Source organism: Paenarthrobacter sp. 10L412, assembly GCF_056395565.1.
In genome coordinates, this window is sequence record NZ_JBFTJT010000025.1 from 1 (window position 1) to 45310 (window position 45310).

Sequence of the window (45310 nt, forward strand, 5' to 3'; positions counted from 1 at the left end):
TTATCAGCGGTCTCCCGGCACCTACCAACCCCGGTGACAACACTCTCAAGATCATCGGATCGACAGAGGAACGCAATCATGCCGGGGCAGCAGGCCAGCACACCCACATCCTGCACCAGGAAACGGGCTACGAAAAAGGTAACGAGGAACGGTGGAAATGCGTTCGGATGTGAGAGAGGAAGGGCTAGCGGGGGCTGCGGAACTTTGAGAATCCACGCCACAGCCCGTAGATGGCACCGCCCACGGTTGCCGCCTTCAGCCCCAGGGTTGCTGCACGGCGTCCGGATCGGAAATCGTAGACGGGCCAGTTGTTGTCGCGGGCATGCCGGCGCAGCTTGGAGTCGGGGTTGATCACCACGGGGTGACCCACCATAGTGAGCAGCGGGATGTCATTGGCGGAGTCGCTGTAAGCCCAGCAGTGGTCCAAGTCCAAGCCTTCTTGGTCAGCTATGAGTTGGACAGCGATAGCCTTGGCCGGCCCGTGCAGGATGTCACCCACAAGCTTGCCGGTATACATTCCGTCATGGACCTCGCCCACGGTTCCCAGCGCGCCCGTCAGGCCCAGCCTTGTGGAAATGACAGTGGCAACCTCAATTGGGGTTGCCGTCACCAGCCAGACCCTCCGGCCGACACGGAGGTGTTGCTCGGCGAGCGCCTTGGTTCCAGGCCAGATCCGGGACTCGATCATTTCGTCATAAACTTCTTCGCCCAGGGCTTTGATGTCCTCCACGGTGATCCCGGCGGCCAACGTCAGGGCCGAGTCCCGCACGGCATGGACGTCGTCCATGTTCTCGCCCCGCATCACAAACTTGAACTGCTTCCACGCGAATCCAGCTGCCTGGGACAGAGTGAATGCCTTGCGTTCGTACATCTTGCGGGCCACATGGAAGAGGCTGGCGCCCTTCATCAAAGTGTTGTCGACGTCGAAGAAAGCGGCTTCGCCGGTGTGCTGTGGCACCTTGGCGTCGGCGACCACAGCGGCGTTCTTCTCGTCGGGCATGCCTTGAGTCTAGTCAATCGCCGGGCCCCGGCGTTGAGGGCGCACGGTGGGGGCTGCCCTGCGGGATGTGAGAGAGCGTTGGGGGTTTGGGGGTTGGATGTGAGAGAGGGTTGGGGCGGTTACCGTTGTGTCATGGCTATTCCCGACGTCGTTCTCCTCACCAAAGCTGACTGCCACCTGTGCACGGAGGCGCGTGCCGCCGTCGAGCGCGTTACCTCGGCACTGGGCGTCCAGTGGACCGAGCAGGCAATCGACGGTAACGCCGAACTGCAGGAGCGTTACGCGGAGGAAATTCCAGTGGTGCTGGTGGATGGGGTCCAGCGCGATTTTTGGAAGATCGACGAGCAGCGCTTGACCCGTACTCTGAAAAGAGTCCTTGAAGGCTAAGGATCAAGGGTCTTTGTTACCCGGAAGTACCGGCTTTTGTTGAGTCCGGCCAAGGGCCATAGAGTGGAACAACAAGCGACGCAATGGAGAAAACCGTGACTGCGCTGGAACCGTCCCCGGGGGCAACAAGCGGGGACAACGAACCTGCCGCCAAGCAGATCCCGCCCGCGGCTGTGGCCCGGATGACCCTCTATTTGCGCGCGCTCAACTCGCTCCTGGCAGAAGGCGTGGAACGTGTGTCATCGGACGCGTTGGCCGAGGCTTCAGGCGTCAGTTCCTCCACGCTTCGCAAGGACCTCTCCTATGTTGGCTCGTACGGGACCCGCGGGGTGGGCTATGAAGTCCAGTACCTGAGCCGTCACATTGCCGCAGCCCTTGGCTTGACGCACGACTGGAAGGTCGCAATTGTCGGTGCCGGTAACCTCGGCAAGGCGCTGGCGCGGTACGGCGGCTTCGAGTCGCGGGGCTTCGACGTCGTGGCTATTTTCGACGCAGACCCCATGGTGATCGGCAATGAGGTGGGTTGGTTGCGGGTCAGCGATTCAGCAGAACTTGAACGTGTCCTGGAGCGCACCCACACCAACATGGTGGTGCTGGCTTTGCCCGCCACAGTGGCGCAGGCAGTCTGTGATCGCGTCATCGCTGCCGGAATCCGGAGCATCCTGAGTTTTGCTCCGGTTCTCCTGCAGGTTCCGCCGCACGTGAACCTCCGCAAGGTGGACATGGCCACCGAGCTGCAGATCCTGGCGTACCACGCACAACGGGCGCAAACACCGGGTCAGGCTGTCTAGCCTTACCGGGTCCGCGCCCGCTGACGTGACTACAAAGAGCTTGGTGGCTTAGCGGCCGTAAGGGTTCTGGTAAGGGTTACCGAACGGCTGCGGCTTGCGGAAGTACGGAGCCGACGCCGGCAGGTACAGCAGGACGATTGCGGCAACTCCCAGCAGGATCACCAAGAGCTGCAGGACGCCGTACGTGGCACCGAACTGGAACAGTCCGGCGAGGCCAAGGACAGAGATCGCCGCGAAGACGGTGCCCAGGATCCTGGCCCAGTTCTTGCCCTTGCGGACCGGGAATGCAACCAATGCGTAGAGGCCAAGGGACACGATGGCCCCAATGATTGCGGCAACGACAATACCGCCACGCATGCCTTCCAGGGAGCCTTCGGGGAATTCAGTGCCCTGCTGTGCGGCCTGCTGGATCATCGAGTTGATGAAGGCATCCGAACCGGTGGTGGCCAGGATCAGCGAGCTGATGGCGGACAGGATGCCCGCTGCGATGATCATCCAGAAGGAGATGTTGACCAGCTGCGGAACTGTGGTGGGTCCGGGCTGCTGGCTGGGCCAGTTGGTGTCCTGGCCATATTGCGGAGCCTGCTGACCGTAGGGAGATGGCTGCTGGCCGTACGGCGACTGCTGGCCAAACTGGGGCGACTGCTGACCATATTGGGGAGTCTGCTGGCCATACTGCGGGGTTTGCTGGCCATACTGGGGAGCCGGGGGCTGACCGTACTGCGGAGCGGCCGGGGACTGCTGACCGTACTGTGGAGCGCTCGGCTGCTGACCATATTGGGGAGTCTGCTGACCATACTGCGGTGTCTGCTGGCCATACTGGGGCGTGGATGGCTGGCCCGGCTGCTCAGGCTTGTTGGCGTCGCCCTTGTTGGCATCACCGGTGTTGGCGTCGCCCGGATTGGCGTCCCCCGCGTTGGACGGCGGGTATGGAGGGTTGCTCATGGCATTCCTTTGCTTGTGTTCGACTGCTGGTACGGCTGCCGGGATCAGCAAAAAGACCCTGCCCCCAGCCTGGTTCTGCTTCCACCGTACCTCCGGGGTCCGGTGCTGCGGATGATCACACGCAGGAATTTCCTGCTTCCGACGAAATCATCACCATGGCGTACGCCTTCATGATGAAGGCCGTGGTGGTCCGATGGACCACCACGGCCTCGTGCACCTGTCAGGGCGGCTTGGATGAGAGCCCGACGGCGATACTTCAGTCGGGTTAGACGGCGCCCTTTACTGCCTTGAACCACAGCTGCGAGTTCGGCAACCACATCAGCACAACGGCCACTGCGCTGACCAGGAAACCAAACCAGTTGCCACCCAGGCCCGCACCGGGTCCGCCGGCGTTGATGGAGCCAAAGATGGCGAGCAACAGCGAAACCGCGGCGAGGACAGTGAGGGCAAGGCGTGCCCATTCCTTGCCTTCCTTCATCTTCATGGCGAGGACTATCTGGGCGGCCGCAACAGCCAGGCTGATGATCAGGAGAACAAGGAGGAGTGCGGCAACTCCCGGCATGAAAGCGAACGCTGCGATGATGGCGAAAAGCCCGATGAGGCCAAAGAGGAGGCCCAGGAGTCCCGAGATGACCCAAATGAAGTAGGACACCTTGAGCTCGGTGGGCAGGCCCATGGTCTTGAAGAGGCCCGAGAAACCACCTTGCGGAAGGACGTCATTGAAGTTTCGGGGTCCATCGGTGGGCATCTCGAAGTGGAAACCACCTGGCTGTCCTGGCTGCGCGGGTTGTGCCGGCTGGCCCTGTTGCGAATACTGGCCAGGTTGCGACGGCGGCTGGTAGCCCTGGGGTGGTTGGTAGCCCTGCGGCGGTTGGTAACCCGCAGGAGGAACGTTGCCGGGCTGCTGAGGCTGGGCGCCGGGCTGCTGAGGCTCTGGTGCTTCATCTGGGTTACTCATGGCATCACTTTAGACCGCAGGTTGAAGGATGCATAGGAAATTCGGAGCTACTTCGCAGCTAACTACAGGCTGTTTGCCGAATAATCGCAGGGTGACTTCTGAGCATGCGAAACGGCGCCCCCACAGCGGAACTGTGATGGGGCGCCGTTTACTCGGGACTGTCGTACAAACTCCCGTGCAAGCTGCCGTGGAGTTATGCAGCTGCTGGTGCGATGAACGCGAGTTCCAGGTTGATGACAACCTTGTCGCTGACAAGGACGCCGCCGGCCTCAAGCACGGCGTTCCAGGTCAGGCCGAAGTCCTTGCGGCTGATGGTGGTTTCGCCGGAGACGCCTGCACGGGTGTTGCCGAAGGGATCCACTGCGACGCCGTTGAATTCGGTTTCGATGGAAACTTCCTTGGTGACTCCCTTGATGGTGAGATCGCCCACAAGATCGAAGCCGTCGCCGTTTGCCTTGACGTGGCGGGATACGAAGGTGATCTCCGGGTACTTCTCCACATCGAAGAAGTCCTCGCCCTTGACGTGGCCGTCGCGGTTGACGTCGCCGGAGTCAAAGCTGGCCGTCCGGATAGTGGCGTTGACCTTCGAGTCGGTCAGCGTCTCGCCAACTTCGAGGGTGGCGTCGGCGTCCTTGAAGACGCCGCGGACCTTGCTGATGCCTGCGTGGCGGACGGTGAAGCCGATCTCGCTGTGGGAAGCGTCGAGGGTCCAGATGCCGGTGGTGACGTTGGCGGGAAGGGTCATCATGATGTTGCTCCTGTATGTAGTGGAAGGTACCGCTTGCTTGCCCGGTCGATTGGTTGATGCGTTTACTTGAAACGTCAACCGAGCTTCGTGTCTAGTATAAACATGCATATGCATCTTTTATTCCAACTCCACGGAACATTTTGAGAAAACTTTGAGTTCTACTAGCGGTAGAAGATTTCGGATCGCTCCGCTTCTTTGAGAAACTGGTAAACATGCCCCAAGCAACTGTCCATCTGCTTCGCCATGGCGAGGTCCATAATCCCGATGGCGTCCTCTATGGCCGGCTGCCTGAATTCCATCTCTCCGAGCGGGGCCGGGAGATGGCCCGCATGCTGGCCGAGCACTTTGCCCTCCGCGCAAGCGAGGGTGCCAGGATTGTCCACCTGGTGGCCTCGCCGCTGACGCGCGCCCAGGAAACGGCGATGCCCACTGCCGAGGCGCTCCATCTCGAGATTCATACAGACCCCAGGATCATCGAAGCGGAGAACCACTTCGAGGGACTCCACCCCACCCGCAGCGAATTCTTGAAGCCCAAGCACTGGCTTTATTTCCGGAACCCCCTGCGTCCGTCCTGGGGCGAGCCCTATAAAGAGCAAGCCGCCCGCGTCCTGGCTGCTGTTGAAGACGCACGCCTCAAGGCGATCGAACTGGGTGGCGACGGCGCTGAAGCCATCCTCGTCAGCCATCAGCTTCCCATCTGGTCCACCCGACTCTCCGCCGAGGGACGCCGGCTGGCGCACGACCCCCGTAAGCGTGAGTGCACCTTGACCTCCCTGACATCCCTGGTCCTGGACGACGACGGCAAGATCGTGCGGGTCGAATACAGCGAACCTGCGGCGGTGCTCCTTCCCGGTGCGGCAAGCACCCCGGGGGCGTAGGCGCATGGATAACAACCTTTCGCGCCGTGGCGTGCTCACAGCCGGTGGGGTCCTGTTGGCAGGACTTACCATGGGCCTGTCAGCCTGTGCCCAGAAGGACTCCCTCGCAGAGCAAGCCCGAAAAGGCGACAACAAGAACTACGTGGCCGGTGACGGTTCCGTCACCGAGTTCGCCAAAGCGGACCGCGCTGCCCCCGTGGCGCTCAAAGGCACACTCTTCAACGGAAGTACGGTCAAGCCCGAAGACCTCAAGGGCAAAGTCACGGTGTTGAACTTCTGGTTCGCCGCCTGTGCACCCTGCCGCGTTGAAGCTCCCCAGCTTGAAGCCCTGCATCAGGACTTCAAGGACCAAGGCGTTCAATTCTTCGGCGTAAACCTGCGTGACGAGAAAGCCACGGCGGAGGCCTTCGACAAGACCTTCAACCTCACCTACCCGAGCTTCAACGACAAAGACGGCGCCGTGCTCCTGTCTGTGTCCGGAATCGTGCCTCCGGGTGCGGTGCCCACCACATTGGTCCTGGACAAGGAGGGCAAAGTTGCCTCCCGCGTCCTCGGCGAAATTGAGAAGAGCACTTTGAAGGCCCTCATTACGTCCGCAGTGGCTGAGTAGTACCCATGAACAGTCCCTTCGCCGAGACGATCCTGAACGGATCACTGCTGCTTGCCGTGCCGGTTGCGCTGCTGGCCGGACTCGTCTCGTTCCTTTCGCCGTGCGTGCTGCCGCTCGTCCCGGGTTACCTTGGCTACGTCACGGGACTGACCGGCGTCGACCTCCAAAAGCAGCGGCGCGGCCGCATGCTGGCAGGTATTGGACTGTTCGTGCTGGGCTTCTCGGTGATCTTCGTCCTCCTGGGCGGTGCGTTTGGCCAACTCGGGACCCTCCTGACAGGACCGCAGAACGCCTGGATCACCCAAGTGCTGGGCATTCTGGTCATCCTCATGGGCATCGTCTTTATGGGCGGCTTTGGTTGGCTGCAGCGCGACGCCAAAATCCATGCCAAGCCTCCGGCCGGCCTGTGGGGCGCGCCGCTCCTGGGACTGACTTTCGGCCTGGGTTGGGCTCCATGTATCGGGCCCACATACTCCGCGGTACAGTTGCTGAGCTTGTCCGGCGGATCGTCGGCGGCAAAGGGTGCGCTTTTGGCCTTCGTTTACAGCCTTGGCCTGGGTATCCCGTTCCTCCTGATCGCCCTTGCCGTCCGGCGGGGCATGGGCGTCATGTCCTTCTTCCGGACGCACCGCCTGGCGATCCAGCGGTTTGGCGGAGGCATCCTGATTTTGCTCGGCATCCTGATGGCCACCGGCGTGTGGGGAACGTGGGTGACCGAGTTGCAGTACTGGTTCCAAACCGATGTGAAGTTGCCAATCTGATGAGCGAGTCCGTGAAAGCCAAGAAGAAGTCACCAGCCGCTGAAAGCACGAAGACAGCGGAAGGAAAACTCCAGCAGGCCAAGTCCGAGGCCGCGCTGCCCTCCCTGGGCATCCTGGGCATGCTTCGGTGGGCCTGGACCCAGTTGACGAGCATGCGGACGGCGTTGTTCCTGCTGCTCCTGTTGGCTGTGGGCGCGGTGCCGGGGTCCCTGTTCCCACAACGCCCCGCGAACCCTGCAGTTGTCACCCAGTACATCAAGGACAACCCGTCCTACGGCCAGCTACTTGACGCCCTGCAGCTCTATGACGTCTACTCGTCGGCCTGGTTCTCGGCCATTTACATCCTGCTGTTCATCTCCCTGATCGGCTGCGTCACCCCGCGGGCCATTGCCCACTACAAAGCGATGAAGTCGCAGCCCCCGCGGACGCCCAAGCGCCTTTCGCGCCTGCCGGAGTACGGCACCCTGGCGCTGTCCGCCGACGCCGGGATCCCGGCGTCGAAGGCTATCAACGATGCCGCTGGACTGCTCAAAAGGCGCGGCTACCGCGTGGAAGTCAGCGACGTCGACGGCGACCTCCCGTCCTTGGGTGCCGAGCGCGGCTTCCTGAAGGAAGTCGGCAACCTGGTCTTCCACACTTCGCTGATCGGCGTGTTGGTTTCCGTGGCTATCGGCGGCCTGTTCGGATACAGCGGCCAGCGGATCCTGGTGGAAGGTGAGACCTTCGTCAATACTTTGGTGGGCTACGACCAATTCACCCCGGGCACCAACTTCCAGAGCAGCTGGCTCCAGCCTTACTCCATTCAGTTGGACAAGTTTGAGGCCACCTTCGATCGCGAATCGCCGAAGAAGATCGGCCAGCCCATCGACTACACCGCCGAGGTCACCACCAAGGAAAATCCGGATTCGCCGGCGAAGAAGGAAATCCTCAAGGTCAACGATCCCATTACGCTGGGCGGCACCAGCCTCTACCTCACCGGAAACGGCTACGCGCCCGTGGTGACTGTCCGCGACGGCGAGGGCAACATTGCTTTCCAGGGTCCGGTCACGGCCAAGGTCCAGGGCGATAACTATTACTCGTCCGTGGTCATCAAGGTGCCGGACGGCAAACCGGACCAGTTGGCATTCCAAGGCTTCTTCCTGCCCACAGCCTTCAAATCCGAGAACGGCATTTCCTTCAGCGCAAGTCCCGAACTCTTCAACCCACAGTTGAGCCTGGACTCTTATTACGGCGACCTCGGCCTGGACAAGGGCGTTCCCCAGAACGTGTTCGAGCTGGACGTCAGGGACCTCCAACAGCTCAATGGCCGAAAGCTTGAAGCCGGCGGAATCACGCTGGCACCAGGGATGACGAAGACATTGCCGGACGGCAAAGGCAGCATCACCTTCGACGGCGTCAAGAAGTACATTGGCATGGACGTCCACCACAACCCTGGCCAGCTGTACGCCTTGATCTTCGGTCTATTGGCCGTTGCCGGCCTGGTGACTTCGCTCTACGTCAACCGCCGCCGTGTCTGGGTCCGCACCGGAACCCATCAGGACGGCCGCACCATGGTGGAATACGGCCTGCTGGCCCGAGGCGAAGACCACCGACTCGCTGGCGAAGCAGCAGCCCTCCGCGAACTCTTTACCCGGGAATGGCAGATCCCCTCTGACTCCGGCAACCCGGCAGCAACCCCCACAGTCTCTTCCCCAACCTCGAAGGACCAGTAATGCCCGTCATCAACGAAACCCTGGGCCAGTACAGCGAGCTGTTCATGCTCCTGGCCGCCGGCACGTACACCGTGGCGTTTATTGCGTTTGCCTGGGATCTGGCCAAGAGCAGCAAGGCGCTGCGTGCCATCGACGCGAAGGCTGCTGCCAGCTCTCCTGCACAGAGGGTGGCCGTGGCGGCTGGCCGCGCCAGCGGAGGCTTGGGGGGCCCCGACGCCGGTGGGCCGGCTGGCCGGGCCGAGCGTCCGACGTCGGGCCTCACCGTTGAGGGTGGCACCGCGGCCGGCGACATGAAGTACTCCGCCGAACGCCGCGTGCCTGCCCGCGTGGCTGTGGCACTCACAGTGCTGGGCGTGCTCATTCATGGTGCGGGCGTTGTGACCCGTGCACTGGGCGCAGGCCGCGTGCCGTGGGGGAACATGTACGAGTTCCTCACCACCGGTGCGTTCGTCGCTGTGGCGGTCTTCCTCATCGTGCTCATCCGCCGTGACCTGCGGTTCCTGGGTACGTTCGTCATCGGCCTGGCCATCATCATGCTGGTGGCCGCCTCAGTATCCTTCTGGACGCCGGTGGGCCACCTGGTCCCCGCCCTGCAGAGTTACTGGCTGATCATCCACGTCTCCATCGCCGTGCTGTCCTCGGCCCTGTTTACTTTGACATTCGCCATGTCAGCGCTGCAGCTGGTGCAGTCGTACCGGCAAAAGAACCTGGCTGCCGGCCGCGCGGACAATCTTGGCTTCATGCGGGTGGTTCCGAACGCGCTGAGCCTGGAAAACCTGTCCTACCGCATCAACGCGATCGCTTTCATCGGCTGGACGTTCACCCTCATGTTCGGTGCCATCTGGGCTGAGAAGGCCTGGGGCAGGTTCTGGGGCTGGGACCCCAAAGAAGTGTGGACGTTCGTTATTTGGGTGGTCTACGCCGGCTATCTTCACGCCCGGGCTACCCGTGGTTGGACGGGAACCCGCGCAGCGTGGTTGTCGATCGTTGGTTACGCATGCGTGATCATCAACTTCACACTCGTGAACACCGTTTTCAACGGCCTGCACTCATACTCCGGGCTCTGAGCAGACCTCTTTCGACGTGGACCGGCTCGCTGGCGTTTAGCTGCAGTGGGCGCGGTTAGATTTCCGTCGCGCGCCGGCGTCCGCTCATCAGCCACGCCGTGGTGGAGGGCAGGAACAACAGGATCAAGCCTGCCGCAGCCAACACGTACTGCACGGCAAGGAGCACTGTGGACAGGACGCCGTCGCTTCCCGGGGCTACGACGTAATTAGCGGTGATCACGGTGACCACGGCGTGCAAGAGGATCATCGGTGCCAGCAGCCAGCGCGCCCAGCTGCGGCGCTTGAAGGCCACAGCCAGCAGGACCGCTTCCATCGCGACCACCAGCGCAAGCATGGCCAGGCTCCCCAGGAACACGACGCCGGTGGCACCCTCGATTGCCGGGGCGTCGCCATCGGGGAGCTTGCCTGCGATAACGCCCTTCAGACGATCGAAGTGCGAGTCGCGGGCAAGGAAACTTATGACGACTACCGCGATTCCTGCGACGAAGCTCGCCGCCCACAACGATCTGGACAGCAGTGCTGGGCCTGGTGGCCGCACGATGGGTTCAACGGGCGGTTGTGTAGTAGTGGGTGGCCCACCGATGGGTGACGCGGTAGTAGAGGACTGCCGCGATCCATCAGCTTGCTGGGCCATGTTCCCTACTTCAGTTCGTCGGTGCCATGCGTATCGGGCTCGCCGCGTTTGGCATCGCCGGACTTGTACCCGGGGGCTTTGTTACCCTGGCTGCCCTCCGCGCCATCAGCACTTTTGAGCTTCCGCTCTTTGGCTTCGAGCTCTGCCTTGAGCTTCTTGAGGCGCTCTTCTTCAGCGGTGTTCCGGCGGCGGGTTTCGAGGTTGCGAAGGAACTCGGGATCGTCATCGGGGGCGGTAGGGTGTCGGCGGATGGGCTGCGCCGAAGGCTTGCCGTAGGGGCGGCCGAAGATGAACCAGAGAACGGCGCCCAGGAGGGGCAGGAGGACCATGACCACGATCCAGGCGGGCTTGGAGATGCCGCGTGTGTACCTGCCATCGGTACGTATCACGTCCACGAGGGCGTAGACGAAGATAACAAGGACGACGACGACGCCAACAACCCGGAGCATGCACCAAGTCTAGTCGCCGGAAGGCATTCACTGGACGCCCGGTTCCGGCTGTGATCAGAGTGCAACCATCCGGGCGGCTAAACTTGGATAGTGGCTTTCCTGAAGTATTCCCTCATCCGTTTGGCGCTGTTCGTGCCGCTGTTCGTCCTGTTCGCCCTTTTGCAGGTGGGCTGGATCCTGGCGGTGGTCTTCGCGGGGCTGATCGCGTTCGCCATCAGTTACCTCTTCTTCCAGAAACAGCGCGACGCCGCCACTGCGGCAATGCGGGAACGCTTTTCCGGCCGGGCCAAGCCCATTCGCACCGCTGGTGAGGTTGAGGACGCCGAGGCAGAGGATAGCCTCGTGGAGCAGAACCCGGACATCGCCGTCAACAATGACAAACGCCCGGGTTCCAAATAGCGAAACCTAGAAGCCGCGGCTCAGGATCAGGCCGAGCGAGAACAGCAGGCTGTAGCCGAGGTTGATCAGGCCGGTCTGCTTGAGCACGGGAATGAGGCTCTTGCGCTTTTTGCCGTTGACCATGAGCCAGGCAGGCATCAGGCACGCGGGAATCAGCAGGAGAACGATCAACATCCACGGCTTGGTGGGTGCCAACACGATCACCAGCAGGATGGCGACGGCCAGCATCAAGACGTAGCTCTCGCGGGCATGCCTGTCTCCAAGACGCACGGCCAAGGTCCGCTTTCCTGCCGCCGTGTCCGTGGGAATATCCCGGACGTTGTTGGCCATGAGCAGGGCGCAGGCGATGAGTCCAGTACCGATCGCGCCGATGACTGCGGCAAGGCTGACCTGCCCGGCCTGGGTGTAGGTGGTGCCGAGCGTTGCCACCAGCCCGAAGAATACGAAGACGAAGACGTCGCCCAAGCCAAGGTAGCCGTAGGGATTCTTACCGCCCGTGTACCCCCAGGCCGCCAGAACGCAACCGAGGCCCACCAGGATCAGCCACCAGGTCTGGGTGATGATGACCAGGATCAACCCGCACACCATGGCAGCGCCGAACAAACCGAAGGCCGCCCACTTCACTTGCTCGGGCTTGGCAAGTCCGGAACCAACCAGGCGCAGCGGACCCACCCGGTCCTCGTCCGTCCCGCGGATGCCGTCCGAGTAGTCATTGGCGTAGTTGACGCCCACTTGGAGAAGAAGCGCCACGAGCGCCGCCAGGATCGCATTCGGCAGCCGGAAAGCATGGAGCTCGTACGCCGCTGCCGAACCGATCAGTACGGGCGCGATTGCCGCGGGCAGTGTGCGGAGCCGGGCTCCTTGAATCCATTGTGCAGCTGTCGCCACGTGTAGTACCTCGTGTATTTCGCGTTGATCTTGGGTCGGAGTCATGAGGGCAGAACGTCTCTATTGTCCCTGATGCGCAGCGGATAGCTGTTCGATCATGGCCAACCTGTCCGGTTTTCCGTTGGGCAGCATCGGCAATGACTTGTCGGCAATTACGGTCTTGGGTGCCAAGACCCCCAACGCTGCTTCGCGTCGGGCCGTGAACCCCTTCAGCCCTTCCGGCGAGGGGTCGGTCATGGCCACGTACGCTGCCACGGCCTGGCCCCATTCACGCGACGGGACGCCTGCAACAAAAGCCGCCGTGACGCCGTCGAGCTCTTCCAGTTTGCTTTGGATATATCCGGCGGAGGCCTTCACGCCCCCGGTGATGATGACGTCGTCGGCTCGCCCCAGGACGGTGAGTTTGCCGTCGTTGGTGACTTCGCCGAGATCGCCGGTGACGTACCAACGCACACCGTCTTCCTCGAAGAACGCCGCTTTTGTGGCGCGCGGGGCGTCAAGGTAGCCCGCCGCCACGGTGTCGCCGCCCAGCAGGATGCGGCCTTCCAGTTCGCCCTCGCCGATCCGGACCTCGACGCCGTCCAGCGGCTCGCCGTCGTACACGCACCCACCGCACGTCTCGGCTGAGCCGTAGGTGGTGACCACGTGGAGCCCTTCCGCGTGGGCGTTTGCCAGCAGCTCAGCGGACGCCGGCGCGCCGCCCAGCAGGATGGCATTGAAGCGGCGCAGCACGGCAAGGGTTTCCGGCGCGGGGGTGTCCAGGAGCCGCTGCAGCTGGGTGGGTACCAGCGACGTGAAGCGGATCTTGTCCGTCAGTTCCTCGGCGGCAGCGGTAAATGCCTCAGGCGTGAAGCCATTTGACTGGTCCATTACCCAGGGCCGGGTTCCGGCGTAGAGGGAGCGAACCAGGACCTGGACGCCGGCCACAAACTGCAGGGGGAGCGCCAGCAGCCATTGGCCTTCGCCGCGCAATGCCATGGCCGTGGCCACAGAGGACGCCGCCAGCGAATCCACAGTGAGGACAGTCGCCTTGGGAGTGCCGGTGGAACCGGAGGTCCGGACCACCACCGCGGCCTCTTCCACGCCGGTGTCCACCGGAATGGCTTCCGGCCGGCCGTCCTCGTGAACCACAATTTCGACGGCGGGACCCTCGCCATGCAGGGCAGCGGCCAGTGCTTTGAGTACGGGATCGATGTCCACAGGGGAGTCCTAGAAGTAGTAGGGGAAGTTGGACCAGTCGGGGTCGCGTTTCTGGAGGAAGGCTTCCTTGCCCTCCACGGCTTCATCCGTCATGTAGGCCAGCCGCGTGGCTTCACCGGCGAAGACCTGCTGCCCGGCAAGGCCGTCGTCGGCCAGGTTGAAGGCGAACTTCAGCATACGGATGGCCTGGGGGGACTGGCGGGCGATATCAGCCGCGTATTCCAATGCAACTTCCTCCAACCGCGCGTGGTCCACGGCCTCGTTCACGGCGCCCATCCGGACCATGTCCTCAGCCGAGTATTCGCGGGCCAGGAAGAAGATCTCCCGCGCGGCTTTCTGCCCGATCTGGCGGGCCAGCAGGGCAGAGCCGTATCCGGCGTCGAAGCTTCCTACTGTGGCGTCGGTCTGCTTGAACTTGCCGTGTTCGCGCGAGGCGATGGTGAGATCGCTGACCACGTGCAGGGAATGTCCGCCACCCGCTGCCCAACCGTTGACGACGGCGATGACCACCTTGGGCATGGTCCGCATCAGGCGCTGGACTTCCAGGATGTGAAGGCGGCCAGCCCGGGCCGGATCGATGGTTTCCTGCGTGTCTCCTTGGGCGTACCGGTAGCCGTCGCGGCCACGGATCCGCTGGTCGCCGCCCGAACAGAACGAGTGCCCGCCGTCCTTTTCCGACGGTCCGTTGCCCGTGAGCAGCACGGTGGCGACGTCAGGAGACATGCGGGCGTGGTCCATGGCCCGGTACAGCTCGTCCACAGTGCCCGGACGGAACGCGTTGCGCACCTCGGGGCGGTTGAAGGCGATGCGGACAGTGGGGAGGTCCTTGACCGTGCCGTCCGTGGAACGCTCAACCTGCCGGTGGTACGTCATGTCCTTGAAGTCGCCGAAGCCGGAAACGGTACGCCAGCGTGAGGGGTCAAAGATGTCGGAAACCTTGGCAGGGAGTTGGTTGTTCACAGTCCGAGTCTAGTAATGGCCTTGGCTGATGCCGAACTTGTGGTCTTAGTGGGGGAGGAAGTCCGGCGGGATCGCATAAATGAGAACCACGGCCAGGAGGTTCTTGGCCGCATGGACGAAGTAGGAGAACATCAGGTTCTTTCCCGTCCACACATAGACCGCCACCAGCACCAGGGCCATGCCGAGATAAGGCGCAAGGGCCGACAACGCCAGCCCTTCCCTGCCCACAACATGGATCGACGCGAAAACTCCCACCGAAATGGCGCAGCAGATCCAGATGTTCAGGTACTGCGACAATTTGCCGATCAGCAGGTGCCGGAATAAGTACTCCTCCACGAACGGGCCCAGGACCACCAGCAGCGGCACCATGAGCCAGGCCGGCACACGCTGAAGGAGGCCTTGGATGCCCAACTGGTTTTCGGAAGTCTGGGCCGTACCAAGCGCCGCAACCAGGAGTGCCGTGACGATCAGCATGACCACCACCGCAAGGGGGACCATGCCAAGAGTGAACCAAGGGCGGGTGCCCAGGATCTTGACGTCGCGGCCAACTATGCGCCAGGCGGATGCCAAGGCAAAGACCCCGACGGCGGCATAGAAGACCGCGTTTACTGCATAGGAGGCTGTGGCAGGGTCAGAAAAAAGCTGGAGCATCGTTCGCTCCACGGAGTCGCCCGCAAACGTGAAGTAGATAGTGAACCCCAGGTAGGCGGCGACGGCCACGGCGTCCAGGGCATTGAATCGGTAAAGCCTCGCCCGCGTCGAAATGGTGCCCATATGACCAGACTATCTTTGCTGGGTGGCCCCCGCTTCGCTACAATTTTCGGTATGCCTAACTTTCCGTTTCGGCGCGCCAAAGTTGTCCGCCGATTCGCTGCCTTACTGACCGCATCCGTTCTGGTACTGGGGGTGTCCGCTTGCGGAGGGAATTCCTCTGCCGGAGGTGATGACAAGCCCGTTGTCCTGACCACGTTTACCGTGTTGGCCGATGTCGCCAAAAACGTCGCAGGTGACAAGCTCCGCGTGGAATCCATCACCAAAGCCGGGGCCGAAATCCACGGCTATGAGCCCACTCCCGGGGACATTCGCAAGGCTGCCCAGGCCAACCTCATCCTGGATAACGGTCTGAACCTTGAAGCATGGTTCTCCCAATTCGTGGAAGGGCTCGATGTACCCCACGCCGTGGTGAGCGACGGCGTGAAGGTCATGCCCATCGCAGAAGACTCCTACCAGGGCAAGCCGAACCCGCACGCATGGATGTCCCCCAGCAACGTCCAGATCTACGCCAACAACATGGCCAAGGCTTTCGCCAAGCTGGACCCGTCCCACGCCAGCGAGTTTGAAGCCAATGCCAAGGCCTACAACGCCAAACTGCAGACCGTCCAGGATGAGATGGTCTCCAAGCTCTCCGTTCTGCCGGAAGCACACCGGGCGCTGGTGACCTGCGAAGGCGCGTTCTCCTACCTTGCCCGGGATGCCGGACTCAAAGAGGTCTACATCTGGGCCGTGAACGCTGAGCAGCAGGCCACGCCCCAGCAGATCGCGCGGGCCATCGAATTCGTCAAGGACAACCAAGTGCCGGCCGTGTTCTGCGAATCCACGGTCTCCGACGCTCCCATGCGGCAAGTCGTCGGTGCTACCGGGGCTACATTCGGCGGCGTCCTCTACGTGGACTCGCTATCAGAATCAGACGGTCCTGTTCCCACCTATTTGGACCTTATCCGCCACGATGCCAAGACCATCACCACAGCACTGACAGGAGGAGCGTCATGACCAGCCCCGCGATCGTCGTCGAGAATGTCACGGTCCACTATGGCGAAGTGCTGGCGCTGGACTCCGCATCCCTCACCCTGGACCACTCCAGAATCTGCGGTTTGGTCGGCATGAACGGCTCGGGCAAGTCCACCCTGTTCAAGACCATCATGGGAATGGTGAAGCCCGATTCCGGCAAGGTCCTCATCAACGGTCATCCGCCCATGAAGACCCGCAAGGAAGCCGGCATCGGTTACGTCCCGCAAAGCGAGGATGTGGACTGGGCCTTCCCCTTGTCCGTCCGGGACGTAGTAATGATGGGCCGCTATGGGCACCTCGGTTTCACCCGCCGGCCCCGGAAAGTAGACCGGGACGCCGTCGAACAGGCCTTGGAACGGGTGGAGCTTGGCGAGTTCGTCGACCGTCAAATCGGCCAGCTGTCCGGCGGGCAGAAGAAACGCGCCTTTGTAGCCCGCGGCATCGCCCAAGGCGCCACCATGATGCTGCTGGATGAACCCTTCGCCGGAGTGGACAAGCGGTCCGAAGCCACTATTACCCGTCTGTTGCGCGAACTTGCTGCCGACGGCGCCACCATCCTCATCTCCACCCACGACCTCCACGCGCTCCCGCAGCTATGCGACGAAGCCGTGCTCCTCATGCGCAAGGTGCTGATGCATGGCAGCCCGGACGTGGTGCTGCAACCTGAAAATCTGGCCATGGCATTCGGCCTCGACGTCATGAACAGGGGCTAACCCGTGGAATTCCTGCTTGAACCATTGAGCTACGACTTCATGGTGCGCGCCCTCGCCACCACGGCAATTGCCGCCGTCGTTTGTGCTGTCCTTAGCTGCTGGCTCGTTCTGATCGGTTGGTCCCTCATGGGCGACGCCGTATCGCACGCGGTGCTTCCCGGCGTCGTGCTCGCCTACATTGTTGGTGCGCCGTTCGCACTTGGTGCGTTGGTGTTCGCCCTGATCGCGGTGACGTTGATCGGAGTTGTGCGGAACACCAGCCGGGTGAAGGAGGATGCGGCCATCGGCATCGTGTTCACTTCGCTTTTCGCGCTGGGCCTGGTGCTGATCTCCGTGACGCCGAGCCAGACCGACCTGAACCACATCATCTTCGGCAACCTGCTGGGAGTCAGCGTCCCTGACCTCATCCAGGTTGTGGTCCTTGGCGTGGTTGCCTTCGCGATCCTGATCCTCAAGCGCAGGGACCTCACGCTCTACGCGTTCGACCCCACGCATGCCCACGCCATTGGCTTGTCGCCCCGGCGGCTTGGAGCCTTGCTGCTGGGCCTGCTGGCGCTGACATCCGTGGTGGCTTTGCAGACCGTGGGCGTGGTGTTGGTGGTGGCCATGCTGATCATTCCCGGTGCCACCGCTTACCTGCTGACGGACCGGTTCTCCCGGATGCTGGTGATCGCCCCGGTCATCTCGGTGGTGTGCTCCATGACCGGCATCTACCTCAGCTACTACCTGGACACGGCATCCGGTGCCATGGTGGTGGTCACCCAAGGTGCCGTGTTCGCCGTCGTCTATCTGTTCAGCCCGCGGCAGGGACTGATTGGTACGCGCCTGGCAAAGGCCCGGCGGAAGCGCGCGGTCGCGGCGGCCTGAAACTCGGCCCCAGCCCGAAACTTGACGTCCCCGGATTCGCCGGGCAGTCTGGAGCGATGAAGTCTTGAGCGCAGCCCTTCCATCCGGCTGCATCCCCAGTAGACCACTCCGGCAGTACCCCAGGCGGTTTCCTGCCATTCACTGCGGACTTTGCGAGGACACCTCTTGACTGACCACCTTCACCTTTCCGGCGTTTCCCACGGCTATGGGGACCGCGAACTTTTCCACGGCGTTGACCTCACCATCGATCACGGCGAACACGTAGCCATTGTCGGAGAAAACGGGGCGGGAAAATCCACCCTTCTCCGCCTGCTGGCCGGCGTAGAAACGCCCGACGACGGCACGGCGGGTTTGGTAGGCAATGCCGGCTACCGCGTGGGTTATCTCGCCCAGACACACGGACTTCCGGCCTCGCTGACTGTGGGGGACGCCATCGATGCGTCGCTAACTGCGTTGCGGGCGCTCGAGGCCAGCATCACCGAACTGGAGCAGGACCTGGCGGATGCCGACCCCGAAACCCTGGAACTCTACGGAAGCCTGCAGACCCAGTACCAACTCCGTGAGGGGTATGCCGCCGAATCCCGGGTGGAAGCAGCGCTTGACCGGCTGGGGCTGGGAGGCCTGGACCGGCGTCGAACGCTTGGATCTTTGTCCGGCGGCGAGCAGGAGCGCGTGGCCCTCGCGTGTCTACTGGCCGATCCTGCCGAGGCCCTGCTCCTTGACGAGCCCACTAACCACCTGGATACCAACGGCACAGCCTGGCTGGAATCGAGGTTGGCTGCGCATCGAGGGACCGTTGTGGTGGTTTCGCACGACCGCGTCCTGCTGCGGAAGGTAGCCAGCACAGTCATCGAAGTCGACGCCGAACGCCGTTCAGTCAATCGGTACGGCAACGGCTACGAAGGTTACTTGCGCGAGAAAGCCGCCCAGCGAGCCCGTTGGGTGCAGCAATACGAGGAATGGCTGGACGCCATGGCCGCCGAGCGGTTCCAAGCCGCCACGGTTTCGGGAAGCATGGGCTACGGCCGGGTGCGCGACAACGACAAATTTGCAACCGGCTTCAAAAAGGGCACGTGGCAGCGGGCAGCCACCAGCAAAGTGCGCAATGCCCAGGAACGCCTCCGCCGCCTCGAAGAGAACCCTGTTGACCGGCCACCCGTGCCGCTCAAGCTCGCCGCACAGCTTGACCTTCAGGTGGAGGAGACCGCTGGACCGGCCATCGAAGCACGAGGCATCAGCGTTCCGGGGCGCCTGAAGCCAACTGACCTGCGCGTCGAAACCGGGGAAAAGATCCTCATCACCGGTGCCAACGGAGCAGGAAAATCAACCCTGGTCTCGGTGCTCGCCGGGACGCTTGAGCCCGCCAACGGGACCTTGGCTGTTCAGGGCACGGTGGGGTACCTGCAGCAGGAACTCGACGTACCGCCCCGTCCGGGCCTCCGGCTGCTTCCGGCGTTTGCCGCGGGACTGGGCGGAAACATCGACGAACACGCCGAGGCCCTGCTGCGTCTGGGTTTGTTTCGGCCTGCTGAATTTCACGTTCCCGTGGGCAGCCTCTCGGCCGGGCAGCAACGCCGCCTCGCCCTGGCCAGGCTGCTCCTGGGCAATTACGAGACCATGATTGTGGATGAACCCACCAACCACCTTGCGCCGGTGCTCGTGGAACAGTTGGAAGCTGCGCTCGCAGACTTCGCAGGGACACTGGTCATTGTGAGCCACGACCGCGCACTGGGGGAGTGGTTCGATCGCTGTGCCGCGGCCGGTTCGGTGGGTAGCTGGGTCCGGTACGGGATGCAGGAAGGCGAGCTGCTGTAGGCCGTTGCCGCCGGAGTGAGTTGTTCGCAAAGGGATCGTTACGCTCTGTCCTGAATCTGGAAACACGGCATCAAGCGTCCTGAAACAACGGCGGAGCACCATGGAAGGAAGCCGGCCGAAAGGATCTTTCCGTGATTTCCAAGAACCTCTTCCTCCAAGGCATTTTCCCGTTTGACGGCATCGGTATGGAAAAACCGGTTCCCCTCCATAGCGAGCTCGCGCACTTTGTCCCGGACGGCGTCGTGAACCAGACGCTCTACTTCCGCGGCGGCAACTCCAGCTCCGAACTCATCGCGGTTGTCCTCATGCGCGACGGCGTCCCGATGCGGTATTTCCCCATCGGGGCCAAAGGCGACGTGCACGTCCCGTTGAGGGTCGTGGAAGATATCGAGGGCGGCTCGATGATCGAGTTGTTCATCGCCGCGCCAGCTGGCGTCCGCGGTTCCGTGGTGGTGGACCTGGGCATGGTGGAGCACTGATGGCCAGGCGGCTGGTGGTCATCGGCAACGGCATGGCCGGTGCCCGCACTGTTGAGGAGATCCTGGCCCGCGCCGGCGGAGACGCTTTCGACATCACCATCTTCGGCGATGAGCCCTACGGAAACTACAACCGCATCATGCTCAGCCACGTGCTGTCCGGCGAGGAAAGCGATGCGGACATCTTCCTCAACGCCCTGCCGTGGTACCAGGAAAACAACATCACCCTGCACGCCGGGGTTCGGGTGGAGCGCATAGACAAGTACAGCAAACACGTCTTCGCGGCAGATGGCAGGGTGGTTCCTTACGACGGCCTGATCATCGCCACTGGAAGCCACTCGTTCCTTCCGCCGATGGATGGCCTGTACACCCCCAGCGGATCGGTGCGTCATGGGGTCTTCACGTTCCGGACCATGGATGACACCCGCAAAATGGTCCAGTTCGCACAGCACGAGCATCATCGCAGGGCCGTCGTGATTGGCGGTGGATTGCTGGGGCTCGAAGCCGCCCGCGGGTTGCAGGCCTACGGCCTTGACGTGGCGGTGGTCCACTCAGGAGGCCACCTCATGAATGCGCAATTAGGGCCCGACGGCGGCGCAATACTGCGGCGAAGCGTCCAGGCGCTGGGCATCGAGGTCCATACAGGAAGCCGGACCACCGCCGTGCTGGGCAAGGACCGGATCACGGGCGTGCGACTTCGTGATGACACTGAGCTGGGCTGCGACATGGTGGTTGTGACGGCAGGCATCCGGCCCAACGTAGATGTCGCCGTGGTGAGTGGACTGGCTGTGGAACGGGCCATCGTGGTGGACGACCACCTGCGGGTCATGGACGAAGAGGACATTTACGCCGTGGGGGAGTGCGTTCAGCACCGGGGCGAGGTTTATGGGCTGGTGGCTCCCTTGTGGGAGCAGGCCGCCGTTCTGGCAGACCAGATCACCGGCGTGGATCGTTCATCGGTCTATCTTGGATCCCGGACCGCCACCAAACTGAAGGTGGCCGGCGTCGACGTCGCTTCCATGGGCCTGCCGGGCCCGGAACGGGACACGGATGAGCACATTGTTTTCTCGGAACCGAGCCGGGGCGTGTTCAAGTCGATCGTGATCCGGGACAACAAGATGGTGGGCGCTACCCTCCTTGGTGACAGCCGCAAGGTTGCCTACTTGACCCAGGCTTTTGACCAGGGACTGCCCTTGCCGGAGGAGCGGCTCTCGCTGATGTTTGATCTCGGCTCGCCTGGAGAAGACGAGAGTGTTTCCGAGCTGGCAGATGACGCGCAAGTCTGCAACTGCAACGGAGTCTCCAAAGGGGCACTTGTTTCGGCCGTACGTGGTGGGTGCCGCTCGGTGCCAGCCGCCATGGACGCCACCCGGGCCGGCAAGGGGTGTGGTTCGTGCAAGTTGCTGGTCACGCAGGTGGTGGAGTGGGCGGCCGACGGTGCCGTAGAAGAAGACCCCGCAGCGAGCTACTACGTGCCTGGCATTCCCTTGGACAAGGCTGCGTTGATGTCCCGGATCCGGGAGCTTGGGCTGCGCTCGGTTTCGCAGGTTTTCGCCGCCTTGGCTCCAGACAGCGCGGAGGACGCCAAGTCCAAGATGGGCCTGGCCTCGCTCATGAAGATGATGCTGGCAGAGAAGTACATCGACGAGCGCGACGCCCGCTTTATCAATGACCGTGTGCATGCGAACATCCAACGCGATGGCACGTTCTCCGTGGTGCCCCAAATGAAGGGAGGTGTGACATCGGTGCAGCAGCTCCGGAGGATCGCCGACGTCGCGGAGAAGCACAACATTCCCATGATCAAGCTGACCGGTGGGCAACGTATTGACCTGCTGGGCGTTGCCAAGGAAGACCTCCCCACGGTCTGGGCTGATCTGGACATGCCCTCTGGCTACGCCTATGGCAAGAGTTTCCGCACTGTGAAGACCTGCGTTGGGAAGGACTACTGCCGCTTTGGAACGGGTGATTCCACGGGTTTGGGCATTTCGCTTGAGTCCCGCTTCCAGGGAATTGAGTCGCCGGCAAAACTGAAACTCGCCGTCTCAGGATGTCCGCGGAACTGTGCAGAATCCTTGGTGAAGGACGTTGGGGTCGTGGCGGTGGAGGGCGGCCGCTGGGAGATCTACATTGGGGGAGCGGCCGGCGCCCATATCCGTAAAGGCGATCTACTGGTCACGGTGGATACGCCTGAGGAAGTCACGCTCCTGGCTGGCCGATTCATGCAGTACTACCGGGAAAACGCGAACTGGCTGGAACGGACATACGCGTTTGTTCCCCGGGTAGGGATTGAGCATCTTCGCAGCGTCATCCTGGATGACTCCGAGGGCATCGCTGCCCGCCTGGATGAGGCGATGCAGGAATCCGTGGACAACTACGTGGATCCGTGGAGTGAGCGCGATGATCCACTCACCCCTGGCCAATTCCGGACCTCGCTGCCCTTGACGGTGCTGCCGCAGGTGCCGGTCCGATGAAGATTCCACACGTCGTAGGCCCGGTGGACCAAATTCCGTTCGGCGAAGGGAGGGCGTTCGGGATCGACGGCGAGCAGGTTGCGGTCTTCCGGCTACGGGATGGGAGCCTGCGGGCTGTCTCCGCGGTATGCCCCCACAAGGGTGGACCCCTCGCGGACGGAACCATTGATCAGCGTGTGGTGATGTGCCCACTCCACCAGCACTCGTTTGAGCTGGAAACCGGGTGTTCCACCACTGGTGCCAAGCCCCTGCGGACGTACGAAGTTTTCGCAGATGAGGCCATGAACATCGTCGTCGTTCCTTGAAGCAACGCGGGGTCACCTATGGCCCCTTTGGGCGGCCAACATGGGCCCTAAGTGACCCCGCGTTGCTGTGTTCGGGACGGGTGCTGTTGCCTGCGTCACGGGCATTCCGGTTAATCCCGTAAGATAGACGGGTTGCGCGAACCTTCGGCGTTCTGCGTTCTTTGTCACACTTCGGGGTCCTCCAGCGAGGAAAGCTCGAATTTTGTGTGGCAAAGGTGCCCATGTTCCGGCATGGGCGTAAACACCTACAGCAATACCCCAACCCACAAGGAACAGCTGTGCCGCAAAGTACCCCCACAGATCTCCAGAACCCGACGGCCACACCCACCGCCGTCGATTCAACCCTCAGCGCTGAGGGATACCAGAAGACCCTGAGCCGGCGCCACGTCACCATGATTGCCATGGGTGGCGCGATCGGCGTCGGCCTGTTCATGGGCGCCGGTGGCCGCTTGGCCTCCACCGGCCCGGCCCTGATTTTCTCCTATGCAATCGCCGGCGTCATCGCTTACCTGCTGATGCGCGCCCTCGGTGAACTCATCATGTACCGCCAGACGTCGGGCTCGTTCGTGAGCTACGCCGGTGAAATGTTCGGCAAGAAGGGCGCCTTCCTTTCAGGCTGGATGTACTTCATCAACTGGGCCATGACAGGCATTGCCGAGCTCATCGCGATCGGCCTGTACTTCCAGTTCTTCTTCCCCAACGTTCCCGTTGAACTCTCCGCCATTGCAGCGCTGGTGCTGCTGGTGGCCGTGAACCTGTTCAGCGTCAAGGCGTTCGGCGAGTTCGAATTCTGGGCCTCCTGCCTCAAGGTCGCCGCCATTCTGATCTTCCTGGCCGTTGGCACCTTCATGGTTGTCACCAACGCCCAGGTGGGCACCGGCCACGCCTCGGTGGGCAACCTGTTCCACGAAGACGGCGGCATGTTCCCCAAGGGCGGCCTGGTCATGATCCTGGTCCTCAACGCCGTGATCTTCGCCTACAACGCCATCGAGCTCGTTGGTATTACCGCTGGTGAGATGCAGAACCCGGAACGCGAAGTTCCCAAGGCGATCCGCGCCGTCGTCATCCGCATTATCGTCTTCTATGTCGGTTCCGTGATGCTCCTTGCGATGCTGTTGCCGTCGGACCAGTACAAGGCGGGCACCTCGCCGTTCGTTACCGTGTTCGGCCAGATGGGCCTCGGCTGGATGGGCGACGTCATGAACATGATCGTCATCACCGCCGCGCTGTCCTCGTGCAACTCGGGCCTGTACTCGATCGGCCGCATCTTCCGGACCATGGCCAACAATGGCCACGCCCCGCAGTGGCTCACCAAAATGTCCTCCCGCCACGTGCCGTACGCGGCCATCCTCGCGATCGGCGGAGTGTATCTGGTGGGCATTCTGCTCAACATCTGGCTGGGTGGCTCCCACGCGTTCGACCTCGCGCTGAACACGGCCTCCATCGGTGTGATCTTCACCTGGGGTTCCATCTTCGCGAGCCAGATTGCCCTGCGGAAGAAACGCGGCAACGTCTCCACCCTGCCGATGCCCGGTTCGCCGTGGACCAGCTGGTTGGGCCTGATTGCGTTGCTGGCCATCACCGTCCTGATCGGCTTCGACACCATGACCGATAAGGCAACCGGCGAGGTCTTCCTCCTGGGTCTCTGGACCCTGGCGACCATCCCGTTCTTCGCCCTGGTCCTGTGGCTTGGCTGGCAGAAGGTCAAGAACAACGAGCCGAAGAGCGAGCTGTTCAGCTAACGCTCTCTTCACCAACTGGCTCGCATTAGTGGTTGTTCTGAAGCCCCGGAACAACCACTAATGCCAGTCACTTGGGTGTCCATCCACCATTGATGAGCGCACTCCTGACTTTGGCTACCGCCGAGCGCGCATCGTTTCCCATGTGGCGCTTTGAGATGCGGACCAGTATCCACCCGGCGCGACTGAAATCCTCTTCCCGCTCAGTGTCCCTGACAATTTGGCCGGGATCGGAATGCCCCTCACCTTCGTATTCCACGGCCACGCGCTGTTCGGGATACGAGAGGTCCGGTTGACGCACGACGCCGGCACCCAGTTCAGTGGGCTTGTTGACTTCTGCTTCTGGCAGCCCAGCCCACTCGAGTGCCAGCCGAAGCCGGGTTTCGGGCGCGGAATCAGCTCCGATGCGGGCCTGCTCCAGGGCCAAGCGAGCCTTCCGGATTCCTGGCGTTCCTTTGTGGCGGTCAAGCATACTTTCGAGATCCTCGCGCGTGCAGTAAGGATCGCTGCGCCCTTCGAATTCAGGCCTCGGCAACCGGAGCAGGTGATCGGCCACCACAGTGATCTCGTCGATGCTCATCTTCCGGGCGCAATCGAGCCACGTCCGCGCCCTGCTGGTGACGAGCAAGCCTTGGTGGTTGATGATTTCGTCCTCAAAGAATTGCCCTACATGTCCCACCACACCTTTCCTTCGTGGGATTGCCATGGTGTCGGGACGGGAAATGTGGATGACAGATTCGTGGCTGCCGGGCAAGAACCCCGGAAACGCCCAGAGCCTGAACGCCGTGGCATGGGAGGCTGCGGAAAAGGGCGTAATGACTGTGTAAGGCCGGACCATGATGGATAACTCCGTCACTTGTTCGGGCGCGGGGCTGCGGATGCCTCGGCTGGGTGAGTCAAGTCCGCGGTGCCTCCACCGTTGACGGGAGACTCCGGCGTCGAGCGCTTCCTGCCAAGTGAAAGGCGCGGACTCAAGGCGACCGGGCAACTGCTTCGGGATACGCATTTCCCCATGCTTGCAAAACCTTGGTGGACGTGAGCGGTTATCCACAGGCTCTAATAGCCTGCCGCAAACTGACTGGCATTAGTGGTTGTTATGGGGCTCTATAACAACCACTAATGCCAGTCAGTTGGGAGTGTCAGTGCCCCCGACTAGGCTCGATGTATGGATCACACCACCACCCTGACGCAGCACATCAACGCCAGCCCGGAGAAAGTTTGGGCGGTCCTCTCGGACATTCCGGGCTCGGCCGGAACCCTTTCGGGCATCAATGCAATCCAGATGCTCAGCGAGGGTCCTTATGGGGAAGGTACCCGCTGGAAGGAAACACGGACCATGATGGGCAGGCAGGAAACCGTGGAGATGTGGGTAGACGAGGTGGACCCGCCCCGCAGTACCACGGTCAAAGCACTTCAAGGCGGCGCCGACTACACCACGCGCTTCAGCCTGGCAGAGCGCGACGCCGGCACTGACCTCACGCTGACATTCGGCGCCGAGGTCCTCAAACCCACGCTCGTGAGCAAGGTCGCTATGGCCTTGTTCGGGAAGATAGGCATGAGCATCACGCGAAAGGCCCTCAGCAAGGACCTTGCCGAGATCGCTGCAAAGGCGGAATCCCTCTGATGGCGGCTGCAAAGGTGGCAGCCCCCAAGATCTCGCCGGTGCGCCTGGAAGAACTGCGCGACGACGACGCCCCGGACTTCCAGCGTGGGGAACGGTATGACGGCATCAGGTTTACCCGAGTGTCCGCGGATGGGGAGGAGCTGAGCGGTGCTGACTTCATTGAGTGTGAGTTCACAGGCGTTTCCTTCAACGAGGCCCAATTGCGCGGCGCCACGTTCCGGGAGTGCATCCTTGCGGAGCCGTATGCGCCAGTCTTCACTGCGGCCCGGACTTCCTGGCAGGACGTGGAGATCAGCAATCCGAGGTGGGGATCAGCCGAGCTGTACGAGGGCACGTGGCGCTCGGTGCGGATCGACGGCGGCAAGCTGGACTACGTGAACCTGCGTGGTTCCAAGCTCATGGACGTCCAGATTTCAGACTGCATCATCAACGAGCTCGATCTGGGCGGTTGCACAGGGACCCGGGTGTCGTTGAAGAACTGCACTATTGGAACCCTGGATGTCACCGGCGCCAAGCTCAAAGACGTGGATCTGCGGAGCTCCGAATTCCGAGGTATCAACGGATTGGCCGGGCTCGCCGGGGTTGTCATTGACGATTACCAGTTGAGTCTCATGGCCCCGTTGTTGGCCGGTCATTTGGGCATCCGGGTGGTCTGATGCGCTGGCTGGGCTGCGGGGGAGATGGCTTCATCTGTTGACCCGGACGGCAGGCCGTGTAATCTTTATAGAACGAACGGTCGGTATATTATTCCCTGGCCGGTCCCTTTCACTTCGCGAAGGATGTTCTCATGGTCGAGGCTTTTCTTGTTGGCGGCGCACGGACGCCGGTTGGTCGTTACGGCGGGGCATTGTCCTCCGTCCGTCCTGACGACCTCGCCGCGCTGGTGGTCCGTGAAGCAGTGGCGCGTGCCGGCGTCGATCCCGACTCCATTGATGAGGTAATCCTCGGCAACGCCAACGGCGCTGGTGAGGAGAACCGCAACGTAGCCCGCATGGCGACCATCCTCGCGGGACTTCCCCTCCACATCCCGGGCATCACAGTTAACAGGCTTTGTGCCTCGGGCCTGAGCGCCATCATCATGGCGAGCCAGATGATCAAGTCCGGCGCCGCGGACATCGTGGTGGCCGGTGGGGTCGAATCCATGAGCCGGGCACCCTGGGTGCAGGAGAAGCCCACCGCTGCATTCGCCAAGCCGGGCCAGATCTTCGATACGTCCATCGGTTGGCGCTTCGTCAACCCGCTCTTCACCAAGGGTGAGCTCTCCCGTGACGGCAAGATGACCTACTCCATGCCTGAAACCGCGGAGGAAGTGGGCCGCGTGGACAACATCTCCCGCGAGGATGCCGACGCTTTCGCTGTCCGCTCGCACGAGCTCGCGTTGGCAGCCATTGCAGGCGGCCGGTTCAAGGACGAGATCGTTCCGGTCACCGTGAAGACCCGCAAGTCCGAGACCGTGGTGGACACTGATGAAGGTCCCCGCGAAGGCACCACCATGGATGTCCTGGCTGGGCTTCGGCCCGTAGTCCCCGGTGGCTCCGTCGTCACCGCGGGCAACTCCTCCAGCCTCAATGACGGCGCCTCCGCGATCATCGTCGCCTCTGAGGCAGCCATCAAGAAGTTCGGCCTGACCCCTCGCGCGCGCATCATCGATGGCGCTTCGGCGGGCTGTGAGCCGGAAATCATGGGCATCGGTCCTGTCCCGGCAACTCAGAAGGTCCTTGCCCGCACTGGCCTTACCGTGGACCAGCTCGGCGCAGTGGAACTCAACGAAGCTTTTGCCACCCAATCCCTTGCCAGCATGCGGCGCCTGGGGCTGGACCCGGGAATCGTCAATAACGACGGCGGCGCCATCAGTTTGGGGCACCCGCTGGGTTCCAGCGGGTCACGTCTGGCCATTACCCTTCTGGGCCGCATGGAGCGGGAGCTTGCCAGCAACAATGGACCGAAGCTTGGCCTTGCCACGATGTGCATCGGCGTGGGCCAGGGCACGGCAATGCTGCTGGAAGGCGTGTAAATGGCACTGAACCAGGAAGACTTCAGCACCCTTCTCCTCGAGGAACGTGACGACAGGCTCACTGTTCTTCTCAACCGTCCCGAAGTACGCAATGCGATCGACCAGACCATGGTGGACGAGCTTCACCTCGTCTGTGCCGAACTGGAGCGCAACCCCAAGGTCCTGATCATCGCGGGCACGGACGGCGTCTTCGCCTCGGGCGCGGACATTGGACAGCTCCGGGAACGCCGGCGGGATGACGCATTGCGGGGGATCAACTCGACTATCTTCATGCGCATCGCCAAGCTGCCCATGCCCGTCATCGCAGCTTTGGACGGCTACTGCCTGGGCGGCGGTGCGGAGCTTGCCTACGCGGCAGACTTCCGGATCGGGACCCCCAGTGTCCGGATTGGCAATCCCGAAACAGGATTAGGAATCCTTGCTGCAGCCGGTGCCAGTTGGCGGCTCAAGGAGCTTGTGGGTGAACCGAAAGCCAAGGAAATCCTCCTCGCTGGCGCCGTGTTGCGGGCAGAGGAAGCGCTGCGAATCAGCCTGATCACCGAGATTCACGAGGCCCCTGAGCTCATGGAAGCCGCGCACAATCTTGCTGACAGGATCGGCCGCCAGGACCCCCTTGCGGTCCGCATTACCAAGTCCGTTTTCCACGCTCCTGCGGAAGCACACCCGTTGATCGACACCCTTGCCCAGGGGATTCTCTTCGAATCCCAGGCCAAATTCGACAGGATGCAGGCTTTCCTGGACAAGAAATCGGCGAAGGCCGCCACCTCTTCAACTTCTGCCAACGACGACAGGACCCAAAAATGACAAGCGTTCCCGCGATTCCCCACGTTATTGGAGTCCTTGGCGGTGGCCGGATGGGTGCGGGAATCGCACATGCGTTCCTGACCAAGGGGGCCACCGTGATCGTGGTGGAGAGGGATCACGAGGCAGCCGCCGGAGCGCAGGGCCGTGTAGCAGATGCTGTGGCCAAGTCCGCTGCCCGTGGCACCCTAAGCGAAACCCCTGAAGAAGCCATGGCCCGCTTCAGCACGTCGACGGACTATGAATCCTTCATCCACTGCGGACTGGTGGTAGAAGCTGTGCCCGAGGATTACGATCTCAAGGTGTCCGCGTTGAAAGCGGTGGAGGACCACCTTTCCGCAGATGCATTCCTTGCCTCGAACACGTCATCGTTGTCCGTCACGGGCTTGGCAAATGAACTCCGGAGGCCAGCCAACTTCATCGGACTGCACTTCTTTAACCCGGTGCCCGCCTCCACCCTCATCGAAGTGGTGCTGGCCAAAGAGACCTCGCCCGAACTTGCCCAAGCGGCGAAGAACTGGACCGAGGCACTCGGCAAGACCGCCGTCGTCGTTAATGACGCGCCGGGCTTTGCGTCCTCAAGGCTGGGCGTGGCTATTGCCTTGGAAGCCATGCGCATGGTTGAGGAGGGTGTGGCATCAGCGGAGGACATCGACGCCGCGATGGTCCTCGGGTACAAGCACCCCACCGGGCCGCTCAAGACCACGGACATCGTGGGTCTTGATGTTCGTCTGGGCATCGCGGAGTACCTGCAGTCCACGCTGGGTGACCGCTTCGCTCCGCCGCAGATCCTGAGGGACAAAGTTGCCCGCGGGGAACTTGGCCGCAAAACGGGCAAGGGTTTCTTCGACTGGAACGACTGAAGCCCGGGGCGCGTTAGGCTAGCCGGGTGACCTCGATTGAGCCCATTACCCTGACCGGAAAATTCGTGACGCTGGAACCGTTGAGCCAGGAACACCACGACGACCTTGTGGAGGCGGCCAAGGACGGCGAACTCTGGAAGCTTTGGTACACGTCCGTACCCACGCCGGACGGTATGGCTGCCGAGATCGAGCGGCGGCTTGGCCTGCAAACCCAAGGTTCCATGCTGCCCTTCGCAACCAGGCTCAACAGCACGGGCAAGGTCATCGGAATGACGACGTACATGAACATCGACGCCGCCACACCGCGCGTCGAGATCGGCTCCACCTGGAACGCAGCGTCCGCGCACGGCACAGGCACCAACCCCGACTCCAAGCTGCTGCTTCTTCAGCATGCCTTTGAAACCCTTGGCTGCCCCGCCGTCGAATTCCGCACGCACTGGCTCAACCACCAGTCCCGCGACGCGATCGCCCGCCTCGGCGCCAAGCAGGACGGTGTGTTGCGGAACCACTCCCGCAGCACGGACGGCACCCTCCGCGACACCGTGGTGTTCTCCATACTGGAACACGAATGGCCGGCGGTGCGGAACGGCCTGGAGTTCAGGCTGGCCAGGTACGGGGTGTAGCCCAGGCGTTGCTGTCAAGGTCTTCTCCCGCATGCCTGCCCGGCGTAGTCTTGCCAACACATTGCCCCGTACGCGGCCGACGGGTGGGCGAGCCGCGAAGTGATCCTTTTGACGGACCACCGGAGCCCCAAAGAGCGGTATGAAGGGGAAGCACCATGGCAACTCATCGAGCACGACGCCGGCACTTGGCTTTTGCAGGCGGACTCGCCGCCCTGGCACTCACGTTAGGATTCACTGCCAGTCCGGTGACCGCCGCGCCGCCGCCACCTGTCACGTACGTGGCACTCGGTGATTCGTACACTGCGGGGACGGGTGCGGGGGATCTTTCGGGTCCCTTCCCGCCTATTCCGTGTTGGCAAAGCGAAGGTGGATACGTTGACATCGTAGACGCCTCACCTCGTGTGACGTTGGTTGAAAACGCAGCCTGTCACGGCGCTTTTCTTCTCCCAGTGGGGACTTCGAAGTCCGTGACGCAACAGATCGCAGAACTCAGCGGGGGAGCTTTGAACAGTGACACTGACTTGGTCAGTATCACTGCTGGTGCGCTCGACGCTGGCAGTTTGCTCGCTTTGCAGAACTGCTCTATGCCGAATACCCAACTATGCGCTGCCACCGTTTCCGGGATCATCGCCAATCTTCCTGTGATCGAGTCCGGACTTGAGATCACGTACCAGGCCATCCAACAGGCGGCCCCGGACGCCGTCATCGCTGTTCTTGGCTATCCGCGCTTGTTTGATCCGTCCCAAGGCGACATCGTTATTGGTGGCGTCACAGTGGTGCCGGTCGCGAACCAAATCCAGGTGAATATAGCCATTGATGCTCTCAACGCAACCATTGCAAAGGCTGTCGAAGAGAGCGGGACCAACGCGGTGTTTATCGATGTGACCAAGCGGTTCCTCGGGCACGCGGTCAACTCGGACAATCCGTGGATCGTCCTGGATCTCACCCGGCCGCTTCTGGACGCGAACTTCCATCCGAACGATGCCGGACACCAGGCTTACGCGTCAGCGTTGCTCTCCTCGGTGAAGCTGACTCAGCTCGCCAAGCGCTAGACCCCAAAGACGTTGCCGACCCGCTGTTTCGTTGTTGGCCAACAACGAAACAGCGGGTTCGCAGCGTTCATGCAGGCCGGACGCCAGCTCACACCTTCTGCCAGCGGCTCTCAGCTTCGGCGCTGGCCTCCACTGCCGCCAGCACCTTCTGTACCTGCAAAGCATCTGAGAAGGATGGCTCCGGCTGGCGATCTTCAGCGATGGCGTTCACGAGGTCCACCACTTGATGCGTGAATCCGTGCTCGTAGCCCAGGCCATGTCCGGTGGGCCACCAGTTCCCGACGTAGGGGTGCGATGGCTCCGTCACGATGACCCGCCGGAAACCGGCGTCCTCGTCGGAGGCATCGTAGAAGGACAGCGAGTTCATGTCCTCGAAGTCGAAAGCCAACGAGCCGAGCGTGCCATTGAGTTCCAGCCGCATGGCGTTCTTCCGTCCCAGGGCAAACCGTGTCGCCTCGAACACGCCGATCGGGCCGGCGTCGGATGTCTTTCCGGCCCCGGATGTCTTTCCGCCGAAACGGGCCGTGAAGATCGCCGCGTCGTCCACAGTTACTGGACCGCGCGGACCATCTGCACCACCGTGCCCACCGAGACCTACGAAGTCACCGCCGATCGGCCGCTCCTTCACGAACGTCTCCATGAGGGCCGAAACCCCCGTGATGTTGAACCCGGTGATCCACTGGGCAGCGTCGATACTGTGGGCACCGATATCACCCAGCGAACCAGAGCCGGACTTTGACTTGTCCAGACGCCACGTCAGGGGAGCGTCCGCGTCGGACAACCAGTCCTGGAGATACTGGGCCCTGACGTGCCGGAGCTCGCCCAACCGGCCGTCGTCCACCATCCGCTTAGCAAGGGCCAGTGCAGGAGTTCGGCGATACGTGAAACCGCACATCGAGTACACGCCCCGCTCAGCAGCCGACGATGCCACAGCGGTCATCTTCTCAGCCTCAGCCACACTGTTGGCCAAGGGCTTCTCGCACAGCACGTGTTTGCCCGCTTCCAAGGCTGCAACCGCTATCTCGGCGTGCGTGTTTCCGGGGGAACAAATATCGATCAGGTCAATATCATCGCGCTCGATCAGACGACGCCAATCCGTCTCCACGGAATCCCAACCGAGCTTGTCCGCAGCCGCCTGAGCAGCGGCAGCATTTCTGCCAGCGAGAGCCGTCAGCTCGGGCGCAAGTAGGAGATCGAAGAAGCGCGGCGCCGTTCGCCAGGCATGCGAGTGGACGGCACCCATGAAGGAGTAGCCCACCATGCCTACCCGCAGCTTCCGCGTCACAGCCGAATGCCTTCCCCCGCAAGCGCACTGCGAACCGAGGTCCAGGACTTCAAGACCTCCAAAACGGTGGGGTCCCGCTCGGCAAGGAGTGCCTGTTGGTATGAGTCCTCAAGTAGCGCGTCCACGGAAACCCGGGTGCCATTGGCCGCACTGAGGATGGCCGCCTCCACCATGGCCAGGCTCATGATGTTGCGGTGCACCTGGCCCATCGGGGTGCTTCCCGTGCGGACCGCAGATACGAAGTCGCGCAGGGAGCCAGCGATTTCCTGGCCCGGATCCTCAGAACTGGCGGTATCGCCGGAGACAGGAACAGAGGAAACAGGTTCATTGTCCCCATCCCACAAGACCGTGCCGTGCTCGCCGCTGATCCGCCACGAGGCGTTCCACGAAGTTTCCTGGCCCGGGCTGCACCAGCTTCCGTTGAACACGAAGCGCTCGCCGCCGGTCATGTCGAACACGGCCGTGGCCCCGGCATCACCGCGGTACCAACTCCACGAGGGGTTGTACTCCTCGCAGAAAACAGTGACGGGATCGGCGTCGAGCAGGAATCGGGCCATGTCGAATTGATGGATCGCCATGTCCAGCAGCAGGGGATGGTCCATGGCATCGCGGAATCCGCCAAAGTGCGGCGCTTTGAAGAACTCAGCAGAGACAATGCCAACAGCACCCAAGGACCCGGACAGCCGCTTGGCTTCAAAGAGCTGCCGGTTGTAGCGCCGGGATTGACTGACCATGAACAACTGGCCGTGAAGCTCAGCAGCCGCCGCCAAAGAAAGCCCTTGCGCCACAGTGGAGGCCACGGGCTTCTCGCCAAGGACCGGGAGGCCCGCAGCAAGTGCTTCGGTAGTGACCGGATGATGCGCGGCAGGAACGGTGACGTTGATGACCGCTTGGGCTCCGACGTCGGACGCCAGTGCCGCTGTACCGGCACCTACCGGAAGGTCGGGACGGCCCAGCGAAGCTGCCGCTTCAGAGGCTGTGGCAAGGTCCAGGTCCACGATGCCCACAAGCTCAACCAATGGTGACGACTCAACGGTTCGAAGCCAGGCGCGGCCCATGCCCCCGGCGCCCACAACTACGACGCGAAGGGGAGTGCCGTCGTCGGGGATTGTGGCGAAAGGCGTGCTCACGCGTTTGCTCCTTGGTAGCTCTTGCCGTTGAAGAAGTCGTTGGTTTCGTAGCGAAGCAGCTCAGGGACGGCGCGCTCGGGACGGTCGGTGACTGCCCATTCCACGGCGTTGGCGATGACCCGGCGGATGTCCTTGTGGTGATAGACGGGGTAGTCCTGGTCACCGGGGCTGAAGAAGAAGATCTTGCCGTGTCCGCGCCGGAACGTGCAGCCGGAACGGAAGACTTCGCCTCCGCTGAACGAGCTGATGAACACGAGTTCCTCTGGCGTGGGGATATCGAAGAATTCGCCGTACATCTCCTGCTCAGGGATCACGATGGGGTGCGGCACGCCCTTGGCGATGGGGTGGGTCGGGTCCACGGTCCATACCAGTTCGCGGTCGTGTTCGGAGCGCCAGCGCAGGGTGCAGGTGGTGCCCATGAGCTTGGTGAAGATCTTGGACCAATGCCCGGAGTGCAGCACAATCAGGCCCATGCCCGCGAGTACGTGGCGGTGGACGCGCTCCACGATTTCGTCCTCAACGTCGCCGTGGGACATGTGCCCCCACCAGGTGAGGACGTCGGTGTTCTCGAGGACTTCCTCAGTGAGGCCATGCTCGGGTTCGTCCAGGGTCGCCGTCCGGACCTCGACGCCGGAACCCAGGTTCTCCTCGATGCCCGCCTTGACGGCGCCGTGCATTCCTTCCGGGTACAGGCGTGCTACGAGTTCGTCCCGCTTCTCGTGCCGGTTTTCGCTCCAGACGGTGACGCGGATGGGCTTGCTTTTTTCAGGCATGATTCTTTCCTTCTGATGAGTGGGGGTCTACTTGACCGCGCCGCCGGTGGTGCCCGCGGCGATGTATTTTTGGGCCGCTACCAACAGGACGATGGCCGGGATGGAGGCGAGGACCGCCGTCGCCATCACTGAACTCCAGTCGTTCACGTAGGCGCCGATGTACTGGAAGATGCCCAGGGTGACGGGGCGGACCGCTTCCGTGGTGGTCAGGGTCAGGGCGAACAGGAAGTCGCTCCAGGCGAACAGGAACGTAAAGAGTCCTGCAGTGATCAGCGAGTTCCGGCTGAGGGGAATCACGATCGACCAGAACGCCCGGACGTGCCCCGCCCCGTCCACACGCGCTGCCTCGATCACGGACGCCGGCATGCCGTTCATGAACGCCCGGATGATGAGGATGGCGAACGGAATTCCGTGTGCCGAGTCCGCGAGGATCAGGCCCGGAATGGAGTTGAGCAGCCCGAGGTCGTTGTACGCCGTGTACAGTGCGTTGGCCACCACGATGCCCGGGATCATCTGGCTGATGAGGATGGCGAAGAGGACAACGCCTGCGCCGCGGACCTTGAAATAGGCCAGCGCGTAGGCCGCCGGGGCTGCGATTGCCAGGCTCAATGCCACGCTGCCCAGGGAGATGATCAGGCTCGTGCCGAGGTTTCCGGCTTGCTCACTGATGGCTGTGGCATAGCCGGTGAAGTCGGGTTTCAAGGGCAGCCACGAGGTTTCCAAGGTAGTGCCGTTTGGCTGCAGGGAGGCGTTGATCATCCAGTAGACGGGGAACAGCATGATGGCCAGGAAGAAGATGGCCAGCGCCGTGTAGCCCCAGTTCTTGCGGTTGCTCGCGGGCGCTTTTGCTCTGCTGGGCCGGAGCGTGGGTGCTTTCAGTACGGTTGTCATGGTTTCCTCACTCATCCACAGCGCGTCGGCTTGCCCGCAGGTACAGGACCGCGAACACCAGGGAAATGATCACCAGCACGTTGCCCAGGGCGGCGCCTTCGCCGAATTTGAATTCGTGGAAGGAGAGGTCGTAGGACTGGGTGGCGATGGTCTGGGTCGAGTTCGCCGGGCCGCCATTGGTCAGGCCCAGGATGATGTCCAACACCTTGAGGGTGTAGACGACGCCGAGCACCAGCACCACGCTCACCACGGGACGGAGCATCGGCCACGTGATATGCCGGAACGCCTTCCAACCCGTGGCGCCATCCAGGGACCCGGCCTCGTAAAGCTCGTCCGGGATCTCCTGCAGGCCGCCGTAGAGGATGGTCAGATTGAACGGGATGCCAATCCAGATGTTCACCCCCACCACAGCGATCAGCGCCAAGGAGGTGCTGGTCAACCAGGGAACACCTGTGTTGATGATGCCCAGATCGCCCAGAAAACGGTTGAGCGCTCCGCTGTCCTTGTCCAGGATCCAACGCCACACGGCACTCGAAACGATCAGCGGTAGAAGCCAGGGCAGCAGTAGCAGCGACCGCAGGATTCCGTTGAGCGGGAACTTGCGTTGGAAGAAGATCGCCAACGCCAGCCCGATCACGAACTGACCCAGGATGGAACCCACCGTGAACAGTGCGGTGTTCAGCAGCGAGGTGGAAAACAACGACGACGACAATACAGTTACGTAGTTGGCCAACCCTACCCATGGGGCTTCTCCGGTGAAGAAGGTGGCCGTGGTGTAGTCCTGGAAACTCATGACGACGTTCTTGACCACGGGGTAGCCGAAGAACAGCGCCATGTAGACCACTGCGGGTACCAGGAAGAGCCACTGGAAGATGCGCTCGCGGCGTTGGCGGGTCCGCCGTCGTGGTGTCTGCGCTTCTGTAGGCGAGCCTGCCGGGCGGCCGTGCTTGCGGCTGGTCTTTGCCTTGGCCTTTGCGTTGGCTTTTCCGCTGGAAGGAGCCGCTGTTTGCGACAAATCTGTTGTCAATGACATGGCTCGCTGCTTACTGGCCTTGCGCTTGCTTGAGGGCATCGGCCGGGGAGGCGTTACCGGTCAGGGCTGTCTGGATTGCGGTGTAGATCTTGGTTGCCTGGGCGGGCCATTCTGCACCGAGCTCGCCGGTGCGGGCACGGGCGGTCTTGATCAGCTCAGTGAACGTAGCGAGCTTCGGGTTTTCGGTGGCGAACTTCTCCGCCAACGTGGTCTTGGAAGGAATGGTGTTGCGGACCTTGGCCATGGCCATCTGGTTCTCGTCGCTGTTCAGGCAGGCAACCACTTCCGCGGCCTTGGCTTGGCGTGCCTTGTTGCCGGTCTGGGGGACCGTCCATACTTCGCCACCCAGCGGGGCAACGGACGTTTGGCCTGCTTCACGGACGGGGATCTTTACCACGCCGTACTGCAGAGTGGGCTGCTTATCCAGGGCCGGGATCTGCCAAGGGCCGTTGACCATCATCGCTGCTTTGCCGGCCATGAACTGGTCCTTGACATCGGCCTGGGTCCAGTTCAGGGCCGAGGAAGAGACGGAGCCGCTCTTGACCAGGTCGGTCCAGAGTTGCAGTGCCTGCTCGGTTTCCTTGGTATCGATCTTCTTCTCGTCGCCTCCGTTTGACCACATGACCGGGAGGAACTGCCAGGTGCCTTCATACGTGGGGTTGGCGTTGAACGCGAGCCCGTACTGGTCGCCGGCGGTGAGTTTGGCGGAGGCTGCCTTCAGCTCATCCCAGGTGGTGGGCGGGGTTACTCCAGCCTTGTCCAGGATGTCCTTGTTGTAGAACAGGGCGATCGTGTTCACGGTGGGAGCCAGGCCATACACCTTGTCCTTATAGGTGCCTGCGCTCAGGACACCCTCTGCGAAGTTGTCCGTGCTGATCTTGAAGTCTGACAAGGGAGCCAAAGCACCGGTGGCGGCAATCTGCTGCAGGTCCGGATTATCCAGCATGAGCACGTCCGGAAGCGTCTTGGAGGAGGACTGCTGCAGCACCTTGGAGATCAGGGACTTGCCCGGGACGGTCTCCCGCTTGATGGTGACACCTGCCTGGGTGCCGCACTTGGTCAGGGCGTCGCCGATGAAGGACTTGTCCGGCTCGTTGTTGTAGTAGTCCATCACGGAGATTTCCTTGACGGCCTCCGAGGACGAAGCTGCAGTGGAGGTCCCGCAGGCTGAGAGGGCCAAGGGAAGGCCGACCAATGCAGCGACGGCGAGGGCAAGAGGACGACGGGGTGTCCTTTGTGCTGACTTCATTGTCTGTTCCTTTTTTCTGGGGTGAGTTATCGATGCGTATCGACGATGCGTATCGATGAATTCGGAAACTGGAGTGCAGGGTGCTTTGAGAGGGTTTAGCTGCCGTGGGGTGGACGGAGCGTGCTGGCACGGTGCGTAATGACCGTGGGTACCAATTCCAGGGATTCGGTTGGTCCCTGGTTTTCGGTTTCGAGGAGATCGCAAATAATCTTCACCGCGCGGCGGGATACTTCGGCCGGGCGGAGGTCAATGGTGGAAAGTGGAATGGGCTGAAGCTCAGCCAGGGTGGGGGAGGCGCTGCCAATGACGGATACATCCGTACCAGGGGTCAGGCCGCGGCTGGTCAGGACGCGTCGAAGAACGTCCTGAACGGTGCCATCCGGAGCGATAAACGCAGGTACTCCAGTGGTCTCCGCCAAGGCTTTGTCCACGGATTGCGCGATCACCTCGCGGTCCGTTCCTCCGGGAAGGTGCAGCACCTTGACACCTAGGGTCTCCGCGGCCTTGTTGGTGCCGGACATGAAGCGTTCCACGTAGTTCACGTGGCGGTCAACCACCTCCGGTTGCCAGTCCAGGACGGAGATTACGGTGTGGCCAGCAGCTGCCAGGTCCTGGACGCACTGTTCGCCGGCCATTTCAAAGTCGGCATCAATGCAGACAAGTCCGGAAGGATCATGCGGGATGCCGATCAGCACCACAGGAACGTGCAGACTGCGGACTACCGGGAGGCGTTCGTCGTCGCCTTCCACCTGCATCAGGATCAGGCCGTCGCAGATCTGCTGGCCCACCACGCGCTGCAGCCCCGGCGCGCCCTCATCCTCGGTGACCAGCAGGATGTCGTGGTCATAGAGGCGGGCGGTGTTGGCGATCACGGAGACGAACTCCATGATCGATGCCATGTGCAACTCGGGGATGAAAGGGATGACGAGGCCGATCACGCGGGTCCTGCGGCTGGCAAGCGCGCGGGCTCCGGCATTTGGCTGGTAGGTCAGCTGCTGGATGGCGTCCTCCACCTTTTTCCGCGTTTTCTCGGAGATGGGTCGCTTGCCACTAAGAACGTAGGAAACCGTGCTCTGTGCAACGCCGGCGGCCTGGGCAACGTCCTTGCTGGTGGGCATATCCTGGCCTCCTCGCGCTCTCTGCTGAACGGTTTACTTGTGGTTGTTGTTGTGTTTCGTGTTCGTCGATACGTATCGTCGATGCGCATCGAGAATGAGTATGACATGAGTCACTCGCCCCGCGCAATACCCCCTTCCCTTCCTCTCTCACATCCAGTGCCCTTCCGTCCGATGTTCTCTCATTTCCTCCCCGCTTTCCGCAGTTCTTCTCTCACATCACTGCAGGCGAATGTGCTTAGCTGGCTCCTATGGACGGGACAGCATCGCAGTTAGGCGTCCACTGGGATGGCGCCGTGAACGCCTGGCGAATCGCGGGGGACGTGTACAGGATGGGTCGCCACGAGTGGGTTACCGAAGCCGGTTGGCACCAGATGTACGACGACGGCATCCGCACTGTCATCGATTTGCGCGCCTCGGGCGAGCGGCGGCAACGCGACACCGATCCCGACGTGCCGGACGACGTGAAGGCTCGGATCGACGTCGTACATTGCCCCACCGAGGACCCGGCCCATAGCGATTTCGGCGAGCTCTTCGGCCCGTACCTGAAAGACCCGGCGCAGTACGGCGAGTATGTGAGGCTGTTTGCGGACAAGATCGCGGCCGTCTTCAAGGCCATCGCGGCCGCGCACGGCAAGGTGATTATTCACTGCTCGGCGGGCAGGGATCGCAGCGGGGTGATCGCACTCATGTTGCAACGTTTGGCCGGTCTTGGTGATGACGAAATCCTGCGCGGCTACGAGCTGGCGGCACGGGGGATCAATGAGCGGCACCGCACCCACGGGGCACCCCACGCGCACGATCCCTACCTTTCGGACGAGGAGTTTGAGGCCTGGTTGGAGCAGAAGCGTGCGGGCGTGCGGACATTCTTGGGTTCGCTGGATGTCGAATCGTTCTTGGAGCGAAATGGTGTCACGGATACAGAAGTGGCGGCGATCCGGGCCAAGCTGCGGTGATGTGAGAGAACGATAGCCGGAATCCGGCGGGATGTGAGAGAACGATGGCCGGAATCGGGCGGTATGTGAGAGAAGGACAAAATTGCTGCTGTACTCCTCCGGGCATTCATGTACCCTGTATATATTACCGAACGGCCGGTCAGTAATGTTTGCGCTCCCGCAGACCCAATGACCGAGCCGATTTCACGTGCCTTGGAAGGACCCGTCGACGATGACCACTACCGCAGTCGCCCCGGAAACCACAGCCGTTGCAACCGTCCCCAGCTACGTCCAGGATGCCTGGTGGACGCCGGCTCCTGACGCCAAAACCGTCCCGGTCCGTGATGCCAGCACCGGAGAAGTCCTGGCCAACGTCAGCACCGACGGACTGGACTTTGCCGCCGTCGTAAATTACGGACGCACCACCGGCCAAACGGAACTTGGAAAGCTGACCTTCCACCAGCGTGCGCTCAAGCTCAAGGAGCTTGCCATGTACCTCAACGGCCGGCGTGAAGAGCTGTACGAGTCCTCGTCGCAGTCCGGCGCAACCAAGATCGACAACATGATCGACATCGACGGCGGCATCGGCGTTCTCTTCACGTTTGGGTCCAAGGGTCGGCGTGAACTGCCCAACTCGCAGGTTGTGGTGGATGGGCCGATGGAGGTGCTTTCCAAGGATGGTTCGTTCGCCGGTGAGCACATCTATACCCGCATTCCTGGTGTTGCGGTGCAGATCAACGCCTTCAATTTCCCGGTCTGGGGCATGCTGGAGAAGTTCGCGCCAGCCTTCCTGGCCGGAGTTCCCACCATCGTCAAGCCGGCCACCCCCACGGGCTACGTTGCGGCCGCCGCCGTCAAGGCGATCGTCGAGTCCGGCATCCTGCCCGCGGGATCCCTTCAGCTGATTTCCGGCTCCGCCCGGACCATCCTGGACGAGCTGGATTACCGCGACCTCGTCTCCTTCACTGGCTCGGCGTCTACGGCCAACTCTCTGAAGGGCCACCACAATGTGGTCCAGGGTGGTGTCCGTTTCACGTGTGAGACAGACTCCCTGAACGCCGCGATCCTTGGTCCCGACGCCGTTCCCGGCACTCCCGAATTCGACGCGTTTGTCCGGGCTGTCGTCACCGAAATGACCGTCAAAGCCGGCCAGAAGTGCACCGCCATCCGCCGCGTGATCGTCCCGAAGGAGCTGATTTCCGACGTCTCTGCCGCCATCGGTGCGCGTATCAACGAGCGTGTGGTGGTTGGTGATCCTCGTGCCGAGGGCGTCACCATGGGCGCCCTGGCTTCGCTGGAGCAGCTCGCCGACGTCCGCGCGGCCGTTCAGTCAATGCTCGACGCCGGTGGTGAGCTTGCGTACGGGTCCCTCGATTCGCCGTCGGTCACCTCGGTTGGCGGCGCGGTGGGTGTGGTGGAAGACGGGGCTTTCATGTCGCCGGTACTCCTCAACTGGGCCGACGCAGAAGCCGAAGAAGTCCACTCCCTTGAAGCTTTCGGCCCCGTCTCCTCAGTGATCGGATACGACGATCTCGCCGACGCCATCCGCCTCGCGGCCCGCGGCTCCGGTTCGTTGGTGGCGTCCGTATGCACCAACGATCCTTCCGTGGCGCAGGAGCTGGTGCTCGGAATCGCAGCGCATCACGGCCGCGTCCACATGCTCAACCGCGAGGACGCGCGGTCCTCCACCGGACACGGCTCACCCGTACCGCACCTGGTCCACGGTGGTCCTGGCCGCGCAGGTGGCGGCGAGGAATTGGGCGGTATCCGCTCCGTCCTGCACCACATGCAGCGCACCGCCATCCAGGGCTCGCCGAACATGCTCACCGCTGTCACCGGTCAATGGCACACGGGCGCTGACCGTAACTTCACTGTGGAAACCGAAGGCGAGCACCCTTTCCGGAAGCACCTCTCGACGCTGAGGATCGGCGACGCCGTTCGTTCCGATCTGCGCCAGGTGACCCTTGAGGACATCACGGCCTTCGCCAACTCCACGGGCGATACGTTCTACGCACACACCAATCAGGAAGCAGCCGAGGCCAACCCGTTCTTCCCGGGCATCGTCGCGCACGGGTACCTGCTCCTGAGCTGGGCTGCCGGGTTGTTCGTGGAGCCCGCGCCGGGTCCCGTGCTGGCCAACTACGGCTTGGAGAACCTGCGCTTCATCACGCCCGTGGCGGCCGGCGACGCCATCCGCGTCACGTTGACCGCCAAGAAGATCACTCCGCGTGAGACTGACGAATATGGCGAGGTTGCCTGGGACGCGGTGCTCACCAACCAGAACGATGAAATCGTAGCCACGTACGACGTTCTGACCCTCGTGGAAAAGTAACCTTCTCTCACATCCCGACGGTTTCCGACGGTTGTTCTCTCACATAACGACGAAGCGCGTCCCCAGGCAGGGGGACGCGCTTCGTCTATAGGGCCGGTTACAGCTGGTATTCGGCCTGTTGGCCGAGCGTCTCATGGATGCACAGAACGTTGTTCTCGGTATCCATGAACCAAGCGCACTTCTCGGCATCCGTGGTGCAAATATGGTTATCGGTCTTGAGATCAGGCTCGTCGTAATCCTGGAACTTGACGCCTTGGGCTTCCATCTCCGCAACAGTCCGCTCGATGTCCTCGACCTCAAAGCTCAGGGCGGTATGACCGGAGTGCTTACCGTCCGTGACCGGCAACAACTGCAGCATGGGGCCGCGGTCGTTGCCAAATAGATCATTTCCGTCCCATGTCCTGCCACGATGCGGAAGACCAAGCTTTTCCGCGTAGAACTTTCGTGCGCGGCTCAGGTCATCGACAGGCAGGACGGTTGTGGCTGTGTTAAGGGCTAGATGCATTTGGCCACCTCCTACGCTGAAAATTTTACGCTCGGGGGCTCCGGAAGGATCTTACGAATAATGTCCTAGGGTGGACGAATGGGATTTAGCAGGCCTGAGCTCGATGCTCTTCGAGGCCGAACCCTGCCGGATTTAGTCTCAGACCAGACGAGGCTTCTGTTCGTCGGCATCAATCCTGGCCTGCGTGCTGTTGCGGTGCAGGCGCACTTCGGTGGCGGCAGCAATCGCTTCTATCCAGCGTTATTTCGAGCCGGCATCGTCGATCGTCGGATCGATGCCTCGGAAGGGTTCCGCCCCGAGGACCTCAATCATCTGCTGGAGCGGGGCGTTGGAATCACGTCCATAGTTGCGGGAGCTTCGGCGCGGGCGGATGAACTCACCACCGAGCAACTTCTTGCTGGAGCCAAAGAACTATCTGCGCGGGTAGAACATATCACCCCAGCAATCGTGGCGATATTGGGAATCAGCGCATATCGGACTGCTTTTGCCCGGCCGCGGGCGGTCTGGGGACTACAGCCGGATTCGCTTGGACGTACCCCGGTCTGGGTACTCCCGAATCCGAGCGGCTTGAACAGGCACGCGAGTCTTGCTGATCTCGCCGCTGCCTACCGTGAAGTCGCTGTCGCGGCTGGAATCGAACCCTTTTCTGGTCCGGAACAGCTACCTTAACCGGACCAATTGGTAGCCGTCACAGTCCGTCAATGAGCCCGTCGATAATGTTGCTGAACCTCTCGGCGGGCCCGCCTGTTTTGACCAAGACGCTTAGTCCGATAACGGACGCAACGAGTTGGCTGGCGACAGTGTCGGGGACCTGACCGGTGCGGAATTCTCCAGACGCTTGTCCTTGCACAATTGCTTGCCGGAACACGGCTTCGATCTGAGAGAACAGCTCGTTCGCAATATGATTCACCTCGGCGTCGGCTGCGCCGAGCTCCGCCGCAGCGTTGACCATGACACAGCCGCGTTGATGCTCGCCCACGCCGGCCAGTGCAATTAGTGCTTGTTTGAGACGCGGCCGGATTGGTCCGGGAGCTTGGAACATGCTGGTTAAGTACTCGAGTCTGGCCTCACTGTAGCGCTGAAGGGCACGCAGAAATAGGGCATGTTTGCTCTCAAACGTGTTGTACAGACTGCCCTTGCCGATTCCCAACTCGCTGGCCAACTCCTGCGGCGTTGTGCCGGCATACCCTTGGCGCCAGAACAAGTCCATCGCCCTGTTAACCGCCTCACCAGCCTCAAATTGCATCGGTCTACCCATGGGAACAGCGTAGCGCCCATGGTATTGTACTTCTAGGTCAAAAACCGCTGTTGAGCACTTATTCGACCCACTACGCAGTGAGAAATGGGATCCCCTTGTCCATACACCCGCCCTTGGAGAACACTGTTGCCTTAGCGACTTCCCGTCCACCCCGAGTCCCCCTGAATACGCTCGCTATACCGCTGGGCTTGGCGGGCCTCGCACAAGTCTGGTCGGCAGCGACCTCGTCCTTCCAGGCCCCGATGGAACTTGCGCAAGCATTCTGGCTGATCGCCGCCATTGCCTGGCTTTGGACCATCGCGGTGCACGTCCATCGCGGCAGGCGCACGGATCAGTCGCTCTCCGATCAGCTCAAGCATTTCGCACAGGGCCCGCTCGCTGCCTTGCTTCCGATTGCAGCCATGTTGCTTGGGGTAGGGCTGCACCGCACCATTCCTATAGCCGGAACCATCCTGACCTTGGTTTCCATTGCCGTTGCCGCCGCGTTCGCCGCATGGATTTTGAACTTCTGGATGCGCGGCGAGTTGCCACTCGAATCCGTGCATGGCGGCTACTTCCTCCCAACCAGCGCGGCAGGTTTCGTCGGCGCGCTCACGGCAAGACAGACGGGACTTGACTGGCTCGCTGTCGGAAGTTTCGCCGTCGGCGTCTTCTTCTGGCTGGTGATCTCTGTGTTTTTCTTCCTGCGACTCGCGCTTCGACCTACGTTGCCCGAATCCCTTACCCCGACGCTGGCGATCATGATTGCCCCACCAGCGGTCGCTGCGGTCGCATGGCTTGCCATCTCCGGGGGTCGACCTGACCATATGTTTGAGGGGTTGACGGCCATAACGGTGTTGATGGTTTTGATCCAACTCACGCTGTTGCGGCGCTATCGGGCCTTGCCGTTTTCCCTGGGCTTCTGGTCGTTCACGTTCCCCTTGGCAAGTGTCGCCGCACTTGCCATCACGTGGTTGCACCTGGCCAAACCGGCTGGCTGGGAAGTCATGACGATTGGAGTGCTGGCGATCGTGACGACTGCCGTTGGGCTGGTTGCGGCAAAATCAATCACAATGTTTTTCCGCCTCGCCGCTACGGCCCGGCGACAAAGGATGAGAGAAGGTTCGGGGAAACCGGTCCGGATGTGAGAGTGCCCCTATGTTTTTCGTCAAGTGGTGGCGGGTGTTGGGGGTTGGTAGAGGGCGCCGTCGCGGAGCATTGCGTAGAGGGTGTCACAGCGGCGTCGTGCCAGGGCAATGATTGCCTGGTTGTGGCGTTTTCCTTCGG

General features: G+C 62.1%; 47 protein-coding genes. 27 read left to right on the forward strand and 20 right to left on the reverse strand.

Features of this window, described 5'->3' with window-relative positions:
- Positions 1-184 precede the first annotated feature (184 nt).
- Entirely contained in the window at positions 185-1000 is an 816-nt protein-coding gene (locus tag AC1DD7_RS23490; RefSeq protein ID WP_477516794.1) for an HAD family hydrolase, read from the reverse strand.
- Positions 1001-1132: 132 nt separating this feature from the next.
- Between AC1DD7_RS23490 and AC1DD7_RS23495 the strand changes: the two genes are divergently transcribed.
- Positions 1133-1387 (forward strand): glutaredoxin family protein, encoded by a 255-nt coding sequence (locus tag AC1DD7_RS23495; protein WP_431116404.1) that lies wholly within the window; start codon positions 1133-1135, stop codon positions 1385-1387.
- An 83-nt stretch (positions 1388-1470) separates the two neighbouring features.
- The gene (locus AC1DD7_RS23500; protein ID WP_431116402.1) at positions 1471-2178 is read left to right on the forward strand and encodes a redox-sensing transcriptional repressor Rex; all 708 of its coding nucleotides are present in this window, start codon (positions 1471-1473) and stop codon (positions 2176-2178) included.
- Positions 2179-2226: 48 nt separating this feature from the next.
- Here AC1DD7_RS23500 and AC1DD7_RS23505 read toward each other — a convergent pair whose 3' ends face one another.
- The 3 genes from AC1DD7_RS23505 to AC1DD7_RS23515 all read right to left on the reverse strand — a co-directional run bounded on the left by AC1DD7_RS23505 (position 2227) and on the right by AC1DD7_RS23515 (position 4826).
- Positions 2227-3123, reverse strand: a complete 897-nt coding sequence (locus AC1DD7_RS23505) for a hypothetical protein (RefSeq protein ID WP_477516832.1) — start codon at positions 3121-3123, stop codon at positions 2227-2229.
- Between the two features lie 265 nt (positions 3124-3388).
- Complete coding sequence (locus AC1DD7_RS23510; protein ID WP_477516795.1) at positions 3389-4081, reverse strand: hypothetical protein; 693 nt, start codon at positions 4079-4081, stop codon at positions 3389-3391.
- A gap of 193 nt (positions 4082-4274) precedes the next feature.
- Positions 4275-4826 (reverse strand): YceI family protein, encoded by a 552-nt coding sequence (locus tag AC1DD7_RS23515; RefSeq protein ID WP_477516828.1) that lies wholly within the window; start codon positions 4824-4826, stop codon positions 4275-4277.
- Positions 4827-5041: 215 nt separating this feature from the next.
- On the opposite strand from AC1DD7_RS23515, the gene AC1DD7_RS23520 reads away from it, so the two are divergent.
- From AC1DD7_RS23520 to ccsB, 5 genes are read left to right on the forward strand one after another with little or no spacing between them, the layout of a single operon-like run.
- Positions 5042-5707: a histidine phosphatase family protein gene (locus tag AC1DD7_RS23520; protein ID WP_477516796.1), complete on the forward strand. Its 666-nt coding sequence runs from the start codon at positions 5042-5044 to the stop codon at positions 5705-5707.
- A 4-nt stretch (positions 5708-5711) separates the two neighbouring features.
- Positions 5712-6317 carry a TlpA family protein disulfide reductase gene (locus AC1DD7_RS23525; RefSeq protein ID WP_477516797.1) on the forward strand — a complete coding sequence of 202 codons (606 nt, stop codon included), beginning with the start codon at positions 5712-5714 and terminating at the stop codon, positions 6315-6317.
- 5 nt (positions 6318-6322) lie between these two features.
- On the forward strand, positions 6323-7078 hold the full coding sequence (locus AC1DD7_RS23530) for a cytochrome c biogenesis CcdA family protein (RefSeq protein ID WP_431116395.1): 756 nt from the start codon (positions 6323-6325) through the stop codon (positions 7076-7078).
- On the forward strand, positions 7078-8790 hold the full coding sequence (gene resB, locus AC1DD7_RS23535) for a cytochrome c biogenesis protein ResB (protein ID WP_477516798.1): 1713 nt from the start codon (positions 7078-7080) through the stop codon (positions 8788-8790). Before AC1DD7_RS23530 ends, resB begins: the two co-directional genes overlap by 1 nt.
- Positions 8790-9857 (forward strand): c-type cytochrome biogenesis protein CcsB, encoded by a 1068-nt coding sequence (gene ccsB, locus AC1DD7_RS23540; RefSeq protein ID WP_477516799.1) that lies wholly within the window; start codon positions 8790-8792, stop codon positions 9855-9857. The genes resB and ccsB overlap by 1 nt, the downstream gene beginning before the upstream one ends.
- A 55-nt stretch (positions 9858-9912) precedes the next feature.
- On the opposite strand, the gene AC1DD7_RS23545 is transcribed toward ccsB, so the two are convergent.
- Positions 9913-10491 carry a hypothetical protein gene (locus AC1DD7_RS23545; protein ID WP_477516800.1) on the reverse strand — a complete coding sequence of 193 codons (579 nt, stop codon included), beginning with the start codon at positions 10489-10491 and terminating at the stop codon, positions 9913-9915.
- 5 nt (positions 10492-10496) lie between these two features.
- Positions 10497-10940 (reverse strand): PLD nuclease N-terminal domain-containing protein, encoded by a 444-nt coding sequence (locus AC1DD7_RS23550; RefSeq protein WP_431116388.1) that lies wholly within the window; start codon positions 10938-10940, stop codon positions 10497-10499.
- An 87-nt stretch (positions 10941-11027) separates the two neighbouring features.
- Here AC1DD7_RS23550 and AC1DD7_RS23555 point away from each other — a divergent pair, with 87 nt between their 5' ends.
- The gene (locus AC1DD7_RS23555) at positions 11028-11339 is read left to right on the forward strand and encodes a DUF4229 domain-containing protein (protein WP_477516829.1); all 312 of its coding nucleotides are present in this window, start codon (positions 11028-11030) and stop codon (positions 11337-11339) included.
- Positions 11340-11345: 6 nt separating this feature from the next.
- Here AC1DD7_RS23555 and AC1DD7_RS23560 read toward each other — a convergent pair whose 3' ends face one another.
- Genes AC1DD7_RS23560 through AC1DD7_RS23575 form a run of 4 tightly spaced genes read right to left on the reverse strand, consistent with a single transcriptional unit; the run spans position 11346 to position 15161 of the window.
- The gene (locus tag AC1DD7_RS23560; protein WP_477516801.1) at positions 11346-12227 is read right to left on the reverse strand and encodes a 1,4-dihydroxy-2-naphthoate polyprenyltransferase; all 882 of its coding nucleotides are present in this window, start codon (positions 12225-12227) and stop codon (positions 11346-11348) included.
- A gap of 60 nt (positions 12228-12287) precedes the next feature.
- Entirely contained in the window at positions 12288-13427 is a 1140-nt protein-coding gene (locus AC1DD7_RS23565) for an AMP-binding protein (RefSeq protein WP_477516802.1), read from the reverse strand.
- Between the two features lie 9 nt (positions 13428-13436).
- Complete coding sequence (locus AC1DD7_RS23570; protein ID WP_477516803.1) at positions 13437-14387, reverse strand: 1,4-dihydroxy-2-naphthoyl-CoA synthase; 951 nt, start codon at positions 14385-14387, stop codon at positions 13437-13439.
- Positions 14388-14432: 45 nt separating this feature from the next.
- Complete coding sequence (locus AC1DD7_RS23575; RefSeq protein ID WP_477516804.1) at positions 14433-15161, reverse strand: lysostaphin resistance A-like protein; 729 nt, start codon at positions 15159-15161, stop codon at positions 14433-14435.
- Positions 15162-15212: 51 nt separating this feature from the next.
- Between AC1DD7_RS23575 and AC1DD7_RS23580 the strand changes: the two genes are divergently transcribed.
- The 8 genes from AC1DD7_RS23580 to AC1DD7_RS23615 all read left to right on the forward strand — a co-directional run bounded on the left by AC1DD7_RS23580 (position 15213) and on the right by AC1DD7_RS23615 (position 24564).
- Positions 15213-16157: a metal ABC transporter substrate-binding protein gene (locus tag AC1DD7_RS23580; protein ID WP_477516805.1), complete on the forward strand. Its 945-nt coding sequence runs from the start codon at positions 15213-15215 to the stop codon at positions 16155-16157.
- The gene (locus tag AC1DD7_RS23585; protein ID WP_477516806.1) at positions 16154-16888 is read left to right on the forward strand and encodes a metal ABC transporter ATP-binding protein; all 735 of its coding nucleotides are present in this window, start codon (positions 16154-16156) and stop codon (positions 16886-16888) included. The genes AC1DD7_RS23580 and AC1DD7_RS23585 overlap by 4 nt, the downstream gene beginning before the upstream one ends.
- Positions 16889-16891: 3 nt before the next feature.
- Entirely contained in the window at positions 16892-17755 is an 864-nt protein-coding gene (locus tag AC1DD7_RS23590; RefSeq protein ID WP_431116377.1) for a metal ABC transporter permease, read from the forward strand.
- 165 nt (positions 17756-17920) lie between these two features.
- The gene (locus AC1DD7_RS23595) at positions 17921-19570 is read left to right on the forward strand and encodes an ABC-F family ATP-binding cassette domain-containing protein (RefSeq protein WP_477516807.1); all 1650 of its coding nucleotides are present in this window, start codon (positions 17921-17923) and stop codon (positions 19568-19570) included.
- A 131-nt stretch (positions 19571-19701) separates the two neighbouring features.
- Positions 19702-20049, forward strand: coding sequence for a molybdopterin oxidoreductase (locus AC1DD7_RS23600; RefSeq protein WP_431116373.1), 348 nt, complete (start codon positions 19702-19704; stop codon positions 20047-20049).
- On the forward strand, positions 20049-22517 hold the full coding sequence (gene nirB / locus AC1DD7_RS23605; protein WP_477516808.1) for a nitrite reductase large subunit NirB: 2469 nt from the start codon (positions 20049-20051) through the stop codon (positions 22515-22517). Before AC1DD7_RS23600 ends, nirB begins: the two co-directional genes overlap by 1 nt.
- On the forward strand, positions 22514-22822 hold the full coding sequence (locus tag AC1DD7_RS23610; RefSeq protein WP_477516809.1) for a Rieske (2Fe-2S) protein: 309 nt from the start codon (positions 22514-22516) through the stop codon (positions 22820-22822). The genes nirB and AC1DD7_RS23610 overlap by 4 nt, the downstream gene beginning before the upstream one ends.
- Positions 22823-23100: 278 nt before the next feature.
- Positions 23101-24564, forward strand: coding sequence for an amino acid permease (locus AC1DD7_RS23615; RefSeq protein WP_442019066.1), 1464 nt, complete (start codon positions 23101-23103; stop codon positions 24562-24564).
- A 67-nt stretch (positions 24565-24631) separates the two neighbouring features.
- Here the strand turns inward: AC1DD7_RS23615 and AC1DD7_RS23620 are convergent, their stop codons facing one another.
- Positions 24632-25567: a hypothetical protein gene (locus AC1DD7_RS23620; protein ID WP_477516810.1), complete on the reverse strand. Its 936-nt coding sequence runs from the start codon at positions 25565-25567 to the stop codon at positions 24632-24634.
- A gap of 159 nt (positions 25568-25726) precedes the next feature.
- On the opposite strand from AC1DD7_RS23620, the gene AC1DD7_RS23625 reads away from it, so the two are divergent.
- From AC1DD7_RS23625 to AC1DD7_RS23655, 7 genes are all read left to right on the forward strand, one after another.
- Complete coding sequence (locus AC1DD7_RS23625; protein ID WP_477516811.1) at positions 25727-26185, forward strand: SRPBCC family protein; 459 nt, start codon at positions 25727-25729, stop codon at positions 26183-26185.
- Entirely contained in the window at positions 26185-26841 is a 657-nt protein-coding gene (locus AC1DD7_RS23630; RefSeq protein ID WP_477516812.1) for a pentapeptide repeat-containing protein, read from the forward strand. Before AC1DD7_RS23625 ends, AC1DD7_RS23630 begins: the two co-directional genes overlap by 1 nt.
- 131 nt (positions 26842-26972) lie before the next feature.
- The gene (locus AC1DD7_RS23635) at positions 26973-28199 is read left to right on the forward strand and encodes a thiolase family protein (RefSeq protein WP_431116361.1); all 1227 of its coding nucleotides are present in this window, start codon (positions 26973-26975) and stop codon (positions 28197-28199) included.
- Entirely contained in the window at positions 28200-29003 is an 804-nt protein-coding gene (locus AC1DD7_RS23640) for an enoyl-CoA hydratase/isomerase family protein (RefSeq protein ID WP_477516813.1), read from the forward strand.
- Complete coding sequence (locus AC1DD7_RS23645; protein WP_477516814.1) at positions 29000-29863, forward strand: 3-hydroxyacyl-CoA dehydrogenase family protein; 864 nt, start codon at positions 29000-29002, stop codon at positions 29861-29863. Before AC1DD7_RS23640 ends, AC1DD7_RS23645 begins: the two co-directional genes overlap by 4 nt.
- Before the next feature lie 26 nt (positions 29864-29889).
- Positions 29890-30486 carry a GNAT family N-acetyltransferase gene (locus AC1DD7_RS23650; RefSeq protein WP_477516815.1) on the forward strand — a complete coding sequence of 199 codons (597 nt, stop codon included), beginning with the start codon at positions 29890-29892 and terminating at the stop codon, positions 30484-30486.
- Between the two features lie 155 nt (positions 30487-30641).
- Positions 30642-31538: an SGNH/GDSL hydrolase family protein gene (locus AC1DD7_RS23655; RefSeq protein ID WP_477516816.1), complete on the forward strand. Its 897-nt coding sequence runs from the start codon at positions 30642-30644 to the stop codon at positions 31536-31538.
- Positions 31539-31626: 88 nt separating this feature from the next.
- Here the strand turns inward: AC1DD7_RS23655 and AC1DD7_RS23660 are convergent, their stop codons facing one another.
- The 7 genes from AC1DD7_RS23660 to AC1DD7_RS23690 form a co-directional block, all read right to left on the reverse strand.
- The gene (locus tag AC1DD7_RS23660) at positions 31627-32799 is read right to left on the reverse strand and encodes a Gfo/Idh/MocA family protein (RefSeq protein ID WP_477516830.1); all 1173 of its coding nucleotides are present in this window, start codon (positions 32797-32799) and stop codon (positions 31627-31629) included.
- 20 nt (positions 32800-32819) lie between these two features.
- A complete protein-coding gene (locus tag AC1DD7_RS23665) occupies positions 32820-33953 on the reverse strand; it encodes a Gfo/Idh/MocA family protein (protein WP_477516817.1) in 1134 nt (377 codons plus the stop codon).
- The gene (locus tag AC1DD7_RS23670; protein ID WP_477516818.1) at positions 33950-34726 is read right to left on the reverse strand and encodes a ThuA domain-containing protein; all 777 of its coding nucleotides are present in this window, start codon (positions 34724-34726) and stop codon (positions 33950-33952) included. The genes AC1DD7_RS23665 and AC1DD7_RS23670 overlap by 4 nt, the downstream gene beginning before the upstream one ends.
- Before the next feature lie 27 nt (positions 34727-34753).
- A complete protein-coding gene (locus AC1DD7_RS23675) occupies positions 34754-35617 on the reverse strand; it encodes a carbohydrate ABC transporter permease (RefSeq protein ID WP_477516819.1) in 864 nt (287 codons plus the stop codon).
- A 7-nt stretch (positions 35618-35624) separates the two neighbouring features.
- A complete protein-coding gene (locus AC1DD7_RS23680) occupies positions 35625-36650 on the reverse strand; it encodes a carbohydrate ABC transporter permease (RefSeq protein ID WP_477516820.1) in 1026 nt (341 codons plus the stop codon).
- 10 nt (positions 36651-36660) lie between these two features.
- On the reverse strand, positions 36661-37899 hold the full coding sequence (locus AC1DD7_RS23685; RefSeq protein ID WP_477516821.1) for a sugar ABC transporter substrate-binding protein: 1239 nt from the start codon (positions 37897-37899) through the stop codon (positions 36661-36663).
- Between the two features lie 95 nt (positions 37900-37994).
- Positions 37995-39017 (reverse strand): LacI family DNA-binding transcriptional regulator, encoded by a 1023-nt coding sequence (locus AC1DD7_RS23690; RefSeq protein ID WP_477516822.1) that lies wholly within the window; start codon positions 39015-39017, stop codon positions 37995-37997.
- Positions 39018-39265: 248 nt separating this feature from the next.
- Between AC1DD7_RS23690 and AC1DD7_RS23695 the strand changes: the two genes are divergently transcribed.
- Positions 39266-39970: a tyrosine-protein phosphatase gene (locus AC1DD7_RS23695; protein ID WP_477516823.1), complete on the forward strand. Its 705-nt coding sequence runs from the start codon at positions 39266-39268 to the stop codon at positions 39968-39970.
- A gap of 211 nt (positions 39971-40181) precedes the next feature.
- A complete protein-coding gene (gene paaZ / locus AC1DD7_RS23700; protein ID WP_477516824.1) occupies positions 40182-42281 on the forward strand; it encodes a phenylacetic acid degradation bifunctional protein PaaZ in 2100 nt (699 codons plus the stop codon).
- Positions 42282-42378: 97 nt separating this feature from the next.
- Here paaZ and AC1DD7_RS23705 read toward each other — a convergent pair whose 3' ends face one another.
- The gene (locus AC1DD7_RS23705) at positions 42379-42786 is read right to left on the reverse strand and encodes a VOC family protein (RefSeq protein ID WP_477516825.1); all 408 of its coding nucleotides are present in this window, start codon (positions 42784-42786) and stop codon (positions 42379-42381) included.
- Between the two features lie 78 nt (positions 42787-42864).
- Here AC1DD7_RS23705 and AC1DD7_RS23710 point away from each other — a divergent pair, with 78 nt between their 5' ends.
- Positions 42865-43455, forward strand: coding sequence for a mismatch-specific DNA-glycosylase (locus AC1DD7_RS23710; RefSeq protein WP_477516826.1), 591 nt, complete (start codon positions 42865-42867; stop codon positions 43453-43455).
- 19 nt (positions 43456-43474) lie between these two features.
- On the opposite strand, the gene AC1DD7_RS23715 is transcribed toward AC1DD7_RS23710, so the two are convergent.
- The gene (locus tag AC1DD7_RS23715; protein WP_477516827.1) at positions 43475-44032 is read right to left on the reverse strand and encodes a TetR/AcrR family transcriptional regulator; all 558 of its coding nucleotides are present in this window, start codon (positions 44030-44032) and stop codon (positions 43475-43477) included.
- A gap of 89 nt (positions 44033-44121) precedes the next feature.
- Here AC1DD7_RS23715 and AC1DD7_RS23720 point away from each other — a divergent pair, with 89 nt between their 5' ends.
- Positions 44122-45171, forward strand: coding sequence for an SLAC1 family transporter (locus tag AC1DD7_RS23720; RefSeq protein WP_477516831.1), 1050 nt, complete (start codon positions 44122-44124; stop codon positions 45169-45171).
- Positions 45172-45310 lie beyond the last annotated feature (139 nt).

Bases quoted from the DNA above. Each gene is read 5' to 3' on its own strand.
- AC1DD7_RS23490 (WP_477516794.1), bottom strand. From the start codon at position 1,000: ATGCCCGACGAGAAGAACGCCGCTGTGGTCGCCGACGCCAAGGTGCCA.
- AC1DD7_RS23495 (WP_431116404.1), top strand. From the start codon at position 1,133: ATGGCTATTCCCGACGTCGTTCTCCTCACCAAAGCTGACTGCCACCTG.
- AC1DD7_RS23500 (WP_431116402.1), top strand. From the start codon at position 1,471: ATGGAGAAAACCGTGACTGCGCTGGAACCGTCCCCGGGGGCAACAAGC.
- AC1DD7_RS23505 (WP_477516832.1), bottom strand. From the start codon at position 3,123: ATGAGCAACCCTCCATACCCGCCGTCCAACGCGGGGGACGCCAATCCG.
- AC1DD7_RS23510 (WP_477516795.1), bottom strand. From the start codon at position 4,081: ATGAGTAACCCAGATGAAGCACCAGAGCCTCAGCAGCCCGGCGCCCAG.
- AC1DD7_RS23515 (WP_477516828.1), bottom strand. From the start codon at position 4,826: ATGACCCTTCCCGCCAACGTCACCACCGGCATCTGGACCCTCGACGCT.
- AC1DD7_RS23520 (WP_477516796.1), top strand. From the start codon at position 5,042: ATGCCCCAAGCAACTGTCCATCTGCTTCGCCATGGCGAGGTCCATAAT.
- AC1DD7_RS23525 (WP_477516797.1), top strand. From the start codon at position 5,712: ATGGATAACAACCTTTCGCGCCGTGGCGTGCTCACAGCCGGTGGGGTC.
- AC1DD7_RS23530 (WP_431116395.1), top strand. From the start codon at position 6,323: ATGAACAGTCCCTTCGCCGAGACGATCCTGAACGGATCACTGCTGCTT.
- resB (WP_477516798.1), top strand. From the start codon at position 7,078: ATGAGCGAGTCCGTGAAAGCCAAGAAGAAGTCACCAGCCGCTGAAAGC.
- ccsB (WP_477516799.1), top strand. From the start codon at position 8,790: ATGCCCGTCATCAACGAAACCCTGGGCCAGTACAGCGAGCTGTTCATG.
- AC1DD7_RS23545 (WP_477516800.1), bottom strand. From the start codon at position 10,491: ATGGCCCAGCAAGCTGATGGATCGCGGCAGTCCTCTACTACCGCGTCA.
- AC1DD7_RS23550 (WP_431116388.1), bottom strand. From the start codon at position 10,940: ATGCTCCGGGTTGTTGGCGTCGTCGTCGTCCTTGTTATCTTCGTCTAC.
- AC1DD7_RS23575 (WP_477516804.1), bottom strand. From the start codon at position 15,161: ATGGGCACCATTTCGACGCGGGCGAGGCTTTACCGATTCAATGCCCTG.
- AC1DD7_RS23580 (WP_477516805.1), top strand. From the start codon at position 15,213: ATGCCTAACTTTCCGTTTCGGCGCGCCAAAGTTGTCCGCCGATTCGCT.
- AC1DD7_RS23585 (WP_477516806.1), top strand. From the start codon at position 16,154: ATGACCAGCCCCGCGATCGTCGTCGAGAATGTCACGGTCCACTATGGC.
- nirB (WP_477516808.1), top strand. From the start codon at position 20,049: ATGGCCAGGCGGCTGGTGGTCATCGGCAACGGCATGGCCGGTGCCCGC.
- AC1DD7_RS23610 (WP_477516809.1), top strand. From the start codon at position 22,514: ATGAAGATTCCACACGTCGTAGGCCCGGTGGACCAAATTCCGTTCGGC.
- AC1DD7_RS23620 (WP_477516810.1), bottom strand. From the start codon at position 25,567: ATGCGTATCCCGAAGCAGTTGCCCGGTCGCCTTGAGTCCGCGCCTTTC.
- AC1DD7_RS23625 (WP_477516811.1), top strand. From the start codon at position 25,727: ATGGATCACACCACCACCCTGACGCAGCACATCAACGCCAGCCCGGAG.
- AC1DD7_RS23630 (WP_477516812.1), top strand. From the start codon at position 26,185: ATGGCGGCTGCAAAGGTGGCAGCCCCCAAGATCTCGCCGGTGCGCCTG.
- AC1DD7_RS23635 (WP_431116361.1), top strand. From the start codon at position 26,973: ATGGTCGAGGCTTTTCTTGTTGGCGGCGCACGGACGCCGGTTGGTCGT.
- AC1DD7_RS23640 (WP_477516813.1), top strand. From the start codon at position 28,200: ATGGCACTGAACCAGGAAGACTTCAGCACCCTTCTCCTCGAGGAACGT.
- AC1DD7_RS23645 (WP_477516814.1), top strand. From the start codon at position 29,000: ATGACAAGCGTTCCCGCGATTCCCCACGTTATTGGAGTCCTTGGCGGT.
- AC1DD7_RS23655 (WP_477516816.1), top strand. From the start codon at position 30,642: ATGGCAACTCATCGAGCACGACGCCGGCACTTGGCTTTTGCAGGCGGA.
- AC1DD7_RS23660 (WP_477516830.1), bottom strand. From the start codon at position 32,799: ATGGTGGGCTACTCCTTCATGGGTGCCGTCCACTCGCATGCCTGGCGA.
- AC1DD7_RS23670 (WP_477516818.1), bottom strand. From the start codon at position 34,726: ATGCCTGAAAAAAGCAAGCCCATCCGCGTCACCGTCTGGAGCGAAAAC.
- AC1DD7_RS23675 (WP_477516819.1), bottom strand. From the start codon at position 35,617: ATGACAACCGTACTGAAAGCACCCACGCTCCGGCCCAGCAGAGCAAAA.
- AC1DD7_RS23680 (WP_477516820.1), bottom strand. From the start codon at position 36,650: ATGTCATTGACAACAGATTTGTCGCAAACAGCGGCTCCTTCCAGCGGA.
- AC1DD7_RS23685 (WP_477516821.1), bottom strand. From the start codon at position 37,899: ATGAAGTCAGCACAAAGGACACCCCGTCGTCCTCTTGCCCTCGCCGTC.
- AC1DD7_RS23690 (WP_477516822.1), bottom strand. From the start codon at position 39,017: ATGCCCACCAGCAAGGACGTTGCCCAGGCCGCCGGCGTTGCACAGAGC.
- AC1DD7_RS23695 (WP_477516823.1), top strand. From the start codon at position 39,266: ATGGACGGGACAGCATCGCAGTTAGGCGTCCACTGGGATGGCGCCGTG.
- paaZ (WP_477516824.1), top strand. From the start codon at position 40,182: ATGACCACTACCGCAGTCGCCCCGGAAACCACAGCCGTTGCAACCGTC.
- AC1DD7_RS23705 (WP_477516825.1), bottom strand. From the start codon at position 42,786: ATGCATCTAGCCCTTAACACAGCCACAACCGTCCTGCCTGTCGATGAC.
- AC1DD7_RS23710 (WP_477516826.1), top strand. From the start codon at position 42,865: ATGGGATTTAGCAGGCCTGAGCTCGATGCTCTTCGAGGCCGAACCCTG.
- AC1DD7_RS23715 (WP_477516827.1), bottom strand. From the start codon at position 44,032: ATGCAATTTGAGGCTGGTGAGGCGGTTAACAGGGCGATGGACTTGTTC.